General features: G+C 60.5%; 52 protein-coding genes (2 of these 52 cut by a window edge). 36 read left to right on the top strand and 16 right to left on the bottom strand.

Annotated elements, in window-relative coordinates:
* Positions 1 to 718 carry the 5' portion of an antiviral reverse transcriptase Drt2 gene (gene drt2 / locus BB029_RS32535; protein WP_256558428.1) on the bottom strand. 560 nt of this gene lie to the left of the window's left edge, so the window shows 718 of its 1,278 coding nt (coding positions 1–718); its start codon is at positions 716 to 718; its stop codon lies beyond the left edge, outside the window.
* A 653-nt stretch (positions 719 to 1,371) separates the two neighbouring features.
* Between drt2 and BB029_RS32530 the strand changes: the two genes are divergently transcribed.
* The 6 genes from BB029_RS32530 (at position 1,372) to BB029_RS24545 (ending at position 9,884) form a co-directional block, all read left to right on the top strand.
* A complete protein-coding gene (locus BB029_RS32530; RefSeq protein WP_083236481.1) occupies positions 1,372 to 1,659 on the top strand; it encodes a CopG family ribbon-helix-helix protein in 288 nt (95 codons plus the stop codon).
* A 286-nt stretch (positions 1,660 to 1,945) separates the two neighbouring features.
* Positions 1,946 to 2,452 carry a sigma-70 family RNA polymerase sigma factor gene (locus BB029_RS24565; protein WP_065941133.1) on the top strand — a complete coding sequence of 169 codons (507 nt, stop codon included), beginning with the start codon at positions 1,946 to 1,948 and terminating at the stop codon, positions 2,450 to 2,452.
* Complete coding sequence (locus BB029_RS24560) at positions 2,449 to 3,411, top strand: FecR domain-containing protein (protein ID WP_065941132.1); 963 nt, start codon at positions 2,449 to 2,451, stop codon at positions 3,409 to 3,411. The genes BB029_RS24565 and BB029_RS24560 overlap by 4 nt, the downstream gene beginning before the upstream one ends.
* Positions 3,412 to 3,509: 98 nt before the next feature.
* The gene (locus tag BB029_RS24555; protein ID WP_065941131.1) at positions 3,510 to 5,933 is read left to right on the top strand and encodes a TonB-dependent siderophore receptor; all 2,424 of its coding nucleotides are present in this window, start codon (positions 3,510 to 3,512) and stop codon (positions 5,931 to 5,933) included.
* 352 nt (positions 5,934 to 6,285) lie between these two features.
* Positions 6,286 to 7,443, top strand: coding sequence for an AAA family ATPase (locus BB029_RS24550; protein ID WP_065941130.1), 1,158 nt, complete (start codon positions 6,286 to 6,288; stop codon positions 7,441 to 7,443).
* 311 nt (positions 7,444 to 7,754) lie between these two features.
* Positions 7,755 to 9,884 (top strand): M48 family metallopeptidase, encoded by a 2,130-nt coding sequence (locus BB029_RS24545; protein WP_065941129.1) that lies wholly within the window; start codon positions 7,755 to 7,757, stop codon positions 9,882 to 9,884.
* A 73-nt stretch (positions 9,885 to 9,957) separates the two neighbouring features.
* Here BB029_RS24545 and BB029_RS24540 read toward each other — a convergent pair whose 3' ends face one another.
* A complete protein-coding gene (locus BB029_RS24540; RefSeq protein ID WP_065941128.1) occupies positions 9,958 to 11,274 on the bottom strand; it encodes an OprD family porin in 1,317 nt (438 codons plus the stop codon).
* A 410-nt stretch (positions 11,275 to 11,684) separates the two neighbouring features.
* Here BB029_RS24540 and BB029_RS24535 point away from each other — a divergent pair, with 410 nt between their 5' ends.
* A complete protein-coding gene (locus tag BB029_RS24535; RefSeq protein WP_065941127.1) occupies positions 11,685 to 13,757 on the top strand; it encodes a TonB-dependent siderophore receptor in 2,073 nt (690 codons plus the stop codon).
* A 71-nt stretch (positions 13,758 to 13,828) separates the two neighbouring features.
* Here the strand turns inward: BB029_RS24535 and BB029_RS24530 are convergent, their stop codons facing one another.
* From BB029_RS24530 to BB029_RS24520, 3 genes are all read right to left on the bottom strand, one after another.
* Complete coding sequence (locus tag BB029_RS24530; protein WP_065941126.1) at positions 13,829 to 14,044, bottom strand: hypothetical protein; 216 nt, start codon at positions 14,042 to 14,044, stop codon at positions 13,829 to 13,831.
* Positions 14,045 to 14,278: 234 nt separating this feature from the next.
* The gene (gene aguA, locus BB029_RS24525) at positions 14,279 to 15,385 is read right to left on the bottom strand and encodes an agmatine deiminase (RefSeq protein ID WP_065941125.1); all 1,107 of its coding nucleotides are present in this window, start codon (positions 15,383 to 15,385) and stop codon (positions 14,279 to 14,281) included.
* A 121-nt stretch (positions 15,386 to 15,506) separates the two neighbouring features.
* Entirely contained in the window at positions 15,507 to 18,407 is a 2,901-nt protein-coding gene (locus BB029_RS24520; protein ID WP_065941124.1) for an aminotransferase, read from the bottom strand.
* 146 nt (positions 18,408 to 18,553) lie between these two features.
* Here BB029_RS24520 and rfbB point away from each other — a divergent pair, with 146 nt between their 5' ends.
* Genes rfbB through BB029_RS24485 form a run of 7 tightly spaced genes read left to right on the top strand, consistent with a single transcriptional unit; the run spans position 18,554 to position 25,616 of the window.
* Positions 18,554 to 19,636: a dTDP-glucose 4,6-dehydratase gene (gene rfbB, locus BB029_RS24515; protein WP_065941123.1), complete on the top strand. Its 1,083-nt coding sequence runs from the start codon at positions 18,554 to 18,556 to the stop codon at positions 19,634 to 19,636.
* On the top strand, positions 19,633 to 20,508 hold the full coding sequence (gene rfbA / locus BB029_RS24510) for a glucose-1-phosphate thymidylyltransferase RfbA (protein WP_065941122.1): 876 nt from the start codon (positions 19,633 to 19,635) through the stop codon (positions 20,506 to 20,508). Before rfbB ends, rfbA begins: the two co-directional genes overlap by 4 nt.
* Positions 20,505 to 21,050, top strand: a complete 546-nt coding sequence (gene rfbC, locus BB029_RS24505; protein WP_065941121.1) for a dTDP-4-dehydrorhamnose 3,5-epimerase — start codon at positions 20,505 to 20,507, stop codon at positions 21,048 to 21,050. Before rfbA ends, rfbC begins: the two co-directional genes overlap by 4 nt.
* On the top strand, positions 21,047 to 21,916 hold the full coding sequence (rfbD, locus tag BB029_RS24500) for a dTDP-4-dehydrorhamnose reductase (protein ID WP_065941120.1): 870 nt from the start codon (positions 21,047 to 21,049) through the stop codon (positions 21,914 to 21,916). Before rfbC ends, rfbD begins: the two co-directional genes overlap by 4 nt.
* A gap of 36 nt (positions 21,917 to 21,952) precedes the next feature.
* Positions 21,953 to 23,761 carry an ATP-binding protein gene (locus BB029_RS24495; RefSeq protein ID WP_065941119.1) on the top strand — a complete coding sequence of 603 codons (1,809 nt, stop codon included), beginning with the start codon at positions 21,953 to 21,955 and terminating at the stop codon, positions 23,759 to 23,761.
* Positions 23,758 to 25,134, top strand: coding sequence for a sigma-54 dependent transcriptional regulator (locus BB029_RS24490; RefSeq protein WP_065941118.1), 1,377 nt, complete (start codon positions 23,758 to 23,760; stop codon positions 25,132 to 25,134). The genes BB029_RS24495 and BB029_RS24490 overlap by 4 nt, the downstream gene beginning before the upstream one ends.
* A gap of 26 nt (positions 25,135 to 25,160) precedes the next feature.
* On the top strand, positions 25,161 to 25,616 hold the full coding sequence (locus tag BB029_RS24485; RefSeq protein ID WP_065941144.1) for a YiiD C-terminal domain-containing protein: 456 nt from the start codon (positions 25,161 to 25,163) through the stop codon (positions 25,614 to 25,616).
* 65 nt (positions 25,617 to 25,681) lie between these two features.
* Here BB029_RS24485 and cysQ read toward each other — a convergent pair whose 3' ends face one another.
* Together cysQ and nudE are read right to left on the bottom strand one after the other, a co-directional pair.
* On the bottom strand, positions 25,682 to 26,518 hold the full coding sequence (gene cysQ / locus BB029_RS24480; protein ID WP_027605133.1) for a 3'(2'),5'-bisphosphate nucleotidase CysQ: 837 nt from the start codon (positions 26,516 to 26,518) through the stop codon (positions 25,682 to 25,684).
* A complete protein-coding gene (nudE, locus tag BB029_RS24475) occupies positions 26,515 to 27,081 on the bottom strand; it encodes an ADP compounds hydrolase NudE (RefSeq protein WP_065941117.1) in 567 nt (188 codons plus the stop codon). The genes cysQ and nudE overlap by 4 nt, the downstream gene beginning before the upstream one ends.
* Before the next feature lie 87 nt (positions 27,082 to 27,168).
* On the opposite strand from nudE, the gene yrfG reads away from it, so the two are divergent.
* Positions 27,169 to 27,831, top strand: a complete 663-nt coding sequence (yrfG, locus tag BB029_RS24470) for a GMP/IMP nucleotidase (protein ID WP_065941116.1) — start codon at positions 27,169 to 27,171, stop codon at positions 27,829 to 27,831.
* Between the two features lie 46 nt (positions 27,832 to 27,877).
* On the opposite strand, the gene lysM is transcribed toward yrfG, so the two are convergent.
* Positions 27,878 to 28,318, bottom strand: coding sequence for a peptidoglycan-binding protein LysM (gene lysM, locus BB029_RS24465; protein ID WP_065941115.1), 441 nt, complete (start codon positions 28,316 to 28,318; stop codon positions 27,878 to 27,880).
* 132 nt (positions 28,319 to 28,450) lie between these two features.
* Here lysM and BB029_RS24460 point away from each other — a divergent pair, with 132 nt between their 5' ends.
* The 4 genes from BB029_RS24460 (at position 28,451) to BB029_RS24445 (ending at position 33,299) form a co-directional block, all read left to right on the top strand.
* Positions 28,451 to 29,338, top strand: coding sequence for a LysR family transcriptional regulator (locus tag BB029_RS24460; protein ID WP_065941114.1), 888 nt, complete (start codon positions 28,451 to 28,453; stop codon positions 29,336 to 29,338).
* 97 nt (positions 29,339 to 29,435) lie between these two features.
* Complete coding sequence (gene fdhD / locus BB029_RS24455) at positions 29,436 to 30,275, top strand: formate dehydrogenase accessory sulfurtransferase FdhD (RefSeq protein ID WP_065941113.1); 840 nt, start codon at positions 29,436 to 29,438, stop codon at positions 30,273 to 30,275.
* Entirely contained in the window at positions 30,272 to 32,620 is a 2,349-nt protein-coding gene (locus tag BB029_RS24450; RefSeq protein ID WP_065941112.1) for an FdhF/YdeP family oxidoreductase, read from the top strand. The genes fdhD and BB029_RS24450 overlap by 4 nt, the downstream gene beginning before the upstream one ends.
* Before the next feature lie 205 nt (positions 32,621 to 32,825).
* Positions 32,826 to 33,299 carry a glycine zipper domain-containing protein gene (locus tag BB029_RS24445; RefSeq protein WP_027605140.1) on the top strand — a complete coding sequence of 158 codons (474 nt, stop codon included), beginning with the start codon at positions 32,826 to 32,828 and terminating at the stop codon, positions 33,297 to 33,299.
* 144 nt (positions 33,300 to 33,443) lie between these two features.
* On the opposite strand, the gene BB029_RS24440 is transcribed toward BB029_RS24445, so the two are convergent.
* The 3 genes from BB029_RS24440 to BB029_RS24430 all read right to left on the bottom strand — a co-directional run bounded on the left by BB029_RS24440 (position 33,444) and on the right by BB029_RS24430 (position 37,298).
* On the bottom strand, positions 33,444 to 33,875 hold the full coding sequence (locus BB029_RS24440; RefSeq protein ID WP_065925806.1) for a thioesterase family protein: 432 nt from the start codon (positions 33,873 to 33,875) through the stop codon (positions 33,444 to 33,446).
* A gap of 23 nt (positions 33,876 to 33,898) precedes the next feature.
* Positions 33,899 to 35,836, bottom strand: coding sequence for an ATP-dependent DNA helicase RecQ (locus BB029_RS24435; protein ID WP_065941111.1), 1,938 nt, complete (start codon positions 35,834 to 35,836; stop codon positions 33,899 to 33,901).
* 286 nt (positions 35,837 to 36,122) lie between these two features.
* Positions 36,123 to 37,298, bottom strand: coding sequence for a tetratricopeptide repeat protein (locus BB029_RS24430; protein ID WP_065941110.1), 1,176 nt, complete (start codon positions 37,296 to 37,298; stop codon positions 36,123 to 36,125).
* 176 nt (positions 37,299 to 37,474) lie between these two features.
* Here BB029_RS24430 and BB029_RS32525 point away from each other — a divergent pair, with 176 nt between their 5' ends.
* The 4 genes from BB029_RS32525 to BB029_RS24415 all read left to right on the top strand — a co-directional run bounded on the left by BB029_RS32525 (position 37,475) and on the right by BB029_RS24415 (position 39,612).
* Positions 37,475 to 37,645, top strand: coding sequence for a YhfG family protein (locus BB029_RS32525; RefSeq protein ID WP_003236014.1), 171 nt, complete (start codon positions 37,475 to 37,477; stop codon positions 37,643 to 37,645).
* Positions 37,645 to 38,244 carry a putative adenosine monophosphate-protein transferase Fic gene (locus tag BB029_RS24425; protein ID WP_065941109.1) on the top strand — a complete coding sequence of 200 codons (600 nt, stop codon included), beginning with the start codon at positions 37,645 to 37,647 and terminating at the stop codon, positions 38,242 to 38,244. Before BB029_RS32525 ends, BB029_RS24425 begins: the two co-directional genes overlap by 1 nt.
* Positions 38,245 to 38,507: 263 nt before the next feature.
* Positions 38,508 to 38,978, top strand: a complete 471-nt coding sequence (locus BB029_RS24420) for a hypothetical protein (RefSeq protein ID WP_083236480.1) — start codon at positions 38,508 to 38,510, stop codon at positions 38,976 to 38,978.
* Positions 38,979 to 39,255: 277 nt separating this feature from the next.
* Positions 39,256 to 39,612 (top strand): DUF1493 family protein, encoded by a 357-nt coding sequence (locus tag BB029_RS24415; RefSeq protein ID WP_027605145.1) that lies wholly within the window; start codon positions 39,256 to 39,258, stop codon positions 39,610 to 39,612.
* A 127-nt stretch (positions 39,613 to 39,739) separates the two neighbouring features.
* On the opposite strand, the gene BB029_RS24410 is transcribed toward BB029_RS24415, so the two are convergent.
* Together BB029_RS24410 and hslO are read right to left on the bottom strand one after the other, a co-directional pair.
* Positions 39,740 to 41,281, bottom strand: coding sequence for a phosphoenolpyruvate carboxykinase (locus BB029_RS24410; protein ID WP_065941107.1), 1,542 nt, complete (start codon positions 41,279 to 41,281; stop codon positions 39,740 to 39,742).
* Between the two features lie 179 nt (positions 41,282 to 41,460).
* The gene (hslO, locus tag BB029_RS24405) at positions 41,461 to 42,363 is read right to left on the bottom strand and encodes an Hsp33 family molecular chaperone HslO (RefSeq protein ID WP_065941106.1); all 903 of its coding nucleotides are present in this window, start codon (positions 42,361 to 42,363) and stop codon (positions 41,461 to 41,463) included.
* A gap of 126 nt (positions 42,364 to 42,489) precedes the next feature.
* On the opposite strand from hslO, the gene BB029_RS24400 reads away from it, so the two are divergent.
* The gene (locus tag BB029_RS24400) at positions 42,490 to 43,293 is read left to right on the top strand and encodes a phosphatase PAP2 family protein (RefSeq protein WP_065941105.1); all 804 of its coding nucleotides are present in this window, start codon (positions 42,490 to 42,492) and stop codon (positions 43,291 to 43,293) included.
* Between the two features lie 45 nt (positions 43,294 to 43,338).
* Here BB029_RS24400 and BB029_RS24395 read toward each other — a convergent pair whose 3' ends face one another.
* Complete coding sequence (locus BB029_RS24395) at positions 43,339 to 43,746, bottom strand: RNA-binding S4 domain-containing protein (protein ID WP_065941104.1); 408 nt, start codon at positions 43,744 to 43,746, stop codon at positions 43,339 to 43,341.
* Positions 43,747 to 43,862: 116 nt separating this feature from the next.
* On the opposite strand from BB029_RS24395, the gene BB029_RS24390 reads away from it, so the two are divergent.
* Genes BB029_RS24390 through rimK form a run of 3 tightly spaced genes read left to right on the top strand, consistent with a single transcriptional unit; the run spans position 43,863 to position 46,040 of the window.
* Positions 43,863 to 44,642: an EAL domain-containing protein gene (locus tag BB029_RS24390; protein WP_065941103.1), complete on the top strand. Its 780-nt coding sequence runs from the start codon at positions 43,863 to 43,865 to the stop codon at positions 44,640 to 44,642.
* Between the two features lie 46 nt (positions 44,643 to 44,688).
* Positions 44,689 to 45,138, top strand: coding sequence for an ATP-dependent zinc protease (locus BB029_RS24385; RefSeq protein ID WP_169899741.1), 450 nt, complete (start codon positions 44,689 to 44,691; stop codon positions 45,136 to 45,138).
* Positions 45,135 to 46,040, top strand: coding sequence for a 30S ribosomal protein S6--L-glutamate ligase (gene rimK, locus BB029_RS24380; RefSeq protein WP_003171022.1), 906 nt, complete (start codon positions 45,135 to 45,137; stop codon positions 46,038 to 46,040). Before BB029_RS24385 ends, rimK begins: the two co-directional genes overlap by 4 nt.
* Positions 46,041 to 46,138: 98 nt before the next feature.
* Here rimK and BB029_RS24375 read toward each other — a convergent pair whose 3' ends face one another.
* Both BB029_RS24375 and ompR read right to left on the bottom strand, forming a co-directional pair.
* Positions 46,139 to 47,452 (bottom strand): ATP-binding protein, encoded by a 1,314-nt coding sequence (locus BB029_RS24375; protein ID WP_065925816.1) that lies wholly within the window; start codon positions 47,450 to 47,452, stop codon positions 46,139 to 46,141.
* A gap of 116 nt (positions 47,453 to 47,568) precedes the next feature.
* Entirely contained in the window at positions 47,569 to 48,309 is a 741-nt protein-coding gene (gene ompR / locus BB029_RS24370) for a two-component system response regulator OmpR (RefSeq protein WP_015373500.1), read from the bottom strand.
* Positions 48,310 to 48,664: 355 nt separating this feature from the next.
* On the opposite strand from ompR, the gene BB029_RS24365 reads away from it, so the two are divergent.
* The 9 genes from BB029_RS24365 to BB029_RS24325 all read left to right on the top strand — a co-directional run.
* The gene (locus tag BB029_RS24365) at positions 48,665 to 51,001 is read left to right on the top strand and encodes a Tex family protein (RefSeq protein WP_065941102.1); all 2,337 of its coding nucleotides are present in this window, start codon (positions 48,665 to 48,667) and stop codon (positions 50,999 to 51,001) included.
* Entirely contained in the window at positions 51,001 to 51,384 is a 384-nt protein-coding gene (locus BB029_RS24360; RefSeq protein WP_065925818.1) for a PaaI family thioesterase, read from the top strand. Before BB029_RS24365 ends, BB029_RS24360 begins: the two co-directional genes overlap by 1 nt.
* Before the next feature lie 214 nt (positions 51,385 to 51,598).
* Positions 51,599 to 53,182, top strand: a complete 1,584-nt coding sequence (gshA, locus tag BB029_RS24355) for a glutamate--cysteine ligase (protein WP_027605153.1) — start codon at positions 51,599 to 51,601, stop codon at positions 53,180 to 53,182.
* Positions 53,183 to 53,370: 188 nt separating this feature from the next.
* Complete coding sequence (gene tauA, locus BB029_RS24350; RefSeq protein WP_065941101.1) at positions 53,371 to 54,348, top strand: taurine ABC transporter substrate-binding protein; 978 nt, start codon at positions 53,371 to 53,373, stop codon at positions 54,346 to 54,348.
* A gap of 18 nt (positions 54,349 to 54,366) precedes the next feature.
* Positions 54,367 to 55,146 (top strand): taurine ABC transporter ATP-binding subunit, encoded by a 780-nt coding sequence (gene tauB / locus BB029_RS24345; RefSeq protein WP_065925820.1) that lies wholly within the window; start codon positions 54,367 to 54,369, stop codon positions 55,144 to 55,146.
* Entirely contained in the window at positions 55,143 to 55,979 is an 837-nt protein-coding gene (gene tauC, locus BB029_RS24340; protein ID WP_065941100.1) for a taurine ABC transporter permease TauC, read from the top strand. The genes tauB and tauC overlap by 4 nt, the downstream gene beginning before the upstream one ends.
* 11 nt (positions 55,980 to 55,990) lie before the next feature.
* On the top strand, positions 55,991 to 56,827 hold the full coding sequence (gene tauD, locus BB029_RS24335) for a taurine dioxygenase (RefSeq protein WP_065941099.1): 837 nt from the start codon (positions 55,991 to 55,993) through the stop codon (positions 56,825 to 56,827).
* Positions 56,828 to 56,909: 82 nt separating this feature from the next.
* Positions 56,910 to 57,155 (top strand): plasmid stabilization protein, encoded by a 246-nt coding sequence (locus BB029_RS24330; RefSeq protein WP_065941098.1) that lies wholly within the window; start codon positions 56,910 to 56,912, stop codon positions 57,153 to 57,155.
* Positions 57,152 to 57,274, top strand: the 5' end (the start) of a protein-coding gene (locus tag BB029_RS24325; protein ID WP_065941097.1) for a type II toxin-antitoxin system VapC family toxin. It continues 309 nt past the right edge of the window; the window shows 123 of its 432 coding nt (coding positions 1–123); its start codon is at positions 57,152 to 57,154; the stop codon falls past the right edge of the window. Before BB029_RS24330 ends, BB029_RS24325 begins: the two co-directional genes overlap by 4 nt.

The raw sequence follows: 57,274 nt of genomic DNA, 5'->3' as shown, positions 1-57,274 counted from the left end.
TCGAGAGCATCGAACTGATAGGAGAACCTTGCGGTATACCTTTTATGTCGGTATTAACTTCAACAAACTTCTCAGCACGAACTACGTCTCTAAACTCCGAGGGAGTACAAATACGAATTCGATTATTTCTGGGATTATTTTTTGATATTTCCAACCTTTCATACAATGCATCTCGATCAACGAACGAAAACTTCGTTAGTGATCTGAACACCTTGTAATGGTCAGCAGGCAGACTCGCGCAGCCCAGCAGCTTACCCCAAGCCTGCTTGAGAGTATTGTGATTCAGATTATCAAAAAACCCTTTCACATCTAAAGCTATGGCACAACACTCGCCCTTAGAAGAGATATCGACAAATGCTTGGTATGCGAAATCAATGTTGCTCTTACCTAAAGACCTGAACGCAAGTACTGAATCCCCCCATAAACAAGAGGCCAGCTCCGTTTCATAAAGATCATCCAATAATTGACAATAATACGAATAAATATGGCTATCCATATGTGAAGCATAAGATATCGGCCTGACTTTTGGCTCCTTCGCCTGAACCTTTTTATAGGTCTTATCGAAGAAAACTTTCTGCGAGCTTACTGCATATCTAATAAACGGATAAAAAGAATGAGCTGCTACTACTTTTGGCTCAGCAACCACACGAGATGCCGTAATTTTACTAACTTGAGGATCGAAGTGAAGATAGCCGCGGGATTTAAACCATTCCTTCATTATCTTTATCCTTCCGTAGATATAGAGCCAACCGATCAGGCTTAGGATGGCGGCAATCCAAAACCACCTGATCGGATAAACCCATATGTTCCTCACATCTTCAATCAGTTTCCTGACTTGGCCGCTATTGCTAGGATTGACGTATCATGTCAGCGTCACACTTGGAGTACCTATGAATATAAGTATCCGTGGGCTGCTCGTCTCATTACTCGTCACCGTCGGTTACGTAACCGTCGGTGCCGTCATGGGACTTGACAGCTTGTGATGCACCTTTGGATCTATACCCAAAGCCTCAAAATAGTAGCACATTGACACACAACACCAAGTAACCATCTTCATCCTAATTTGATTGTTCATCAGCTCATTACCTTAGGTAGGTTCAGAAAGCGAAGGTCTTGAGGTATTTTTAGAGATAGAAAAGTACGACATTTAATAAAATTATTTTAAAAATCAATACTTTAAAAACAGATTCGACTCCTGGTGCCGCACCATACAAAACAAAGCCCTCACAGAAATGTGAGGGCTTTGTTGTTTCTGGGTTAATACAACCCAGTCGCTCGCCTGTAAATCCTTCCCCAAACCGACAAACCGCTATTGGCCGACTACCAGCCGAAGCATAGCGTCTGCATGCCGTGTACACAGCGTATACAAAAATGTATGGAGCAGCGTTATGGCAGCCTCCCGTTCTGTCTTTCCAAGTAAAGCCCGAACTTGCCAGCGAGCTGGATCAACTGGCGCAGGCGACCGACCGAGATCGTCAATACCACCTGCAGCGCGCTTTGAGCCGCTACTTGGCTGATGAATCCTGGCATTTCAAAGCCGTGCAGGAAGGCATTGCAGATGCTAATGCTGGAGCGTTTCCCTCATGCAGGGAAAGCGTCTCCAGTGCCCGATTGCCGGGAGCTGATTATGACCACGTATGCGTATCGAGTGACCTATAGCTTGCCAGGTGACCGCGAAGCGCCCAGGTAATTGACCAACTGATTGCAAGTCAGTGGTCCAGACTCATCACCACAGCACAAAGCCCCATAACTCGGGGCTTTGTGCTGTTTGGCGTTTGAATGAATATCGGCAACTGCAAGAAAACAAACCCGGCCAGGGTAATTCAAAGGCCGTCAGGAATATGGAGGGAGAATTCCACCCCATCAAACAGGTGTAAACACTGTACAACCATGCGCCCGATCAATACGATGAGAAGCATTATCATTCACGCAGTGCGAGCCTCACATGCAGGATGCCAGCCCAACATCGTCCGTCGAACAGTTGTACGAGAATCATCACGGCTGGCTGCAGGGCTGGCTGAACCGGCGGTTGGGGCACAGTGCCGATGCCGAGGATCTGGCCCACGACACGTTCATCCGTGTGCTGCGCGCCCCTCAGCAGGTGCGCGAGTTGCGCCAGCCCATGGCGTTTCTCGCGGCGATTGCCAATGGACTGCTGGTCAATCGCTGGCGCCGCCAGGAGATCGAGCGGGCTTATCTTGAAGCGTTGGCTGCTCGGCCCGAAGGGGGGGAATCGTCACCCGAGGACCGGTATCTGGTGATCGAAACCTTGTTGCAGCTCGACTCGCTGTTGATTGGGCTCTCTGAGCGCATACGGCAGATTTTCTTCATGTCCCAGCTCGACGGCCTGACGTACCCGCAGATCGCTGCGCAGTTGGGTTTGACTGTGGCTCAAGTGCAACGGGCCATGGGCAAGGCATTCAGCGTTTGCTATGCGAGCCGTTTCGAATGAGGGCCGAGATTAATCCGCAGGTGCGCGATATCGCCATTGATTGGCTTGTCAGGATGCAGTCCGGGCTTATGAGTGCGCCTGATCTGGAAGCATTGCAGTGTTGGCGCGAGGCGAGCGATGAGCATGAGCAGGCCTGGCAACGTGTCGCCAGCTTGCCGCTGTTGCAGCAGCCCGGAGCGAATCTTTTGCGCGACGCCACCGCGCGCAGGGCACTGGCGTCGGCTGGGCCGGACATGCAGAAACGTCGGCAGTTACTCAAGCGCCTGTTGGTTCTTGGTGCGGTTGGCACAGTTGCCTGGCAAGGCGCGGGTTCCACGCCAGTGCGCGCCGCGCTGGCGAACTACCGCACAGGAACAGGCGAGCGTCGCCAGTGGACCCTGGTGGATGGCAGCTCGCTATGGCTGAACACGGCCAGTGCGGTGAACCTGGATTTTAATGAGCAGGTACGGCGCATCCAGATGATAGAGGGCGAGCTGGCCTTGAATGTGCGAGCAGAATCGCGCCCGCTGCAGTTGATCACGCCGGACGCGATCCTGCAGAGCCGCGATGCGCAGTTGCAGGTGCGCCATGACCGGCAGGGCACGCAGGTCACCGTCATGGGCGGCCAGGTGCAGGTGCACTCACGCGGCCAGCCAACGTCCTCTTCACTTGAGGCCGGATGGCAGGCACGGGTGGACCGCGTGGGTATCGGCGTACCGAGCCGCCCCGATCTGCTGGTCGCCCAGGCCTGGCTGCGCGGGATTCTGCCGGCGGATCGCCTGCGCCTGGATGCCTTGGTGGCGGAGCTCTCGCGTTATCGTCCCGGTGTTTTACGTTGTCACGAGCAGGTCTCAGGATTACGCCTCACGGGCAGTTTTTCGCTGGATGACACCGACGCAGCCTTGACCCTGGTAGCGCGCACGCTGCCGGTGCGTATCGAGCGCATGACGCGGTATTGGGTCTCGATCGTGCCCGCCTGAAATATTTTTTCCGCTGCACGATAGTTTTTTCGTACTCGCTTGGCCTATAGGGATCACCCACCCGCCAGAGGTGGGTCTTGACCCCTTAGGAGCCCCGTATGACTTCACCTTCCCGCGCCCTGCGTGCCCGTACGCTTGGGCTGTTGTTGCTCAGCGTGCAACCGCTTTGCAGCCTTCCAGTCTTTGCCGCGGGTAGTTCGCAGCATTACAGCATCGACGCTGGCCCCCTGGATTCTGCGCTGTCACGTTTCGGCGCACAGGCGGGGATTACCATGGCGGGCAGCTCAACGCTGACGGCCGGCAAGAAAACCCAGGGGCTGCAAGGCGATTTCAGTACTGAGGCCGGCCTGACGCAGCTCTTGCTCGGCTCGGGGCTGACCTATGAGCGCCAGGACGACGGTAGCCTGCTGCTGGTACCAAGCAACGGCGACGTGTTGGAGTTAGCGCCGACCGCCATCAGTGGCACCGCATACGACACCTCGTTGGGCCGCAACGATGGCCTGGTCGCCAGCCGGACCATGAGTGCCAACAAGACCGATACGTCGATCATGGAAACGCCGCAATCGATCAGCGTGGTCACCCGCAAGCAGATCGATGCCCAGCAGCCGCAAAGCATCGGGCAGGTGCTGCGCTACACGGCGGGGGTCAATGGTGAAGCCAACGGTGTCGATACCCGACGCGACACGATTAGTATTCGTGGCTTTGACGCGACGACTGGCGGTGGTATCTATCGCGATGGCCTGCGCCAGTACAGCTTTGCCAACCAGAGCCGTGCCGTGGGTGAAGTCTATGGGCTGGAGCGCGTGGAAGTGCTGCGCGGGCCATCGTCGGTGCTCTACGGTCAAAGCTCACCGGGCGGCATGGTCAACGTGATCAGCAAGCGTCCCACCGATGAGCCGCTGCATGAACTGGTGGCGCAGGCAGGCAGTTTTGATCGCAAGCAATTGGCTGCGGATTTCGGCGGGCCGCTTAGCGATGACGGCGTCTTGACATATCGCCTCACCGGGCTGTGGCGAGACAGCGGTACGCAAATCGACTACGCCCGTGATGACCGTCAATTCATCGCCCCGGCAATCAGTTGGCGCCCCTCGGACGACACCTCGTTGACGGTGCTGGCGTCCTTTCAAAAAGACCGCAATGTGCTGGGCTACTACGCGTTGCCCCGGGTAGGCACACTCGACAGCTCGCGTTACGGACGGATCGCTACGGATCGTTTTGTCGGCGACCCTGACTTCGACAAGTACGATGTAGAACAGTGGTCACTGGGGTATCAGTTTGAACATCACCTCAATGATATCTGGACATTCCGCCAGAACGCCCGTTACAGCCGCTCCTATCAGGAACAGCGCACGATTTACCAGTACGGCCTGGATGACGACCAGCGCACCGTGGGCCGCTTCGGATATCTGGGCCACGAAAAAGTGAAGAATGCGCTGCTCGATAACCACTTCCAGGCCCAGTGGAACGCCGGCCGTTTCGAACATACAACGCTGGTCGGTATCGATTTGCAACACGCCAGTACCAACCAGTTGGGGGGTGGCAACGTGGTTGATCCCCTGGATATCTATGCGCCGGTCTATCACCAGGATTACAGCGACCTGGACGCCTTTTACGACATCAACCAGCGTCGTCAGCTAGACCAGGCGGGTGTGTATCTCTCGGAACAGCTCAAATTCGACGAACATTGGGTCTTTAACCTGGGCGGTCGCCAAGACTGGGCACGCTCGAAAACGGTCCATTACGCCACCGACACGGCGGCAGACCTCAAGCAGCGCGATCACGCCTTCACGTGGCGGACCGGTGTGATGTACCTGGCAGACAACGGCCTGGCGCCCTACGCGAGCTATTCCGAGTCGTTTTTCCCTAACATCACGGCAGTGGCGCGTGACGGCAGTGCCTTCGAACCCGAAACCGGTCGCCAGTACGAAGTCGGGATCAAATTCCAGCCCAAGGGCAGTGACAGCTACGTGACCGTCTCGCTGTTCGACCTGACGCGGCAAAACGTACTGACTGCCGATCCTGCCAACAATCGTTTCTCGGTGGCGACCGGAGAAATCCAGTCGCGCGGTATCGAACTGGAAAGCAAGGCGCAGGTGTCCGATGCGCTGGAGTTGATGGCCAACTACAGCTATTCACACCTTGAAATTACCCGCAGCAATACGGCCGATGAGAAAGGCAATCAACCTGGCAATACCCCTGAACAACTGGCCTCGCTCTGGTCGCAATACACCATTCAGGGCGGCGCGCTATCGGGCTTGGCGATAGGGGGAGGAGTACGCTATGTCGGCAAGAGCTATATCGACTCGCAAAACAGCGAAGGCATTCCCCACTACACGCTGTTTGACGCCAGCCTGAGCTACGACCTGGGCAAGCTGTCTTCATCCTATGCAGGGGCGAAGCTGGCGCTCAATGCGTCCAACCTGACCGATGAAACCTATGTCTCCCAGTGTGGTTACACCGGCGACAGCTGCAAATACGGGTATCGCCGAAATGTGACCGGGTCGGTGAGTTACAACTGGTAAGCACCACCTTGGCGACCGGATCGGCACGTAGCGCAATTGCCAGACAAAACCGCTTTCGTACTCGATATTTCAACAGCGTCGGCCGATAGAGGGCGTTGACAGCGGACTGCTTTCGGCAGCCTGCTGCCACGGCAGCTTTTGGCGGATTCCTGCCTATTCTCTACGGAAGGGATGATCGACAACGTTCGAATTCAGGAGGTTTACCACATATTCATCCTCGATCATCCCCTCCACGCCTCACCTCCCCTCCCGTTGAATCACCTCTTTTCGCGCCAAAGCTCCGGATTTCATCCTTTATGCCAAATTATGTATTGGCAATAATTATGGCGTATCCATAAAAAGGGATAATTGCATGAGCAGCATATTTCAGCGCCCTGAACTGGCTGAATCGATGGCAAACCAGCTTCTCAATCCAGGCGTATTAGATGAAGGTCTACGCTCAGGTCTTTTTCTGTCTGGCCTGCGCCGTACAGGTAAAACGACCTTCCTGCGCAACGACCTTATCCCAGCCCTGGAAGCAGCAGGCGCCCTGGTGATTTACGTCGACCTATGGAGCGATACGCTGGCCAACCCGGCAACGCTCGTGCACAACGCCATCCACAAGACCCTGAAAGAACTGCAAACGCCGGGCTCTTCAATCCTGGAAACGCTCAAGCGAGTCAGCAATGTCGATCTGGGCGCAGCAGGATTCAAGTTCGGTTTCAAACTCGACAGCATCGGCAACGCCGACGGCCCCACATTGGCGCAAGCACTCGCAGAGGTCGTCGACCAAGCGAAGACCGATCTCGTGCTGATCATCGACGAGGTGCAACATGCCATTTCCTCCGACGATGGCAACCAACTGCTCCTGGCCCTCAAGGCTGCTCGTGATGCAATCAACCCGCGCCCGAATACGCCGGGCTACTTCCTCTTTATCGGCACAGGCTCCCACAGAGCCCAGGTAAGCGAGCTGACCGCCAAACGCAACCAAGCGTTTTACGGCGCGACATCGGCCGCGTATCCACTGCTAAAGGGTGACTACGTTGAATTCCTGCTCAACCGACTGGCAATGACGGTGAAGAAGGAAAAGCTCCCCTCACTTGAAGCCGCTGTCGAAGCCTTCAATACCCTGGGCAATCGACCCGAGGAAATGCTCAAGGCATTGCGTCAGCTACTGCAACAGGGCGGTGATCCTGATCTTTTCCTCCCCGTGATTGCCAGCACCTTACGCTCAGCGGCGGCAAGTATTGAGCTTGAAAAAGTCGAACAACTGGGCAGCCTGGCTCAGGCGATTTTCAACAAGATCGCGGCTACGGAAGGCGATGCTCGGGGGATTTTCTCTACCGATGCAGCAGCGGAATATTCAATGACGATAGGTCGCGAAGTGCGGGTTGAAGAGATTCAACCCGTGGTGATTGCGCTGGTGGCGGAGAACATCATCATGCGGCGAGGGCATGGGATTTATGCGATTACGGATCAGTTTGTTCAGGAGATTTGGTTGGAGGAGCGGGCGTTGATTGAGGGGCGGTAGGGACAAGCAATAAATTTTCCACCTTAGTCACATGCTTGGACTTTGTAGGTCCGCTATTGATGATGCGGTGAAGGTGTTGGAGTCGCCTGGGAATACCGGGCTGTAAGTAGGGCTGTGAAGCGGCCCCAAAACCAGGCGCTTAGTTTTAACAGAAAAATCTCAGTGTCTTTATTGGGGCTGCTGCGCAGCCCGGCGCGGGGCAAGCCCGCTCACCACAGAGTGTGTGTGCCCGCATTTAAGGGTGGTGTAGATACCCAGGGGCGTTTTTTTCGGTATAAACCTGAACACCCCTGCGTTGTGAACGGACTCCCATGAACGCCCTGAAACTGATCTGCCTTCTCATCGTTTTCCCGCTGCTGCTGGCCGCCCTCGGTGGCTGGGAGCGTCAGCGTGCTGACGAAACCACCACTGCGGTGGCCGATTACTACGTCACGGTGACTATCGCTAAACAGCAACTCCAGGCGCTGGCGGCTAAGGAGCCGACAGCGATGGTCGCCCTGGTCGATGAAAAAATCAGCGTGCAAACGGCCCTCTCGCGGCTGGAAAAAATCGAAGCCGAGCTGCCCATTGCCCACCGCGTGAACCATGCGATGCGGGTCCTGGCGCCGTGGGTGATGGGCTTGGGTCTGTTGGCGGCGTTGATTGGTGCGGCTGCGTTGGCAGGTACGTACTGGGCCGGGCGGCGGGCACGGCAATCACGGGAGAGGTTATTGCAGGTGTTCTCCCTGGGCAGCCGCCTGTTGCCCTACGTGCTGGTGGGCCATGTGGCGGCAATGGCGGCGGCCGTCGCGCTGGCGTTGAGTTTCGAAGGCTTGGGGATGTGGCATATCGGCCGGCTGGGCAGTGGCGAAGTCAAGCTGATGGCGGTGCTGGGGGTGATCGCGGCGTTCTGTGTGTATTCGATCTGGCAGTTGCTCAGACAGCTGCGCCCTATGCTGGAGATGTTTAAGCCTGAGCCGCTGGAGATGTTCGGCCAGGTGGTGACGCCCGCGCAGGCTCCCGGGTTGTGGCGCCATGTGGACGCGTTGGCGGGTCGGCTCGGCGCGCTGCCACCGGACCACATCGTGGTGAGCCTGGCCCAGGGCTTTTACGTGACCTCCAGCGCGGCCACTGTGCAACCGGCGAATACTTTGCTGCAAGGGCGCACCTTGCATGTGCCGTTGCTGTATCTGGGCCTGCTGAGCCGCGAGGAAATCGGCGCGGTGATCGGCCATGAGTTGGCGCACTTTGTGGGGCAGGACACAGAATACAGCCTGCGCTTTTTGCCGATTTACGATGGGGTCAATCGCAGCCTGGAGGCGCTGTTGAACACGATGCTGGCCAGCGATTTTATCCAGGGACGGCTGATGCGGCCGTCATTCATGTTCGGTGTGTTTTTCATGCAGCGCTTTGATGACGCGGTGAACCACTGGAGCCGTGAGCGCGAGTTGCTGGCGGACGCTGCCGGCGCGCGGTTGGTGGGCCCTGAGGCGGCGGCTTCGGCGTTGTTGCGGGTGTCGGTGTTGCAGCCGCACGTCGAGGATGCACTGTTGGCGTTGTGTGAGGCAGGCACGGCTACAGACCTGCCCGACGCCGTGTTCGCGCGCTTGCGTGAGTGTGAACTGCAACCATCAGCCGAAGCCCTGGAGATTCATCAACCCCATCCCTCCGACTCCCACCCCTCCAATGGCGAACGCCTGCAGGCGCTGCACGTGCCACTGGACGATATCCTGCGCGGCGCCACCCGCGTGGTGGATCGCGACGTAGCGAATGCCCAGATGGAAGCCTACTTCAGCGCACCTCAGGCACTGCGCGAGCAGCTGTCTCGCGACGTGATGGATATGGCCGTGTCGGAGAACAGCGCGCACACCCAGCTGCTGGAAACCCTGGCCGCTTCGGCCGAGGGTGAGCGCAGCCTGCATGAAGGCGGCCAGTGGCGCGGGGTACTGATGGCGGTGTCGGGCCTGCCCTTTGTGCTGGCGGCCCTGTTTATCCTGAGTCGAGTCTGGCTCGCCCCGGAGCGTTTGAAAGGCACACCGCTGTCGGCAGTCGGTGCAGGCGCGTGCCTGGGCCTTGTCGGGCTGGGCCTGCTGTGGCTGGGCATCCGTCGATTCAAGCGCGCACCGCAGACCGCGCTGCGCCTGACGCCGGAGCATTTTGTGTTCAATAACCTGGCGCAACCGCTGCCCATCGAACATATCGAGGAGATCACGTTGCAGTTTGTCCAGGGCATCTGGGTAACCGTTCAACTGACGCCCGAGGCGCCGTTACCCGCAACGCGCAAGACCGCGTTCGGCGTACCCGGCGTGCGGGTCAACAAGAAGAAACGCCAGGTGCTGCTGCTGATGGCACAGCTGTGTATCGACAATAAAAAGATCGAACCCTATGAGGGGTTGTCCTTGATGCTCGACTACAGGAATGCGGCGTTGGCGCGCAAGATTTTGCAGAGCCGCGAGGACTGATGCACACCCATAAAAAAACCCCGAACCAGTCGGGGTTTTTTATCGCCTGGAATCAGGCGCGACGTGTGATCACTTAGAAAACGTTGATCGGGTAGTCGGCGAACAGACGGATTTCGTTACCGCCTACGTTGTACTTGTCAGCATTGCTGGAAACGCGCAACCAGGACGCACGAGCACGCAGGCTCAGGTCTTTGGCCGGGCCGCTTTGGACGACGTATTTGAACTGGTTGAAGATCTCGCGCTCGGTGCCATTGCCACGGTTGGAGCCGTCGTCAATATTGGTACCGCGCACGTAGGCCACGTTGTAGGTCAGGCCAGGCACGCCGAAGGTGCTGAAGTCCAGGCCGTAGCCGGCTTGCCAGGAGCGCTCGTCCTTGCCGTTGAAGTCGGACCAGTAGGAGTTGGCCAGCAGGATGGTGTTGCCACCGTCGCCGATGCCGCCAGCGTTGCGGTAGCCGCCGTACAGGTAGCCGGTGTCGCCCGTGCTGCGCTGGTGAGCGACGGTGAAGCTGTGCGGGCCGACAGCCCATGTGGCGCCCAGGCTCCAGATCTTGTTGTCGCGAGCGTCTTCGCTGCCTTGGTTTTCCAGGGCGAAGCTCTTGTCCAGCTTGGTTTTGTAGCCATTGAAGTCAAAGGTCAGCGACTGTTTCTCTGGCAGGGCCAGCACGTAGTTGACGTTGACGTATTGCTTCTTCAGCACGTCTTGCATGTCGGAGGCGTACAGCGCGGCCGACAGGCTTTCGGTGAATTTGTAGCTGCCACCGACGTAGTCGATGCTTTTCAGACGGCCGCTGTCAGTACCTTCGGCGCTCTTGCGAGCTTCCTTGGTGAAGTGACCGGCGTCGAGTTGCAGGCCGGCGATCTCTTTGGAGACGATCGACGTACCCGTGAACGTTTCGGACAGCAGACGGGAGTTGTCGTAGGCCAGGACCGGAACGTTAGGGAACTGATCACCGTACTTGAGCACAGTGTTAGAGACGCGGAACTTGACCGCTGCGCCGCCTTTGGCGAGGTCGTGTGGTGCCGAGCCAGGGTTTGCCGAGCCATCAGGGTTGGTGGTGCCATTACCCTGCTTGAAGAAGTCGATACCCCCCGCACCGGCGCGACCTTGGCCACCGTCCAGACGGATAGCATATTGGCCGATCACGTCCACACCCACACCGACGGTGCCTTGGGTGAAGCCGGACTCGAACTTGCCGATGAAACCTTGGCCCCATTCGGCTTTGTCTTGCTTGCCGTTTTTGTAGTCGCGGCTGATGTAGGCGTTACGGGCTGCGATGTTCAGGTGGCTGTCTTCAACGAAACCCTTGGATTGCTCCTGGTCGTTTGCCATTGCTGTCGATGCGCTCAAAATCCCCAGAGCGATCAGACTCATCCGTTGCTTCAACATTTTTTTGTATTCCTTATTACGGGTTGAGTACGCGCGATGACACCAGGCTCCATGTCGCTTTTCTGGTGTCGACTTTTTCCGAAAAAAGAAGGCCCGCGGACGACTGAACATGCCGCGGGCCTTTTCTTATTGGATGAGTCATGGCGGTTAGCCACAGGCGTTGGGCGCAATCCTAGTCGCGCGTTGAACTATGTGTCAATTTCGTGAATCGTCTGTATTTAGGCGAAATAATTCTAAGCAAAGGCCTACGGCCTTTCTGAAAACGACCAGATTCAGTCTTCAACGACCCCGGAAACACATTTCGTAACACATTTCAAAGCGGATACGTTTGGTAATGGATAACGCGCGCAAATGCAAAGCATTACCATTAGCGCGCTTTTTCCTGCCAAACCCTTTGGATGCATTCCACCATGCCTGCCCTTCGCCTGACGCCCATGACCCTTGGGCTTTCTGTTCTGCTGTCTGCCGGTTTTGCCTGTGCGGCCACCACCTTGCCCGAAACCTCGATCAGCGCCGAAGCTGACGAAGACGACCCGCGCGTCAAGGAAACCAGCACCGCGACCCGCACCGCCACACCGGTACGGTATGTGCCCCAGGCCATCGACTCGGTGAAGACCGAAAGCCTGCGTTCCTACGGCACCAACGACCTGGGCCAGGCCTTGAGGGGCATCCCCAACGTCAGCAGCGGCGCCGACACGCGCTTCGACAGTTTGCGTATCCGTGGCTTCGACGCGAGCAACGACTTCTACCTCGATGGCATTCGCGACGACAGCCAGTACGTACGCGACCTGCACAACATCGAGCGCATCGAAGTGCTCAAAGGCCCGGCAGCCGTGCTTTACGGGCGAGGCGGCCAGGGCGGGATCGTCAACCGCGTGAGCAAACTGCCAACGGCCGGGCGCAAGTCGAGCATCGAGGCCCAGGGCGGCAGCAACGATTTGCGCAGTGTGTATGCCGACCTGAGCACCGATCCCACCGACAACATCAGCCTGCGCCTGAACATGGGCAACCAGGACAACAACAGCTTCCGCGACGACGTCAGCGGCAATCGCCAACTGTTCGCGCCGTCCATGAGCTGGCAGCTCACACCGGATCTGAACTGGCTGGTGCAATACGAATACAGCCGCTACAACCGCACGCCGGATCGCGGCATCCCCGGCGTCAACGGCCGCCCCGCCGACGTCAGTCGCAGCACCACCTACGGCGACAGCCGCGATTACATCGACGACAAGACCCAATCCCTGCGTTCCAAACTGGCCTACGAACTCAACGATAACTGGCAACTGCGCCAGACCCTCGGCGTGTTCAAGCTCGACAGCGATTTCGACAACACGTACCAGACCGGCTATAGCGCCGCGACCAATCGGGTGGCGCGCCAACGCTGGCAGCAAGACCTGACCACCCTCAACGTCTTCAACAACGTCGAGCTGGAAGGAGGCTTCAGCACCTTCGGCCTCGAACACCGCCTGCTCACCGGCGTGGAGCTGGGCAGCCAGCGCCGCGATCCAAAGCTGTTCAGCGCCCCCGCCTCGGCCGTACCGGCCCTGGACCTCAACCAGCCCAACCGTCATCTGAGCCACACCGGGCGCATGAACGTATCGAGTAACAACCACACCGAAGTCGAAAGCCGCGCCCTGTATGTGCAAGACCAACTGCGCCTGAATGACCAGTGGCAAGTGCTGGCCGGCTTGCGTTACGACCGCTTCGAAGTGGACACCAAAAACAAACTGCTCAATACCCGACAAGACGTCAAAAGCCACAGCACCAGCCCGCGCTTTGGCCTGGTGTGGACGCCCCTGGAACACCACTCGTTCTATGCCTCGTGGAGCAAGACCTTCTCACCGGCCGGTGGCGGCCTGATCGGCATCACCCCGAACGCCGCCGGCAGCGTCAACGACCTGAGCCCCGAGCTGACCAAGCAAAAAGAGATCGGCGTGAAAAGCGACTGGCTCGACGACCGCCTGAGCACCACCCTGGCGGTGTACGAATTGGAACTCTACAACCGCCGCACCAGCGACCCGCTGGACCGCACCATTACCCTGCTCAGCGGCCTCCAGCGCTCCCGCGGCGTGGAGCTGACGGCCACCGGCAAGATCGTCGGCAACTGGTCTGTACGCGGTGGTGTCGGCCTGCAGGATGCCAAGGTCGAAAAAGACAACAACGGCTTTGAAGGCAAGCGCGTCAGCGACGTGGCCAAGCGCAATGCAAGCCTGTTTGTCACCTGGAAACCGGAGATGGGCTGGTACGCGGAAACCGGTTTGACCCTGGTCGGCGACCGCTACGCCGACAGCCTCAACACCGTGCTGCTGCCGGGTTATGGCAGTTGGGATGCATTGGTCGGGTTCCGGCAGAAAGAGTGGGATGTGCGCGCGGCGCTGAACAACATCGCCGACAAGACCTACTACGAATCGGCGACCAGTGTGGCGCAGATTCAGCCGGGCGAGCCGCGTAACCTGGTGGTGACGGGCACTTATAGCTTCTAAACGTAAACCCCCTTCTTATCGCAGCTGCCGAGCGCAAGCGAGGCAGCTGCGATGAAGCCAAGGCTATTTCGTTAGTTACTCATCAACTCGCACAACGCGTGCATTTCATCCTCGCTGAACAACCCCACCGGGTAGCGTTCACTCATCACACTGCGCAAATCCGACTGCTGCCTGACTTGTCGCGAGCCGTTTTCCTTCAACCAGAGCCCCAGCGCATGGATCGCGTCACCGTCCACCCGCGAAGGGTGGAAGGTGCGCGTGTACATCGGGTTGATATTGGCGTTCATTTCAGCGCTCTCTCCTGCTGCGTGAGCGGCTAACTTACTCAAGGTTTATGACAGAACTGTGCGGTCATCACCCTGGGCCACTGGAGCAACACCGATACAAGAGCTATGCCAATGTCGCGGGTCTACAGCTGGGCGGACACAAAAAAGCCCACGACCGTGCTGGGCCGTGGGCTTGCTGTAGAAGCCGAAACCGAGGGACGCGCGATTGCCGGAAAGGCGTTGTTACAACTGCACTCAGTTTTTATGCGGGGCCGGCTGTTGTTGGGTCAGGCAATGGATATTACCGCCACCCAGTAACAGTTCACGACCCGGCACCATCACCACTTCGTGCTGTGGGAACAGGTTCTGCAGGATAGCCTTGGCTTCCGTGTCCAACGGGTCGTCGAAACTTGGCGCGATGATGCCGCCGTTGACGATCAGGAAGTTGACGTAGGATCCCGCCAACCGCACGGTCGGATTACGTTCCTGTGTGCCATCCACCGGATCGACCCCTGCGCACTCTTCCTCAGTGGCATACAACGGCCCCGGGATCGGCATTTTATGCACTGTGAACGAGCGCCCCTGGGCGTCGGTGCTGCTTTGCAGGACAGCCATGGCGGCGTGGCAACGTGCGTAGTTCGGGTCTTGCGGGTCGTCGGTCCAGGCCAGCAACACTTCGCCCGGGCGCACGTAGCAGCAGAAGTTATCCACATGACCGTCGGTTTCGTCGTTGAACAGGCCGTCCGGCAGCCAGATGATCTTATCCACAGCCAGGTTGGCGCTGAGTACCGCTTCGATCTCGGCACGGTCGAGGTGCGGATTACGGTTGCGGTTGAGCAGGCATTCCTCGGTGGTGATCAGGGTGCCTTCGCCGTCGACGTGGATCGAGCCGCCTTCCAGCACAAAGCCTTCTGTGCGGTAACGCGGTGCGCGCTCGATTTCGAGGATCTTGCCGCCCACCTGCGAGTCGCGGTTCCACGGCGAGTACAGGCCACCGTCAAAGCCGCCCCAGGCGTTGAAATCCCAGTTCACGCCGCGTACTTCGCCACGGTCGTTGATCACGAACGTCGGGCCGGTATCGCGCACCCAGGCGTCATCGCTGGACATTTCCACCACACGGATATTCGGCACGTCCAGGCGGGCGCGGGCGTTTTCATACTGGCCGGCAGAAACCGCCACGGTCACCGGCTCAAACCGTGCGATGGCCTTGGCCACCGCCACGTGAGCGGCCTGCGCGGGCTTGCCGCCCAGGCGCCAGTTGTCCGGGCGCTCCGGCCACACCATCCAGGTTTGGGTCTGTGGCGCCCATTCGGCGGGCATGTGGAAGCCATCGGCGCGGGGGGTGCTGTGCAGGGTGGTCATGGCGATCAGGACTCCGAATGGGGTAAAGGCCGACTTTATAACGGATAAAAATCGGCTTTAGAAGCGAACAAACAGCCTGGATGAAAAATATGACAGCCAATCACCGATAACAATCGATTATTTACAGTTGCTCATCCAGCACCATCGACAGCATGTCGACAAAGAAGTCCACGCTACGTTTGGAGGTCACCATCGGCGGCTTGATCTTGAGGATGTTCAAATAATCGCCAGTCGGCTGCATGAAAATCCCCAGCTCCCGCAAGCGATCACACAACAGGGTGGTCTCTTCGGTGGCGGGCTCCAGGGTTTGCCGGTCACGCACCAACTCCAGGCCCAGATAGAAACCGGAACCGTGAACCGCGCCCACCAGTGGATGACGGTCGATCAGTGCTTCCAGCCGCGCCTTGAAATGCCCGCCGACCACTTGGGCGTTTTCCCACAGTTTTTCTTCTTCCATCACATCCAGCACCGCCATGCCGATCCGGCAACTCACCGGGCTGCCCCCCGACGATGAGAAGAAATACCCCTCGGCCTCCAATGCTTCGGCGATCTCACGACGGGTGATCACCGCGCCAAGTGGCTGACCATTGCCCATGCCCTTGGCCATGGTGATGATGTCGGGCACCACACCCTGCTCTTCGAAGCCCCAGAAGAAATGCCCCATGCGGCCGTAACCCACCTGCACTTCATCGGCGATGCACACGCCGCCCTGGGCCCGCACCAACCCGTACACCTGCTGCAAATAACCCGGCGGCAAGGAGATACCACCGGCGTTGCCGTACACCGGCTCACAGATAAACCCGGCCAGTTGGCGCTTGCTCGCAGCGATTTTCGCCAGGTTGTGTTCCACGCTTCGTACGTAGTCCGGCGCACTGTCCTGCCCGCGGAACTCACCGCGATAGGTGTTCGGCGCAGTGACCGGGTGGACCCACTCCGGGCGGCTGCTCAGGGCCTGGGGGTTGTCGGCAATGGAGGTGGACACCGCATCCGCCGCCACCGACCAGCCGTGATAGGCCTCCAGCACACTGAGCATGTCGCGCCCACCGCTGTAAGCCCAGGCCAGGCGGATGGCCAGGTCGTTGGCCTCGGTGCCGCTGTTGACCAGGAACACCCGATCCATGCCCGGCGGCGCCAGCGCCAGCAAGCGCTCGGAAAATTCGGCAATGGCGGCATAGTGAAACCGCGAGTTGGTATTGAGCAGCGACCATTGCCGCGCCGCCACTGCCGCCATGCGCGGGTGGCCATGGCCTAGCACCGCGACGTTATTGAGCATGTCCAGGTAGGAACGGCCCTGCATATCGATCAGGTGGTTGCGCCAGCCGCGCTCGATGCGTGGCGGGTCGACGTAATAGTGCTTCTGCGAGCGGGCGAAACTGGCATCACGCCGGGCCAGCAGGGCGTGGGGGTCGAGTTCCGGTTCGGCATCGCAGGCCAGTCCCAGTAACCCCGCAGGCGAGGGGCACAAGGCTTGCCAGGCCAAGGCCCGGGACGGTGTACAAAACAGCGGCGGTTCGAGGTCGGCACGGCACAGTTGCACGGTCAGCGGCCCATGGACCTCACCGAGAACCTGCCCTTCCACCAGCAATGAACCGTGCTTCAACCGGGTGTCCACGCCCCACAACCGCACGCTCAGCTCCACACCTTGCACGCTCACAAGGCCATCGGCGTCCTGATGCAGCGTTCCGGCGAAAGGCGCCTCCAACACCGTGCCGTGGGGCAGATGCAGCTCTACGTGGAGGGGGAAAGTCTGCGGTTCGGTGGCACTGTCCGGGCAGGTACGCGACAGCCGATATTGGCCATAACGACTTGCCGCCAGCCCATGCACGGCCGCCGCCTGATCCAGCAGTTGCCGATCAATGCCGGGCAGTTCCCAGTTGCCGGCTTCGAAATGCGGGCTGAGCACACCCAGGTCGATCAGCGCGAACTCACGCCCCACCAGGCCCGGTAACAACGGCGCAAAGTCCTGGCTGGCAATCGACGGCAGCGTCTCACCGACACTGCCGAGAATCGCAGCCTCCATCAGTTCAAACGGCACCGACGTCGCCACATGGAAAATTTCCCACTCGTGTTCGGCGTTTTTCAACAGGTAAGTGTTGTCCGGATCCAGGCGTTGCTGCTGTTCGCTGCTTAATACCAACACTGCCGCACGGGCGACGATCAGCGGCCACAACGCCTGCAACTCCTCGCGCTGCAGTGGAGTCACGGCATGGCAGGCCCGGACCGCCGGCAGGATGGCAAACGGGTCGCCCTCGGCATGGTGCAACAGGGCCGCGCAGGTCACCGACAGGTCGGCAATCCGCCAGGTGTGCACCAGGTCGCCGAAATCGATGACGCCTTGCAGTTGCCAGTGCCGTTGCGCATCGCGCTGCCACACCACGTTGTCATCGGTGATGTCCATGTGCACCGCTTGCCAGGGCAGGCGGTCGGCCAGGGGGCGAATACGCTGCTCAACCTGCTCGGCCACCTGTTCCAGTGCGGCGCGGTGGGGCAGGTTTTCCAGGGTGGCCAACAGATGGGAGATCAGTTCCCGGGCATGGCGCGGGTCCCATTGCAGGGTGCGGTCCAGCCCTGGGTGCGAGAAATCAGCAAGCGCGAGGCTCATGCGCCCGCACAGGTCGCCGAAGCCTGCGATCACGTCGCGTCCCAAATGCGGCAGATGGGTCAACGGCTGGCCGTCGATATAGTCCAATAGCCGCACGTGCAGGGGCTGGCCATCGACCGTCACGCTCAGCAGCTCTTCACCGCTCAGGGCCTTGATGACCTTGGGCACCCGCACGCCCTGCAGGGTGTCGAGGGCCGCGTGCTGGGCCTGCAGCTCAATCGCCGCATAGTCGCCCCGGCAGATTTTCAGAACAAACCGACCGCGGGCACTGTCGATTTTGTAATTGAGGTCTTGCTGGCTGCCCAGTGATTGCAGGGTGCCCGTGAGGCCGTAGTGCTGCTCGAGCAATTGCGCTGCCTGGTCGGGGCCTACTTGCGGGCAGGGTAGACTGGCACGATGGATCAACGTGGCGAGCAGCATGGGGGATGACCTCGAATTTTTAGAGGTGTATATCGCCACTTTTCAGGGGGGTTACGCAACCCCCATACACATGCCGTCCTGCCCGTCACGCCAACACAGGCTATGCTGCACTCGCTAAACGTTCGTCTAAGGAAAGGGCCCCCGACATGCGCATTCTCATTACCGGTGGCGCCGGTTTTATCGGTTCTGCTTTGATACGTCACTTGATTCAGCATACTGAGCACGAAGTGCTCAACCTCGACAAGCTCACCTACGCCGGCAACCTGGAATCGCTGACCAGCATCGCGTCCAATAGCCGTTATGAATTCGTCCAGGCCGATATTATCGATCAGGCCACCGTCAGCGCCGTGCTCGCACGCTTTGAACCCCACGCGATAATGCACCTGGCCGCCGAGTCCCACGTCGACCGTTCGATTGACGGCCCGTCGGATTTTATCCAGACCAATATCGTCGGCACTTACAGCTTGCTGGAGGCCGCCCGTGGCTATTGGCAAACACTCGCCGAGCCAGAAAAACGTGCATTTCGCTTCCACCACATTTCCACCGACGAAGTCTACGGCGACCTCCACGGCGTAGACGACTTGTTCACCGAAACCACGCCCTACGCGCCCAGCTCGCCCTACTCGGCCAGCAAAGCCGCGTCCGACCACCTGGTCCGCGCCTGGCACCGCACGTACGGCCTGCCCGTGCTGCTGACCAACTGCTCCAACAACTACGGGCCTTTCCACTTCCCCGAGAAGTTGATCCCGCTGGTTATCCTCAACGCCCTCGCGGGCAAACCATTGCCGGTCTATGGTGATGGCTTGCAAGTGCGCGACTGGCTGTTTGTCGAAGACCATGCCCGGGCACTGCTCAGCGTCGTGACACACGGCGTGGTCGGCGAGACCTACAACATCGGCGGCCACAACGAACAGAAGAATATTGACGTAGTACGCAGCATCTGCACCCTGCTGGAGGGATTGGCACCGCAACATCCCCACGGAGTGGAGCAATACACCGACCTGATCACGTTCGTTAAGGATCGCCCAGGCCACGACCAACGCTACGCAATCGATGCAGGCAAGATCGAACGCGAACTGGGCTGGGTACCCGAAGAAACCTTTGAAACCGGGCTGCGCAAAACCGTGCAGTGGTACCTCGATAACCTGGAATGGTGCCGCAGGGTCCAGGACGGCAGTTATCAGGGTGAACGATTGGGCAATACCGACACGAGGGATCTGATCGCATGATGAAAGGAATCGTATTGGCCGGTGGCTCCGGCACTCGCCTGCACCCCATCACCCTGGGAGTGTCCAAACAGCTGTTACCGGTGTATGACAAGCCGATGATCTACTACCCGATCTCGGTGCTGATGCTGGCAGGCATCAAAGAGATCCTGGTGATTTCCACCCCGGCGGACTTACCGCAATACCGCAACCTGCTGGGCGATGGCAGCCAGTTTGGCGTCAGCTTCAGCTATGCAGAACAACCGCAGCCGGACGGCTTGGCACAAGCTTTTCTGATTGGCGAACAGTTCATCGGCAACAACCCCGTTTGCCTGATCCTGGGCGACAACATTTTCCACGGCCAGCGTTTCAGCGAGCAGTTGCATGCAGCGGTCAAGCGCGGCAAAGGCGCCACGGTATTTGGCTATTGGGTCAAGGATCCGCAGCGCTTCGGCGTGATCGACTTCGACAGCGAAGGCCGCGCCCTGTCCATCGAAGAAAAACCGACCACGCCCAAATCAAGCTATGCCGTCACCGGACTGTATTTCTACGACAACGACGTGATCAACATCGCTAAAGCCGTCAAACCCTCAGCCCGCGGCGAGCTGGAAATCACCGACATCAACAACGCCTATCTAGAGCGTGGAGACCTTCACGTCGAGCGCTTCGGCCGTGGCTTTGCCTGGCTCGACACCGGCACCCACGACAGCCTGCTGGAAGCCTCACAGTACGTGCAGACCATCGAACACCGTCAGGGCCTCAAAGTGGCGTGCCTCGAAGAAATAGCCTATGGCAACGGCTGGATCGACCGCGACCATCTGCTCGAACGCGCCAAATACTTCGGCAAGACCGGCTACGGTCAATACCTGTACACGTTGGCGGGAGGCAACCGGTGAACGTCGTTGACACCTCACTCCCCGGCGTACTGATCATCGAACCCAAGGTGTTCGGTGACGAGCGCGGTTTTTTCTACGAAAGCTTCAATGCTCGCGCCTTTGCAGCGGCCACCGGGCTCAAGCGCGAGTTTGTCCAGGACAACCACTCGCGCTCGCAAAAAGGCGTGCTGCGGGGCCTGCATTACCAACTGGAACACACCCAGGGCAAACTGGTGCGGGTTACCGCCGGTGAAGTGTTGGACGTGGCCGTGGACATCCGCCGCAGTTCGCCGAATTTCGGGCGATGGGTGGGCGTGCGTCTGTCGGCACAGAACCATCGCCAGTTGTGGGTGCCGGAAGGGTTCGCCCATGGCTTTGTGGTGTTGAGCGACTCCGCCGAGTTCTTGTACAAGACCACCGACTACTACCAGCCCAGTGCGGAACGCAGCATCCTGTGGAACGACCCGACGTTGGCCATCGACTGGCAACTGAGCGAACCGCCGCAACTGTCCGCCAAGGACCAGGCTGGAAAACTGCTGATGGACGCCGATCTATTCCCATGAAAATCCTGATCACCGGCCAACATGGCCAAGTCTCCCAGGCGCTGCAACAGCAGCTCCAAGGCCTGGGCGAACTGATTGTGCTCGGCCGCGAGCAACTCGATCTGGCCGACGCCGAGCGCATCCGCCAGCAGGTGCGCGCTCACCGCCCCGACCTGATCATCAACGCCGCCGCCCACACGGCCGTGGATCAGGCCGAAAGCGAAGCGGACCTCGCCTTCGCCATCAACGCCACCGCCCCCGGGATCCTCGCCGAGGAAGCCAAGGCCTTGGGCAGCCCGTTGATCCACTACTCCACCGACTACGTGTTCGACGGCAGCAAGCCTGGGCCCTACACCGAAGCAGATACGCCCAATCCCCTGGGCGTCTACGGCCAGAGCAAACTGGCGGGTGAACAGGCGATTGCCACAGTGGGAGGCCAGTACCTGATCCTGCGTACCAGTTGGGTCTACTCCAACCACGGCAAGAACTTCCTGCTGACCATGCAGCGCCTGCTGCAAGAAAAACCCCACCTGCGTATCGTCGCCGACCAGATCGGCGCGCCGACGTGGGCCGGGACCATTGCCGCCAGTACGCGCGCCCTGATCGAACGCTGGCAGGCGGGCAAGGCCGGGGAATGGGGCATCTACCACCTGACCGCCGAGGGTGAAACCTCGTGGTTCGGCTTTGCCCAGGCGATCGGCGAACACCTGCGCGCCAGTGGCCGCGCGTGTGCCGAACTGGAGGCGATCCCGTCCAGCGCCTACCCGACGCCTGCCCGGCGCCCGTTGAGCTCACGCCTCGATTGCAGCCACCTGCGCCAGCGATGGCACGTCAGTCAGCCCTTGTGGCAAGACGCATTGCGCGAGTGTCTTGCCGGGCAGCACTAGGCATAATGCGCCTGTACCCACAGGCGCACGACTCCCATGACTCCACCCCTTCCGCGAAGACCCCGCTGGCGCAGCCTTGCCCTGCTGGCCCTGTGCCTGGCACCGTTGCTGTGGCCGCTGGAGCACTTGGCCGAGCGTTACTATCGCAGCGAACTGGCCGGGCAAAACCGCCAGACCCTCGACCTGTACGTCGCCAACCTGCTGGGCACCCTGCATCGCTATGAAGTGCTGCCGCAGATCCTCGGCGACTTGCCGGCCTTGCGCACGGCACTGGGCGCGCCGCAGGTCAGCACCAACCTGGTCAACGCCAACCTGCTGCTCAAGGACGTCGCCGCCCAAGCCGGGGTCGAGGTGATGTACCTGATGGACACCACCGGCAAGACCCTCGCCGCGTCCAATTGGGACAAGCAGGACAGTTTTGTCGGGCGCAACTTCTCGTTCCGACCCTATTTCAGCGAAGCCATGGCCGGGCGCCTGGGGCGGTTCTTCGGGCTGGGCACCACCTCGGCCAAGCGCGGCTATTTCTTCGCCGCCGCCGTGCGCGATGGCGACACGATCATCGGCGTACTGGTGGTCAAGGTCGACCTGGACCACACCGAAAGCCTGTGGGGCAATACCCCGGAACAACTGCTGGTCACCGACCACAACGGCGTGGTGATCCTCACGTCGCGCCCGCAATGGCGCTTCCGTGCCACCCGGCCGCTGACCGCCGAAGAACGCCAGGCCATCATCGCTATCCAGCCCTACCCCACGCGCGACCCGCAACCCTTGAGCCTGAGCAGCAGCGCATGGCTGCGCCAATCCACCGCCATTGCCGAGACCGGCTGGAATGTGGAGATCCTTGCACCGCAATCCTTGATCAGCCGTCCGGTGCGCACGGTGGTCGCCGTGGGCGGCGCCACTCTGCTGGTGTTGATGCTGCTGCTGGGCCTGTTAATGCAACGCCGCCGCCACTACCTGGAACGCATCGCCTTCGAAGCCAAGGCCCGCCGCGAGCTGGAGATGCGCGTGGTCGAACGTACCAGCGATCTGGAAGGCCTGAACCGGCGCCTCAAACAGGAAGTGCTGGAGCGCGAACACGCCCAGCAGGAACTGGTGCGCGCCCAGGATGACCTGGTGCAGGCCGGCAAGCTGTCAGCGCTGGGCACCATGTCGGCGAGTATCAGCCACGAACTCAACCAACCCCTGGCGGCGATTCGCAGCTATGCGGAAAACGCCGAGATCCTGCTCGACCACGAGCGCACCAGCGATGCCCGGGGCAATCTCAAGCTGATCAGCGAACTGACCGGGCGCATGGCCTCGATCATCGCCCACCTGCGCGCCTTCGCCCGGCGCGACCGGCACGCGCCGGAGAGCGTGGCCCTGCAACCTGCCCTCGACGACGCCCTGGCACTCCTGGCCAAGCGGCGGCGCTCGATGGAAGTGGAACTGATCCGCGATTTGCCGGAAGCGACCCTGTGGGTGCAGGCCGGTGAAACCCGCCTGCGCCAGGTATTGGGCAACCTGCTGGCCAACGCCCTCGACGCCCTTACCGAAAAAGGCCCGCCGCGCAAACTGTGGCTGAGTGCCGAAACCACCGCCCAGGGCGTCAACCTGTACATTCGCGACAACGGCCCAGGTTTTTGCATGGAAGCCCTGGGCCGCGCCAGCGAACCGTTCTACACCACCAAGACCCGCACCCAGGGCTTGGGCCTGGGCCTGGCAATCTGTGACACCCTGATGCGTGCCTTTGGCGGCGAACTGCTGTTTGCCAACCACAAGGAAGGTGGCGCGCTGTTAACCTTGAAATTGCGTGCCGGCTCGCCGGGCGTCAGTCTGCAACCGTCCGAGGACCGCAGTGTATGAGTATCGATAACCAGATTCAGGTGGTGTTGATCGACGATGATCCGCACTTGCGTCAGGCCCTGTGCCAGACCCTGGACCTGGCCGGGCTGAACGTCCTGACCCTGGGCGAAGCCACCGGCCTCACCTCGCGCCTCTCGCGGGATTGGCCGGGCGTAGTGGTCAGCGACATCCGCATGCCCGGCATGGACGGCCTGGAGCTGCTGGCCGAGCTGCATGGCCAGGATCCGGACCTGCCGGTGCTGCTGATCACCGGCCACGGCGACGTGCCGCTGGCGGTGCAGGCCATGCGCGCGGGAGCCTATGACTTCCTCGAGAAACCCTTCGCCAGCGACGCCCTGCTCGACAGCGTGCGCCGCGCCCTGGCCCTGCGTCGGCTGGTGCTCGACAACCGCAGCCTGCGCCTGGCCCTGAGCGACCGCCAACAACTGAGCACCCGCCTGGTGGGGCACTCGCCACAGATGCTGCGCCTGCGCGAGCAGATCGGCGCCCTGGCCGCAACCCGCGCAGATGTGCTGATCCTCGGCGAAACCGGCGCCGGCAAGGAAGTGGTGGCCCGCGCGCTGCACGACCTGTCGAGCCGGCGCAGCGGGCCGTTTGTGGCGATCAATGCCGGGGCGTTGGCCGAGTCGGTGGTGGAGAGCGAACTGTTCGGCCATGAGCCCGGCGCCTTTACCGGCGCGCAGAAGCGGCGCATCGGCAAATTCGAATTCGCCAATGGCGGCACGTTGTTCCTGGATGAAATCGAAAGCATGAGCCTGGACGTACAGGTCAAGCTGCTGCGCCTGTTGCAGGAACGTGTGGTGGAACGCCTCGGCGGCAACCAGCTGATCCCGCTGGATATCCGCATCATCGCCGCCACCAAGGAAGACCTGCGCCAGGCCGCCGACCAGGGCCGCTTCCGCGCCGACTTGTACTATCGCCTCAACGTCGCGCCGTTGCGTATTCCGCCACTGCGCGAGCGCGGTGAAGATGCGTTGATGCTGTTCCAGCACTTCGCCGACGAAGCCAGCAGCCGCCATGGCCTGCCGTTGCATGAGCTGCAACCGGGCCAGCGTGCCCTGCTGTTGCGTCACAGCTGGCCGGGCAATGTGCGCGAATTGCAGAACGCTGCCGAGCGCTTTGCGTTGGGCCTGGAGCTGGCGCTGGACAGCACCCCGGACAACCCCGCCAGCAGCGTGCTGACTTCCACGCCGGGCGGCTTGAGCGAACAGGTCGAGCAGTTCGAAAAAAGCCTGATCGCCGCCGAATTGACCCGCCCCCACAGCTCCATGCGCAGCCTCGCAGAAGCCCTCGGCGTACCGCGCAAGACCCTGCACGACAAACTGCGCAAGCACGGCCTGAACTTCGCCAACCCAAGCACTGATGACGAATGACCCTGCCCACCCACCAAGAGGCCGCCATGAGCCGCGACAGCCATTACCTGGAATCCATCCTCCACCACGACATCCCCCTGACCCGCGAAATGGGCCTCAGGGTACTCGACTGGCAAGACGGGCAACTGCGGCTGCACCTGCCCCTGCACGCCAATATCAATCACAAGAGCACCATGTTCGGCGGCAGCCTCTACTGCGGAGCGGTGCTGGCGGGTTGGGGCTGGATGCACCTGCAACTGCGCGAGGAAGGGATTGAAGACGGGCATATCGTGATTCAGGAAGGGCAGATCAGCTATCCGCTGCCGGTGACGCACGACGCGACCGCCCTTTGCGCGGCACCGGAGGAGAAGGTGTGGAAGCGCTTTTTGGCGACCTACAGGCGCTATGGCCGGGCGCGGCTGGCGTTGGACACCTGGATCGTGAATGAGGGCAGTGAAGAGCGGGCCGTTACGTTTACCGGCCAATACGTCTTGCACCGCTAGAAGCCAATACACAAAAAAATGTGGGAGGGGGCTTGCTCCCTCCCACATTCAGATCGGCTGAGGTATTAAGAGCGGGCCAAGGTCAGCAAGCGCTCACGCCACGCCGCCTTCGCCGGCAACGCCAGGAAAAACGGATTCAGCAACGACGCCCGCGCCGGATAGCTGAACGGCTCGCCACTCAACTCCAGCACCTCGCCGCCCGCCCCTTCCAATACACCCTGCGCCGCCGCCGTATCCCACTGCGAAGTCGGCGCCAGGCGCGGGTAGCAATCGGCACTGCCCTCGGCCAACAGGCAGAACTTCAACGAACTGCCGATATTCGCCAGCTTCAACTCACCCAACCCTTCGCTCAAACCGTCCAGCAGGCGCTCTTGCTCGGGGCTGGTATGCCGGCGGCTGGCGACCACGGTAAACGCCTCACCCACTGCCGGCGCCTCGCGCACCTGGATCTGCCTGGGCGCTTCGTTCACGTCGGAACGCCACGCCCCCAGACCGGCACCACCGAAGTAGCAACGGCCACTGGTGGGCATGGACACCACGCCGAACACCACGCGGCCCTGTTCGACCAGGGCAATATTGACGGTGAATTCTTCGCTGCCGGCGATAAATTCCTTGGTGCCATCCAGCGGGTCCACCAGCCACCAGCGCTGCCAGCCGGCACGTACGCTTTGGTCAATGTCGGCGTCTTCTTCGGACAGCACCGGGATGCTCGGGTCCAATGCGGTTAGGCCCGCGAGAATCAGATGGTGAGCGGCCAGGTCGGCCGCCGTGACCGGCGAATCATCGGCCTTGGAGGTCACCGCCACATCGGCGCGCCAGTACGGCAGGATCACTTCACCCGCCTGGCGGGCCAACTCGATCACAGGGGCGATAAACGGGTGGCCTAAAAACAGTTCGCTCATGGGGTAAACGCTCCACGCTGAATCAACAAATCTCGTACCAGGTATAACGCCGCCAGGGCGCGGCCTTCGCTGAATTGCTCGTTTTGCGCAAGCTGCGACAGCTCGCGCAGGTTGACCCGGTCCACACGCATCGGCTCGGGCTCATCGCCTTCCAGGCGTTCTTCATAGAGTTGGGTGGCGAGCACCACCTGGATTTTCTGGCTCATGTAGCCAGGGGACAACGACAGCTCGGTAATGTGTTCCAACTGCCGTGCGCCGTAGCCGGCTTCTTCCTTGAGTTCACGGTCTGCCGCCGCCAGCACGTCTTCGCCGGGTTCGATCAGGCCCTTGGGCAACGACAGCTCATACTCATCGGTGCCGCCGCAGTACTCCTCAACCAGCAACGCATGATCTTCGTCGATCATCGCCACGATCATCACTGCGCCGTAGCCGGCACCGCGGCCCACCAGGCGCTCGTAGGTCCGTTCAACGCCATTGGAAAAGCGCAGTTGCACTTCCTCCACGCGGAACAAACGGCTACTGGCGACTATTTCGCGGGCGAGGACGGTGGGTTTCTGGCGCATAAGCGGCTCCTTGGCGTGATCGGGTTACTATACCGTGGCTTTTCCGATTGTCTGTGTCGGATATCTTTACTTACATGAGACCGCACCATGCCCTCTTTGCCCTGGCACGCCATCGACACCGTCCTGCTGGACATGGACGGCACCCTGCTCGACCTGCATTACGACAACCATTTCTGGATGGAACACCTGCCCCAGCGTTACGCCGAACTGCACGGGGTGAGCCGAGCCATGGCCGAGATGGAGTTGCAGCCTCTGTTCGAGCGTAACGCCGGACAGTTGCAATGGTATTGCCTGGATTTCTGGAGTGCGGAGCTGAACATCCCGGTGCGCGAACTCAAGCTGGAAACCGCCCACCTGATCGCCCTGCGCGCGGATGCCGATACCTTCCTGGCGGCGATCAAACGGGCAGGCAAGCGCGTGATCCTGATCACCAACGCCCATCGTGATTCGCTGTCATTGAAGTTGGAGCGCATTGAACTGGCGCCGTATTTCGAGCGATTGATCAGCTCCCACGACTACGGCTTCGCCAAGGAAAACCCACAGTTCTGGGATGCCTTGCAGGCTGACATCCAGTTCGATCCGGCTCGCAGCCTGTTTATCGACGACACCCTGCCGATCCTGCGCAGTGCCCAGGCGTTTGGCGTGGGGCATTTGCTGGCGGTGAAAGAACCGGACAGCAAAAAGGGGCCAAAGGACACGGCTGAGTTTGCAGCAGTCGGTGACTACCGCGATCTCATTGTCGGGCTCTGAACCCTGTGGGAGGGAGCAAGCCCCCTCCCACCTTTTCGCCCGTGTATTACTCAGGAATACGCAGCGTCTGCCCAGGGTAAATCTTGTCTGGATGGGACAACAGCGGCTTGTTGGCCTCGAAGATCTTGTTGTACAGGTTAGCGTTGCCGTACACCGTCAGGGAAATCGCGCTGAGGGTGTCACCCTTTTTCACCACGACGAAACGGGCGGCGGCCACTGCCGGACCGGTTACGGTGATCTGGTCATCCACACTGGCCACGCCTTGAATGTTACCCAGCGCCAGCAGAATCTTCTCTTTCTCTTCCTGGGTGGCGACTTCACCGGTCACGGTCACTTTGTCGCCATCCACCGTGGTCTGTACATTCGGATTCCCCAGACCCACCTTCGCTACGTGTTCCTTCAACTGCTCACTCGCGTTGGCATTACCCGGCGTCAACAGGTCGACAATCTTTTCGCCGGCGTCTTTGATAAAGCTGAAAATGCTCATAGTGCGCTCTCCTTGGTAGTTGATTTCCAGATGCCCAAGACTAGACCAGTCCGGCAGACTTGGGTTCCAGCCCGACCAAAGACGCAAACGCGCTAGAATCCCCCCGCCATTGGAATAAGCCCTGGAGCGAAGATGGACATCAAGCAGCTGAAATTCCTCATCGCCCTCGACGAGACCCGTCACTTCGGCCAGGCCGCGGCGCGTTGCCACATCACCCAGCCAACCCTGTCGATGCGCCTGCGCAGCCTTGAAGAAGAGCTGGACTTGCCGCTGGTCAATCGCGGCCAGCGTTTCGAAGGGTTCACCGCCCCCGGCGAGCGCGTGCTGGCCTGGGCACGCACGGTGCTGGCGGCCTATGACGGCTTGCAGGCCGAAGCCGCCGCCTGCCGTGGCAACCTGGTGGGTACGTTGCGCCTGGGCGTGGTGCCGTTGTCGAGCTTTGATCCGCTGGCGTTGATGCAACAACTGCACAAGGAGCATCCGAGCCTGCGCTTTGAGCTGTCGGCCCTCAGCTCCGAGCAGATCCTCGAACAGTTGGCGAGCAATCGCCTGGACCTGGGCGTGTCCTACCTCGACCGCCTGGACAACGAGCGCTTCGATTCCCTCGCCCTCGGCGAAACCCGCATGGGCCTGCTCTACGACCAGCGCTATTTCAGTTTTGGCGACAAGCCGCTGAGCTGGGAGGCATTGATCGAACTGCCCCTGGGCATGCTCACCAGTGGCATGCACTTCCGTCAGTCCATCGACCACAACTTCCACAGCCGGGGCCTGCACCCGCAGCCGCTGTTACAAACCGACGCCGTCCATCAGTTGTTACAAGCGGTGCATGGCGGACTCTGCTGCGCCGTCATGCCGTTGGACGGCGGCCTGGATGCCCTCACCGAACATTTGCGCCTGCAACCCATCGAAGACGCCCACACCCTGGCGCGCCTGGGCCTGATCATGCGGCGCAGCGCGCCGCGTTCGGCATTGGCAGAGGCGTGTTTCGCGCTGTTTCAGAAATCGCAAAAAGAGTCTTGATCGACGTCATCTATCGGTAGATCAGTACTGGCAATTAGACGCGACGCTTTGTCGCGCCTAGTCTAAACACTGATCAATCCGCCGGTGGTACTGCCCCATGAACGCCAAGCGCCCAGTCTGCGCGGCGCCTGCTTCGGAAACGTCCGCGCCCGTCGCCAGCCAGAGCTACCAGTTTTGCAACCTTGAGCGCACTGAGGTCGCGAGCACCGCCTTGGCGGAAGAAGTGGCGTTGGCGATTGCCTATAACGACATCAGCCAGGCGGTGATGCTGGTCACGCCCACGGACCTGGAAGACTTTATTGTCGGGTTCAGCATCGGCAGCGGCATTATCGCCGACGTCAGCGATATTTATGATCTGAAACTCAGCGGTTCGGGTTCGGCCCAATACGCTCAGGTGCAGATCTCCAGCCGTGCGTTCTGGAACCTCAAGCAGCAGCGCCGCCAGCTGGCAGGCACCAGCGGCTGCGGCCTGTGCGGAGTGGAAGCGCTGGAGCAGGCGCTGCCGGACCTTCAAGTGCTGCCCGGCGCGCCCTTGCCGCCTGCCAAATGGCTCGACGGCCTGCGCCAGCGCATCAGCGCGTTCCAGCCTTTGGGCCAGTGCAGCGGCGCTGTGCACGCGGCCGTGTTCATGAATAACCAGGGCGAATTGCTGATGGGTCGTGAAGACATCGGCCGGCACAACGCCCTCGACAAGCTGATCGGTGCGCTGATCCGCCAACGGGTCCCGACCGACGGCGGGCTGGCGATTGTCACCAGCCGTTGCAGCCTCGAATTGATCCAGAAAGTCCTGCGCGCGGGCATCCAGACCCTGGTCAGCCTGTCGTCGCCCACCGGCCTGGCCCTTCAATGGGCTCGCCGGCATCACCTCAATCTCATCCACCTGCCGCAGAAAAGTGCGCCGCGGGTCTACAGCCCTGCGATGGAGAACCAGCCGTGAGCAATCATCATCAAGCCGACCAAACCCCAACCCCGCGCTACAAGCCTTACAAGGGCCCGGCTGGCGGCTGGGGCGCGCTGATCAGCGTGGCACAGGCCTGGTTGACCAGCGACAACGCGCTGAAAAACCTGCGCATGATGCTCAAGACCAACCAGAACGGCGGCTTCGACTGTCCCGGCTGCGCCTGGGGCGACTCGCCGGAAAGCGGCATGGTCAAGTTCTGCGAAAACGGCGCCAAGGCGGTCAACTGGGAAGCCACCAAGCGCCGTGTTGACGCAGCGTTTTTCGCCAAGCACAGCGTCACCGCGCTGCTGGAGCAAAGCGACTATTGGCTCGAGTACCAGGGCCGCCTGACCGAGCCGATGCGCTACGACGCTGAAACCGACCGCTATACCCCCATCAGTTGGGAAGTGGCCTTCGACCTGGTCGGCAAGCACCTCAACGCCCTGCCCAGCCCGAACATGGCAGAGTTCTACACCTCGGGCCGTGCCAGTAACGAAGCGGCGTACCTGTACCAGCTGTTTGTGCGCGCCTACGGCACCAACAACTTCCCGGATTGCTCGAACATGTGCCACGAGGCCAGCGGCGTGGCCCTGGCCCAGAGCGTGGGCGTCGGCAAAGGTACCGTGACTTTTGATGACTTCGAACATGCCGATGCGATTTTTGTCTGGGGCCAGAACCCCGGCACCAACCACCCGCGCATGCTCGAACCGCTGCGGGAAGCGGTCAAACGAGGTGCCCAGGTGGTGTGCATCAACCCGCTCAAGGAGCGCGGCCTGGAGCGCTTCCAGCATCCGCAGCATCCGCTGGAAATGCTCACCAACGGCGACAAGCCGACCAACACCGCATACTTCCGCCCGGCCCTGGGTGGCGACATGGCGATCCTGCGCGGCATGGCCAAGTTCCTGCTGCTATGGGAGCGCCAGGCTCAGGCCGAAGGCAAGGAAGCCGTGTTCGATCACGACTTTCTCAATGAACACACCGCCAACGTGCTGGATTACCTGGGCCAGATCGACGATACCTCGTGGGATGAAATCGTCGAACAGTCCGGCCTGACCCTGGTCGAGATCGAGCAAGCGGCGCGCATGTACGCCAAGGGCAAGAACGTGATCATGTGCTGGGCAATGGGTATCACCCAGCACCGCCACTCGGTGCCGACCATCCAGGAAATCGCCAACCTGATGCTGCTGCGCGGCAACATCGGCCGCCCCGGCGCCGGCCTGTGCCCGGTGCGTGGCCACAGCAACGTGCAGGGCGACCGCACCATGGGCATCAACGAACGCCCACCGGTGGCGTTCCTCGACGCCCTGGAGCGACGCTTCCAGTTCCAGGTACCGCGCACCAACGGGCACAACGTGGTGGAAGCGATCCACGCCATGCTTGAAGGTCGCTCCAAGGTGTTTATCGGCCTGGGTGGCAACTTCGCCCAAGCCACCCCGGACAGCCCGCGCACCTTCGAAGCGCTGCGCAATTGCGACCTGACCGTGCAGATCAGCACCAAGCTCAACCGCAGCCACCTGATGCACGGCAAGGACGCACTGATCCTGCCGTGCCTGGGCCGCACCGACATCGACATCCAGGCCGAAGGCCCGCAAGCGGTGACGGTGGAAGACTCGTTCAGCATGGTCCACGACTCCAACGGCCAACTGCAGCCGCTGTCGAAGTTGATGAAATCGGAACCGGCCATCCTCGCCGGCATCGCCGCCGCAACCCTGGGCAGCAAACCGGTGGACTGGAACTGGTTGGTGGCCGACTACAGCCGCATCCGCGACCTGATCGCCGATACCATCCCAGGCTTCAAGGACTTCAACGAACGCCTGAAACACCCCGGTGGTTTCTACCTGGGCAACTCCGCCGGTGCTCGGCGCTGGAACACGCCTTCGGGCCGTGCCAACTTCCGCCCGAACATCCTGCCCAAGGACCTGATCCACGAGCGCACCCACGCCACGGGCCACGTGCCGGATCTGATCATGCAATCGATGCGCTCCCACGATCAGTACAACACCACCATTTATGGCCTGGACGACCGCTACCGCGGGGTCAAAGGCCAGCGTGACGTGCTGTTCGTCAACGAAGCCGACATCATCCGCCTGGGCTTCAAGCCGGGGCAGAAAGCCGACATCGTGTCGTTGTGGGAAGACGGCCGCGAGCGTCGGGTGAAGGGTTTCACCTTGCTGGCGTTTGATATTCCAGCGGGGCAGGCTGCGGCTTACTACCCGGAAGTGAACCCGTTGGTGCCGCTGGAGAGCACCGGGGATGGCAGCCATACACCGACGTCGAAGTTCGTGGCGATACGTTTGGAAGCTGCCAGTGACAATGGGCTGATCATGGCGCGTTCCGCCTGACTGATCATTTCGGGCACAAAAAAGGCCGCTTTTGCATAAAAGCGGCCGTTCCGAAGTAGCTAAAGACTCGCAAAAACCACTTAAGTTCCCGAGCTAAAACAGTAACTTAGAGAATTGTGTACAACTCGTGTTACTGGTCGGATTTCTATTGTAACCATGTCAATACAGCCTCAGGATCGCGCCGTCATCCTCTTGAGGTCTCTCTATGAAGTTCTCCTCGATTCTCTTGTTGTCCCTTGGCCTGGTCAGTGGCGCAGCCATGGCCGGTGGCACCACCGAAGCCGGTGTGGGCGGCGCATTGGGCGGGGTTCTAGGCTCGGTTGTCGGCCAGCAGTTGGGCGGCAACACCGGTTCGACCATCGGCGCGGCCCTGGGCGGCGCAGGCGGTAGCGCGGTCGGCGCAGACAAGCGCAGCCGCGGCGAAGCAGCCATTGGCGGCGCACTGGGCGCAGCCGGCGGCAACGTGGTGGGCCGCAGTGTCGGCGGCAGCACCGGGGCACTGATCGGTTCAGCGGCCGGCGGTGGCGCGGGCGGTGCGCTGGGCAACTACATGGGCAACAAGAGCGATGACGATGATCGTCGTAGTCGTGATAGCCGCCGTTATGACCGCGACGACCATCGCGGCCGCGGCCACGCCTACGGGCATCGCAAGAACAAGCATCACTACCGTCACCGCTAAGCGCTAAAGAACACTGCAAAATCAATGTGGGAGGGGGCTTGCTCCCGATAGCAGAGTGTCAGCCACCCGTGTACTGGCTGACCCACCGCTATCGGGAGCAAGCCCCCTCCCACATTGGGTTCCGTGGTGCCTGCAACGCCGAAGTCAGACAACCAACCGCTGCAACGCCTCGCGCAACATCCCCGGAATCGTCACCGGCTGGTTCGTCCCCCGATCCACGAACACATGCACAAAGCGCCCCGCCGCACAGGCCTCCTCTTCGCCTGCCTTGAATACCGCCAATTCGTACTGCACGGAGCTGTTGCCCAGCTTGCCCACCCGCAGGCCGATGTCCAGGCGATCGGGAAAGGCAATCGATGCGAAGTAATCGCACGCCGAACTCACCACAAACCCCACCACCTCACCGTCATGAATATCCAACCCACCCTGTTCGATCAGGTAGGTATTCACCGCTGTGTCGAAGAAGCTGTAGTAGGTGACATTGTTCACATGGCCGTACACATCGTTGTCGTGCCAACGCGTGATGATCGGCTGGAAGTGACGGTAATCGGCGCGTTGCGGCATTGAGTCAGGCATGGGCACGTCTCATGAAAGTAGGATTACAGGGCATTCAAATGGGCCTGGGCCCACTCACGCACGTCGGCGTAGGGGTAGTCTTCCAGCGCTGCGAAACCGGGAATGCCCCGCGCCTTCAGCTTGGTAAACAGCGGCACGCTGATCCCCCCCAGGAACCGTGTCAGCCGCTCAGCGCCCGGCAGTTGGCCGGTGTGCTCATGATGCCTGTGGATAAAATCACCGCACAGCCCCATGAAGTTTTTATCCACAAGCGGCGGCAGGCTCGGCGGCGCCGGCAAATGCGCGACATGGCCGTGGCACACAGAGCAGTGCCCGCAGCGCTGCGGTGCATTTTCATCGCCGAAGTACTCGGCCAGCCGCTGCCCCAGGCAATGCTCGGTAGCGAACAGATCAAGCATGGCGTGAATCCGCGCCACCTCCGTCACCTCGTGCTGCTTGAAGCCTGTGTATAACTCGACGCTCAACACCTGTGGATCAAACTCGGTATCCAGCAGGCTGTAGACCTCGGTCATCTGCTTGCTTTCCAACTCGATCAAGCCTTGCTCCTGGAAGTAATCCAGGGCCTTAACCACCCGGCTGCGCTCGGCATTGTGTTGCTGGTAAAGCGCGTCGAAATCCACGGTCGCCCAGGTTTTCGCGCGCTTGCACACCTGGATGATCGCCGCGACAAACTGCTGGCGCTCGCCGGAAAAACGCGCCAGCAGGGCCTCGGGCTCGACCAGGTACTTGAATCGGTATTCGGCATAAAACGCGTAGCGCGGCGCGATCACGCCCTTGAGCTCCAATTGCACCAGCAGTGTCTTCAGTGGCAGTTCGCGGATGTTGCTGTGGTCCGACAGCGACCTCAGCAGGAACTCCCACTGCCCTTCACTGCACGCTGCCTGCAACTCTTCCAGCACCCGCCGAATACCGTCCTGCTCGGGCGTATCGCCATACACGAAGTTTTCCAGCACATTGAGGCTGTCGCGGTTGGCCAGCACCAGGCAGTCCGAGGGCTGCCCATCACGCCCCGCGCGGCCGATTTCCTGGCTGTAGTTCTCGATGGATTTGGGCAGGTCAAAATGCACGACATTGCGGATATCGCTCTTGTCGATGCCCATGCCAAACGCGATGGTGGCGACGATGCAATTGGAGCGCCCGCCCATGAAGCGCTGCTGGATGCCCTCACGCCTGTCGTGGGGCAAGCCGGCGTGATACGCCTCGGCCTGGATACCGTTGCGGTTCAGATGCTCGGCAATCTGCTCGGCGGTTTTCTGCAAGGTGACGTAGACGATGCTGGGCTGGTTGGCCCGCTCGCTCATCCACTGCACCAGGCGACGACGCTTGTCCGCACCGGCGACCGGCTCCACCAACAGGTTGAGGTTGGGCCGGTAGAAGCCCGTGGTGACCACGTCGTCCGGCGCAATGGCGAACTTGGCCTGCATGTCGGCAATCACCTTGGGCGTGGCCGTAGCCGTCAGCAGCAGCGCTTGTGGGATCTTGAACTGGCGCTGGTAGTCCGGCAGCTTCAAATAATCCGGGCGGAAGTTGTGGCCCCACTCGGAAATACAGTGCGCCTCATCCACCACCAGCAGCGAGATCTGCACACTTTGCAGGAAGTGGCGAAAACGCTCGTTCTTCAAGCGCTCCACGGAAATCATCAGGATTTTCAGCTCGCCCGACCGCGCGCGGGCCATCACGTCATTGGCGTCCTCGCGGCTTTGCGCCGAATCGATACTGCCCGCCGAAATACCGTGGCGTTGCAGGAAGCCCAACTGGTCCTGCATCAACGCCAACAACGGCGACACCACCAGCGTCAGGTGCGGCAGCAACACCGCCGACAGCTGATAACACAGGGACTTGCCCGACCCCGTAGGGAAAATGGCCGCAGCCGAACGACCGGCCAGTACGGCGCTGACCGTTTCTTCCTGGCCCGGACGAAACTGTGGATAACCAAAGACCTGCTGGAGGGTGTCGTGCATAGGCTGTCACTCCATTGACCGCTGAAGGTGGCTTAAAAACGTAGCCCAGCACGTTCAGCGAATCGAGAAAGGTCGCATGGAAAAAAGAGACAGGATGATACACAGGGTGGGGGACGGCCTAGGGCCGAATCGGGAATAAACTGAGGAGGTTGCAGGAAAGACACAGATCCAAATGTGGGAGGGGGCTTGCCCCCGATGGCAATGGATCAGTTACCAATAACTGACTGACCCACTGCTATCGGGAGCAAACCCCCTCCCACATTTTCAGACCTGCGCTACAGCTGAATCAGCGGTTCTGCACCCGCTCAATCGCCGTGTCATACACCGGGTTGGCCTTCTGCTCCTTGGCCAACTGGTAGTGACGCAATGCATCCGGGAACTGCCCCGCCGCTTCGTAGATCCGCGCAATGTTGTAATAGGCACCTGCACGTACGGTTGCAGCATTGGCACCGGTGGCGAGGGCGATAGCCTTGCGATTGGCCCAGATCGACTCGGCAGTGTTGCCGGCTTTCTGATACGCCAGGCCGAGGTTGCCGTAGGCCTTGCCGAAGCCATTGTCCAGCTCGATAGCCTGACGGAACAGGTCGATCGCCTGGTCCAGCTTGCCGGCCTGGTAGGCCGCTTCACCCTGCAGGTTCAGACGCTTCGCATCGGTTTGTACGGAAGAGCTGACGGTGACGGCGGTGACCGCCACGCTGTCATCCAGCAGCGGTTTGACTTCGTTCAGCACATTCGCCGCATTCACGGTCACGCCACTGAAAGTGTTGATGTCCTGGAAGTCGCCGCTGCCGGTCATGCGGAACACCGTCCACAGGTTGCCGCTGCGGTTCTTGGGCACGTAGTAGGTACGCACCAGCGATTGGCCCATGTACACGAACACCTTGGCTTCGCTGTCGGATAACTGGCGCGAGCCTGGGTTGCCGCCATTGCTGTAGTCATGCACGGCATAAACGTAGCTTTCGCCGTAGTGTTTTTTCTGCAGGGTGATGGTTTCCGGGCCGTAGCTGTCGGTGTCATCCACATCCAACTCGGCATCGGTACCCTTCTGGTTCTCGAAGTAGATGTTATTGCCGGGGAAAATCATGTGGGAGTCGAGGTCACTCGGCGTCTTGCCCCAGGTCAGCACCACACGCAGGCCATCGAGGTTTTCCATCACCGGGCTGATGGCGTAGGTCATGCCCGCGCAGGGGCATTTCACCACCAGGTTGGAGTAGCCAGGCTTCTTGATGATCAGCAGGTTGCTCGCATCATCGGCAGCCTCACTGGTCAGCGTCACTTGGCCCTGGGCGTCGGTGCGGCCCACCACGTTCTGTGCGCCGTTACGTTGCAGCAGCACTTCGGCATCGGCGATTTTCTGGTCCTTGACCACCGCACTGAGCACTTCGATCGGCAACTGCCCGGCCTGGACCGAAAAAGCCACCGCACACAATGACATCGCCGAAGCAACACGAAGCAAACCCATGCCTAACTCCCTTTAAGTCGCGGGCGGAAATCGCCCTGCAAGATTTTGCGGTGAAACATACGCTGAATTCCGGGTGTCGGCGGACTTTTTATACAAAATGTGACGTGGTTTTTATCCCGCCTGCCCATTGAAGCATTGCGCTACAATCAAACCTTGCTACCCAGGAGTACGCTGCGATGAGCGAACTGACGTTTGAGCAAAAACAGGATCATTACCACAAGATCCGCCGTTCCAATTACCTGGCCAGCCTGCGCCTGGAAGGGTTCGACACCCAGCCGGCCGACGTCGACAAACCCCTGCCGACCCGCGAAGCCGTCCTTGCCAAGTACCGCAACACCCCACGCTGATGCTCGACAAATACGGGGTGGGCCAGGATCCGTACTGCTATCCCGGTAGCAGCGTCCTGCGCAACCGCCTCGATTTGCTCGACGACGCCCGCCTGCACCAGGCCGAGCGGGAATTATCCGAAATCGCCGTAGGCAGCCTCCCGCTCTTCCCCCCGCCCTACGACCTCGACCGCCTGCAACACATCCACCGCACGCTGTTCGGTGACATCTACGACTGGGCCGGTGAGTTGCGCAGCGTGAACATCCAGAAAGGCGACACCTTGTTCTGCACCCCGGAGCGCATCCCCCCGGAAGCCGCGAAGATCATCCGGCAGATGGAAGAGGCAAACTGGTTTGTCGGTGCCAGCCAAACCGAGTTGATAAGCAGGATTGCCGAAGCCTATGGCGACCTCAACGTCATCCACCCCTTCCGCGAGGGCAATGGCCGGGCGCAGCGGATTTTGTTCGAACAGATCATCGTCAACGCGGGGTTTTCAGTGAACTGGTGGCTGGTCAAACACGCGGCATGGATACCGGCGAATATTGATGCGGTGGCGTGTGATTATCGGGGGTTGGAGGCGATTTTTGAGCGGTGTGTCAGCAGGCCTGCAGGGCAGTGATCGTTCCTCGCGCTCTGCGTGGAAATGATCTGATCAACGGCGAGGCGATGGTCCAGAAAAAACACGGCGTCCTTGAGTTTTTCGCGAGCAAGCTCGCTCCTACAAGCACTGCCAAGCCACAAATGCCGGAAACCGTTGTAGGAAACCTCCAAACACCGCGACATCCCCTTCCCAAACTGCTCCAAACACCCGCTTGACCCTCTACAGAAGTTACCCGTAGCTGAATGAAAATAGCGCGGTCTCAACTTTCTCGGCAGAAACCTGTGAACATCGAAAGGGCTCAACACATCGGCCACTATGGCGTCATCTTCACAGTGATTCGCTTCACTGTTGTGCCTGACAATCGGCATGCTTTGGCCAATCTATGCCTGCTTGAAACAAAAACGGCAGCGCGACAAGTGCGCGATCAGATACGTAGGTTGTACGAAAAAATGCTGGCCAGAGACTTGCCATGGGAAATGGCGGTCGCGATTTCCCATCCTTTGGGACGGAATCAGGCCGATCAGTTAAACGACCAAAACGTGCTCATCAAACAAATAATCTCCGGAGCGGTTAAAGCACCAGGGATTGCCATTTCAACCGTAACCACGGGCTTCGTTGGAGATACGATTTCCGGCAAGCTTCGTAGATATCACGCTGGAGACATCATCATCGGTCTGGATGCCAGTGTGAGAGGAGGCATAGGGCCTCAGCGGTCACCACTCTCAATGCATGTCTACTCGGACGAGTCTTAGTGACATGGCCCTTTACCTTCAATCCGCTTCCTTTCTCATTATCTATTTGGTGCTGCACTACCAAATCACAGACCCAATGCTCAGAAAGCACTTCGCAGTCACATTTCTTACAACAGGCCTTATTTTGACGTTCCTACTACCCTATGTAGCGGTGATCCTCAGAATGCCCCTCCTACCTGTCTTTGTATTTTTGATAGGCTTGGCGCTCTTCATCACTCGAAACAAATACCGCCTCCAACGCAACCAGCCCCTTCATCCACTCCTGCGTGCCCCCACCATGAACCTCGCCCCCAACTTCCCCGAAGACCCCGTGATGCAGCAACTCCTGCAACTGCTGCACGAAGAAATCGGCCTGCCGAAACACAAGACCATCCGCCTGCAAACCTCACTCAATTTCGACCTGGGCTGTGACGGCAGTGAAGCCAAGCAACTCATGGAAGCGCTGGAGCAGGAGTTCGCCCTCGACCTCGGCGACTACGACACTTATCGTTACTTCAACCCACCGGTCTTTGACGTGTTCCTCAAGCGTCGGGGCAAGGGGCATGGCGACAAGGTCCCGCTGACCATCGGCATGCTCTACCTGGCCATCAAGACCCACAGCTGGGACACCCAGACGCTGGAAAACCTGAGCTGAACGAAGATCAGCTCCAGGCACACCGCAAGTCAAAGGTGGAGGGGCAATGATTCTGCCTATCGTCGACTAACCCTTCGCGCACAAAAAAGCCGCCCACTAGGGACGGCTTTTTAACAGCTTGCGAATCTTACAACTTCGGACCCGCAGCCTTGATCGCTTCGCTCACTTCAAACTTCTTGAAGTTCTCGATGAACAGACCAGCCAGGGCCTTCGCCGCTTCATCGTAAGCAGCCTTATCAGCCCAGGTGTTACGTGGGTTCAACAGGCCGGTCTCAACGCCCGGTACAGCCAATGGCACGTCGAGGTTGATGGTGTCGAGGTGTTCGGTTTCAGCACCGATCAACGCGCCGCTCTGGATTGCCGCGATCACGCCGCGCGTGGTCGGGATGTTGAAGCGCTTGCCAACGCCGTAGCCGCCGCCGGTCCAGCCGGTGTTGACCAGGTAGACCTTGGAGCCGAAGCCGCGGATGCGCTTGATCAGCAGCTCTGCGTATTCGCCGGCCGGGCGTGGGAAGAAGGGTGCGCCGAAGCAGGTGGAGAAGGTCGACTTGATGCCGCTGCCGGAACCCATTTCGGTCGAGCCCACCAGTGCGGTGTAGCCGGACAGGAAGTGGTAGGCCGCTTGTTCTTCGCTGAGGATAGACACGGGCGGCAGTACGCCGGTCAGGTCGCAGGTCAGGAAGATCACCGCGTTTGGCTCGCCGCCCAGGTTCTTCTCGGAACGCTTGGCAACGTGCTCCAGCGGGTAGGCGGCGCGGCTGTTCTGGGTCAGGCTGACATCGGCGTAGTCGGCGTGCTTGGCCTCGTCGATGACGACGTTTTCCAGCACGGCGCCGTGCTTGATGGCTTTCCAGATAACCGGCTCGTTCTTCTCGGACAGGTCGATGCACTTGGCATAGCAACCGCCTTCGATGTTGAACACCACGCCTTCGCCCCAGCCGTGTTCGTCGTCACCGATCAGGTAACGGCTTTCGTCGGCGGACAGGGTGGTCTTGCCGGTGCCCGACAGACCGAAGAACAGGGTCACGTCGCCTGCTTCGCCAATGTTGGCGGCGCAGTGCATCGGCAGTACGTCGGAAGCCGGCAGCAGGTAGTTCTGCACCGAGAACATGGCTTTCTTCATTTCACCGGCGTAGCGCATGCCGGCGATCAGCACTTTTTTCTGGGCGAAGTTGAGGATCACGCAACCGTCGGAGTTGGTGCCGTCACGCTCAGGCACGCACTCGAAGTTGGCCACGTTGAGCACTTGCCACTCGTCACGACCGGCCGGGTTGTACTGGGCCGGGTTGATGAACAGGCAACGACCGAACAGGTTCTGCCAGGCAGTCTGGGTGGTCATTTTCACAGCCAGGTAGTGGTCTTCGGAAGCCCCTACGTGAACGTGGGAAACGAAATGCTCTTGCGCGTTGTTGAACGCCTCGACGCGGGCCCACAGGGCATCGAACTTGTCGGCCGGGAACTTGCGGTTGATCGGGCCCCAGGCGATGGAATCCTGGGTGGAAGGCTCTTCAACGATGAAACGGTCGACTGGCGAACGGCCGGTACGGTGACCGGTTTCCACGACCAGCGCGCCGGTATCGGCAAGCACGCCTTCACCGCGCTGCAGGGCTTCTTTGACCAGATCGTCAACACTCAGATCGGTGTATACGGCGTTATTGGCTTGCGTCATGAGGTTCCCCGTCGGCCTGTGGCCGAGTGCTCCAAACGTTTTGTAGTAGAAAGTTGCGCACTACTACCGCGAAAAAAGTGGGCCGGATTATGCCAGAAAAGCCCAAAAAGAGTAGGGCCCTCCCGTCAGAACGCCTCTAATCCGGCATTTGACAGGTGATTTACCTGTGCTTAAACGTTTTAGTGGCGGGTGTCGGAAGGCGTGTCGATGCCTGCGCCCGCGAACAATTGCGCTACATCGGCAGCGTCGAACAGGTAGCGCTCGTTGCAGAACTGGCAGTCGATCTCGATATTGCCACCGTGTTCCACCACCAGGTTCTGCGCATCTTCCAGGCCCAGGCTGACCAGGGCGTTACCCGAACGCTCGCGGGAGCAGCTGCAGTGGAAGTGCAAGGTCTGCGCGTCGAACAGGCGCACGGGGTCTTCGTGGTACAGGCGGTGCAGGATGGTTTCGTTGTCCAGGCCCAGCAGTTCTTCGGCTTTCAGGGTATCGGCCAAGGCAATGCAGTGCCGCCAGCTTTCAGCGCGATCTTCGTCGTCCTTGATACGGTCGGCCGGCAGTTGTTGCAGCAACATGCCACGGGCGCGCTTGCCGTCGGCGTTAAGCCAGAACTTGGTGCCCACTTGCTGGGACATCACGAAATAGTTGGTGAAGCATTCCGACAGCGTTTTGCCGTCGAGGTCGACGATGCCCTGGTAACGCTGGCCTGAGGTCGGGTCGACGGTGAGCGCCAGGACGCCGTTGGGCATCAGCTCGGCCAGGCTGGCGTCCGCGGCAATCTGGTCGGCTTCATAACGGGCCAGGCCACGGATTTCGCGCTCGCTGGAGCACTCGATCATCAACAGCGGAATCGGCCCTTCGGAACGGGCTTGCAGGATCAGCAAACCGTCGAACTTCATGGTGCCCACCAGCAACGCAGCAGCGGCCATCAGCTCACCGAGCAGTTGTGCGACCGGCTCCGGATAGGGGTGCTTGGCGAGGACTTCGGCGTAGCTGCGCTCCAACGAAACCATTTCGCCGCGGGCGTCGCTCTCGTCGAAGATGAAGCGTTGGGTGAAGTCGGTATCCGGTAGATCAGTCATAGGTCTGGGTATCTGAATTGATGACAAATTGGTTACAAGGTTTATAAAATTAAACGCTTTAGCACCATCTTGGTGCGGCTTTCTCCTGGAAACAGAGAGCTTATTTAGAGCGAAGAGGGACAGTTTATGAACAATCCGGGTTTGTTCCAAGCCAAGTGGAACCTCCGGCGATGGGCTCTGTGCAATCTACTCGCTATCGGGCTGCTGTGTTTTTGGCTGTGGCCCACGGGGCAGATGCTGTGTGTGATTTTCGACGAGTGGCTGTTTCACCTTATCAACGACCCGCTGGCGAGCAGCGCGACATGGCTGCACGTGTGGGCCGTGGCCAGTCTGCGGCCGTTTGATGCGGTGGTCGGGGTGATCCTGCTGATGCTGCTGATTCGCGGCGATTGGGTGTTCAAAGCCGCGCAGGCACGCCAGGCCCTGTTAGGTTTTGTCGGTATTTTGTTGCTCTTGCTGTTTATCCGCATGCTGTTTTCCAAACTCGCGGCGCAGATGGGCTGGCAACACAGCAGCCCGTCGATGGTCATCGCCGGGGCGATCCAGATGAGTGACTATTTCCCGGGGCTGGAGAAGACCTGGGAGCTGAAGGACCGCTCAAGCCAAAGCTTTCCGGGGGATCACGCCTCGGTGTTGCTGATCTGGGCAATGTTCATGAGCGTGTTCGCCAGACGTATCGGCCAGGTGCTGGTGATCTGGGGCCTGGCGCTGTTGTTCATGATGCCGCGGCTGGTAGCGGGCGCGCATTGGGGGCAGGACGATTATATCGGCGGGGTGCTGCTGGCACTGTTGGCGTTGGGCTGGGGTTATTACACGCCGTTTGCGGCGAAGGTGTCGGCCGCTTTGTTACGCGTGACGACGCCGATCTTCAGGTTACTTGGCAAGCTGCCAGTGATCAGTGGATTGAGCGTCGTGCGTACATCCCCTTAACGCTGCAAGCCGCCCCCTCCCACATTTGAATGGGCCGCTGCGCAATCAGTCATCATTGCCACTGCCGCGAAACTTGAACAGGTCGCGGCGCTGCTTCTTGCTCGGCTTGCCATCGGTGGTCATCCCCGTGGCGCCCGCCTTGCGCAGGGCAGCCGCATTTTCGCGCCTGGCAATGCTGGCTTCGGTTTCGGTGTACAGCGCCTGCGCTTCGGGGGCGCCACGGCGCACAGTGGAAAGTGCCTGAACCACCACGGTCTTTTCGTCAAAACCTATCCGAATCTGCAGCTCATCACCGACACGTGGCTCCTTGCCCGGTTTACAGCGCTCGCCTCGATGATGCACCTTACCGCTCTCAATCGCGGCCTTGGCCAAGGCACGTGTCTTAAAGAAACGCGCCGCCCAAAGCCACTTGTCCAGACGGACCTTTTCTTCCTCTTCCTGCTTTTGAGCCACTTGAATTCCTCGCTCTGACAAATGTCGCAACTGTAACGTTGAAACCCTTCGACGCATAAACCTCAAGGCTCACCTAAGATACGCCAGGTAGCACCCTGTTTTCGCGAGGATACGCCGTGACCGACTTTCCCACTTCACTCACCTCGCCTGAACAGCGTTGCGCAGGCTGCCAGCAAAGCGAACCCCTGGGTTTCGAGTTTGCTTTCGCCTACCAGCCTATCGTAGACCTTCGGGACCATTCGATTTTCGCCCACGAAGCCTTGGTGCGCGGTACACAGGGCGAAGGGGCATTGTCGGTGCTGGACCAGGTCGACGAAAGCAACCGCTACCGCTTCGACCAGCGCTGCCGTACCCAGGCGATCGCCGGTGCTGCGGCCCTGGGGATGCAAACCCACCTTTCCATCAACTTCATGCCCAACGCTGTGTACCGTCCGGAGCTGTGCATCCGCAGCACCCTCGAGGCGGCTCGCGCGCACAACTTCCCGCTGAACCAACTGATTTTCGAAACACTGGAAAGCGAGCATGTAGATAACTATCGCCATTTGACGAATATTCTGCGTGAATACCGCGAGTTCGGCTTCAAGACCGCCATCGACGACTTCGGCGCGGGCTATTCGGGGCTGAATCTGCTGGCCGATTTCCAACCTGACTTGATCAAACTCGACATGGCGCTGATCCGCGATGTCGACCAGGATCGTGTCCGCCAGGTGATCGTCCAGGGGATTGTCACAATCTGTGAGCAGTTGAACGTTACTGTCATCGCCGAAGGCATCGAAAGTGCCGGCGAGCGCGACTTTCTGTCTGACTGCGGAATATTTCTGATGCAAGGCTACTGGTTCGCCAGGCCTGCATTCAAAGCCCTGGCCGAGGTTTCTCCTCAGGCCTGGGCGAATTGACCGGTTACCCATATTGAAGACATTTGACCATTTGACCGTTGTAGGTCTGCGTGAGTGGGTGGCACTTCCCGACTTGGGAGTGGCAGGCCTGCGTGCCAAGATCGACACCGGTGCCAGCACCTCCAGCCTGCATGCCACCGACATCGAGCCTTTTGAGCGCGACGGTGAGAAGTGGGTGCGCTTTACCGCGCACCTGGGCAGCGTTGTGCAACTGCGTCACCGCCGCTGCGAAGCGCCCCTGGTGACGATGAAAACCATCAAGAGCTCCAATGGCCATGCGCAGGTGCGCTACGTGATCAGCACCACCCTGGCACTGGGTGATCGGGTATGGCGGGTGGAGTTCACCCTGGCCTGCCGCAAAGCCATGCGTTACCGCCTGTTGCTGGGCTCCAAGGCGCTGATTGACGGCCACCTGGTGGTCAATCCCGGCGTCAAGTACGTTCAAGACAAGCCGGTGTTCCCGGTCTCTACTATTTCTGCCCCAGGTGCTGCATGAAGATTGCTGTGCTGTCGCGAAACCCGCGTCTGTATTCCACCCGCCGCCTGGTCGAGGCCGGCACCGAACGTGGCCATGAAATGGTGGTGATCGACACGTTGCGTGCCTATATGAACATTGCCAGCCACAAGCCGCAGATCCATTACCGCGGCAAACCGCTGGAGGGGTTTGATGCGGTGATCCCGCGGATTGGCGCCTCGGTGACGTTCTATGGCTGCGCCGTGTTGCGCCAGTTCGAAATGATGGGGGTCTTCCCCCTCAATGAATCCGTGGCCATTGCACGCTCGCGGGACAAATTACGCTCGTTGCAACTGCTCTCGCGGCGGGGCATCGGCCTGCCGGTCACCGGCTTTGCCCACTCCCCCGACGACATTCCCGACCTGATCGAAATGGTCAACGGCGCGCCGCTGGTGATCAAGGTGCTGGAAGGCACCCAGGGCATAGGTGTAGTGCTGTGTGAAACCGCGACTGCAGCGGAATCCGTGATCGAGGCGTTCATGGGCCTCAAGCAGAACATCATGGTCCAGGAGTACATCAAGGAAGCCGGTGGCGCGGATATCCGCTGCTTCGTGGTGGGCGACAAGGTGATCGCGGCCATGAAGCGCCAGGCCAAGCCCGGAGAGTTCCGCTCCAACCTGCACCGCGGCGGCAGCGCCAGCCTGATCAAGATCACCCCGGAAGAACGCATGACCGCGTTGCGAGCGGCCAAGGTCATGGGGCTGGCAGTGGCGGGTGTGGATATCCTGCGCTCCAACCATGGGCCACTGGTGATGGAGGTGAACTCGTCGCCGGGCCTGGAAGGGATAGAGACCACCACTGGGAAGGATGTGGCGGGGATCATCATCCAGCATCTGGAGAAAAATGGTGGGCCGAATATGACCAGGACCAAGGGCAAGGGCTAGAGACGCGGCTGTCAGCTTCAAGTTATAAGTTGCAAGAGAAAGGGCAAAAGCTGTCTGCCTTTCTCTTGCGGCTTATAGCTTGAAACTTGCAGCTGTTTCTAGACCGCATCCCTTGGCAGCATAAGCCCAAGCGGCAAACGTACCCGCGCCTCAAGGCCACCGCCTTCGCGGTTACGCAACTCGACATTGCCGCCGTGCATCGACGCAATCCGCCGCACGATCGCCAGCCCCAAGCCGGTCCCCTTGCCACCCCGGGCACGGTCGCCACGGGTGAAGGGGTTGAAGATACCCTCCAGTTCGTCCGGATCGATGCCCGCTCCCCGGTCCATCACACTCAGCACCACGTACGGCGCAGCACTGTCGCCAGACACATACGCAGCCACTTCAACATCCGAACCGGCGTGGTGCAACGCGTTGCCGATCAGGTTGTTCAGCAGGCGCTTCATCGACACCCGACGCAACGCAAACGGCTGGATCGGTTCAAGGCGCATGCGCACTTGCTCGCCATTCTGGTTGTAGGGCGCGACAACCTCACGCACCAGGTCCGTGAGATCGACCTCCTCCACCACCTCGTCACGACCATCGCGGATAAACGCCAGGAACTGGTCGAGAATCGCGTCCATGTCTTCGATGTCGCGAACCATGTCGTCGGTGAGGTCGCTATGGTTGCCCATCAGCTCCAGGGACAGGCGCAATCGCGTCAAGGGTGTGCGCAAGTCATGGGACACCCCCGCCAGCATCAGCTCGCGCTCGCGCCCGGCCTGTTCGACATCCTCCGCCATCTGGTTGAAGGCACCATACACCTCGGTCATTTCACTGGGCGTATCGCTGACCGGCAGGCGCACGCTGCGCCCCTGGCCCAATTGGCGGGCGGCAAACACCAGGCGCTTAAGCGGTTGGTTAAGCTGGCGAACGAAAATCCACGCGGACGCTGTGGAAAGCAAGCCGATGGCCAGGAACCAGCCCAACACGTTCCAGATCTTCTGCCCCCGCAAAGGATGCGGATACAGCGGAACCTTGATCCAGGCATCGCCAAGGCTCGGCGCCCTTACCCACAGCGCAGGTGAAACATGCATGCGCAAGCGCACCTCGGTGTCCTCGCCCAGTTCGGCCTGCATCTGGCGCTGGTAGATCTCGCTGTAGGGCCAATGCTGCTCACCCTCGGGTACACCAGCCCCGTCAACGCGGGTCAACGTCGAGGCCTTGGCTACCTTTTCGCGGTTCTCAGGGTCTACGGCCCAGTAACCACGCAGCGTCAAGGCGACACCGTGGCTGTACTGCCGGTCCACCAGCACGTCTTCGTTCATCAGCAGATAAACCAGTGTCAGCGCCTTGGAAAACAGCACGACGATCAGCACCAGCCAAAGGGTGCGGGAGAAGAAACTTTGCGGGAACCACAGAGGGGTTTTCATAGAAGACAGCTGGACACCTTGCAGGAACGAGCGGCGCTCGCAGAATTGCAGACGCCGGGCATCCCGTCGACCCTCATGGAGTCAAGCGCCAGGATGCCCGCCCTGCAAATCATCGGTCACTTGGTTGCGGTGCCATCCGGCACAAACACATAGCCCACACCCCATACCGTCTGGATATACCGAGGTTTGGACGGGTCCGGCTCGATCATCCGGCGCAGACGGGAAATCTGCACGTCGATGGAGCGCTCCAGGGCGTCCCATTCGCGACCGCGTGCCAGGTTCATTAGTTTGTCGCGGGTCAGCGGCTGACGCGCGTTCATCACCAGGGCCTTGAGCACGGCGAACTCACCGGTGGTGAGCATGTGCACTTCGTCGCCACGCTTGAGCTCGCGGGTTGCCAGCGACAGTTCGTAGTCGCCAAAGGTAACGCTTTCGTCTTCGCTGCCCGGCGCGCCCGGTACCGGCGGTGCCTGACGACGCAACACGGCTTTGACCCGCGCCATCAACTCGTCTGGGTTGAAGGGTTTGGCCAGGTAGTCATCGGCGCCCAGCTCGAGGCCCTTGATGCGGCTCAGCTCATCGCCCTTGGCGGTCAGCATGATGATTGGAATCTGGTTGTTCGCGCCGCGCAGGCGCTTGCAGGCGGTGAGGCCGTCTTCGCCGGGCAGCATCAGGTCGAGTACGACCAGGTTGAATACTTCACGCCCCAGGAGACGGTCCATCTGCTCGGTGTTCGGCACCGCGCGGGCACGATAGCCCTTGGAGTTGAAGAAACGCTCCAGCAGGCTGCTCAGCCCCGGATCGTCATCAACGATGAGAATTTTTTCGCCTTCAGCAGTTTGTGCAGTGCTGCTCATTGGATGCTCCTCTTATCTCGGCGCGCATTATGGCGTAGCTGCCGTTATACGCACCGTGTGCATTGTTAGCAGATTTTTCCTCTACTGCCAGCGAACCCGCGCCTTCCAACCACTGGCGCAGTACCCCCCAAGAGCAGAACGCTGGTTATAATGCGGCGCCTTCGTGCAGGGCAACGTCAGATCGTTGCCGTTTAATGCCGGTTTTTTTCACCCGCTTGTCGTGATTTTTTCGATTTCGAGGGTCAATAGGCTGCCTATTGACCCAGGTAGCGGCGCCGGTCGGGCCGCTCAACCAGCCGCGCAAGGCCTTGTTTTCCGGGCCTGCGGGCTGCTTTTCAGAATTTCAGGTGGTTTTATGGACAGCATCAACAGCCGCATCGCCGAAGAACTCGGCGTACGCCCACAACAGGTCGAAGCGGCCGTCGCTCTACTGGATGAAGGCTCCACGGTTCCCTTCATCGCCCGTTACCGGAAAGAAGTGACCGGCAGCCTCGACGACATCCAGCTGCGGCACCTGGAAGAACGCCTGCGCTACCTGCGAGAACTCGACGAACGGCGTATCAGCATCCTCGCCAGCATCGAGGAACAGGGCAAGCTGACCCCGCAGCTGGAACGCGACATCAAGCTCGCCGACACCAAGACCCGCCTCGAAGACCTTTACCTGCCATACAAACAGAAACGCCGCACCAAGGGCCAGATCGCCCTGGAAGCCGGCCTGGGAGAGCTGGCCGACGGTCTGTTCAACGAACCGTCGCTGACCCCGGAGACCGAAGCCGCGCGCTTCGTCAATGCAGAGAAAGGCGTTGCCGACGTCAAGGCCGCCCTCGAAGGCGCCAAGTACATCCTGATGGAGCGCTTCGCCGAAGACGCCAACCTGCTGGAAAAACTGCGCAACTACCTGAAACAGGAAGCCACCCTCAGCGCCCGCGTCATCGCCGGCAAAGAGGAAGAAGGTGCCAAGTTCCGCGATTACTTCGAACACGACGAACCGCTGAAAAGTATGCCGTCCCACCGTGCGCTGGCCATTTTCCGTGGCCGCAACGAAGGCATTCTCAGCTCCGCGCTGAAAGTCGGCGACGAACTGCCGGGCACCATGCACCCGTGCGAAGGCATGATCGGCCAACAATTCGGCATCCAGAATCAGAATCGTCCTGCGGACAAGTGGCTCGGTGAAGTCGTGCGCTGGACCTGGAAGGTCAAGCTCTACACCCACCTGGAAACCGATCTGCTCGGCGAATTGCGCGACGGCGCCGAAACCGAGGCGATCAACGTATTCGCCCACAACCTGCACGACCTGCTGCTGGCCGCCCCGGCCGGCCCGCGCGCCACCCTGGGCCTCGACCCGGGCCTGCGCACCGGCTGCAAGGTCGCCGTGGTCGATGCCACCGGCAAGCTGCTGGACCACGCCACCGTGTACCCACACGTGCCGCACAACAAGTGGGACCAGACCCTCGCCATCCTGGCCGCCCTGTGCGCCAAACATTCGGTGGACCTGATCGCCATCGGCAACGGCACTGCCAGCCGTGAAACCGACAAGCTGGCCGCCGAGCTGATCAAGAAATACCCGGCCATGAAGATGACCAAGGTGATGGTCTCCGAAGCCGGTGCTTCGGTGTACTCGGCGTCGGAACTGGCCTCCAAGGAATTCCCGGACCTCGACGTGTCGATCCGTGGAGCGGTGTCCATTGCCCGTCGCCTGCAGGATCCGCTGGCAGAACTGGTGAAAATCGATCCTAAATCCATCGGTGTCGGCCAGTACCAGCACGATGTGTCGCAGCTGAAACTGGCACGCGGCCTGGATGCGGTAGTCGAAGACTGCGTAAACGCCGTGGGCGTGGACGTGAACACGGCCTCGGTAGCGTTGCTGGCGCGTATCTCCGGCCTCAATGCCACCCTGGCGCAGAACATCGTCACTCACCGCGACGAAAACGGCGCCTTCAAAACCCGTGCTGCGCTGAAAAAAGTCGCGCGCCTGGGTGAAAAAACCTTCGAGCAAGCCGCCGGCTTCCTACGCGTGATGAACGGCGACAACCCGCTGGACTCGTCCGCCGTTCACCCGGAAGCCTATCCATTGGTGCAACGTATCGCCGCCGAGACCGACCGCGATATCCGCTCACTGATCGGCGACGCCGCGTTCCTCAAGCGCCTGGATCCAAAGAAGTACACCGACGAAACCTTCGGCGTGCCGACCATCACCGACATCCTGCAAGAGCTGGAAAAACCTGGCCGCGACCCGCGTCCCGAGTTCAAGACCGCCGAGTTCCAGGACGGCGTCGAAGACCTCAAGGACCTGCAACTGGGCATGATCCTCGAAGGCGTGGTCACCAACGTGACCAACTTCGGCGCGTTTGTCGATATCGGCGTGCATCAGGACGGTTTGGTACACATTTCTGCGCTTTCGGAGAAGTTCATCAAGGATCCGCGCGAAGCGGTGAAAGCCGGTGATGTGGTCAAGGTCAAGGTCATGGAAGTCGACATCCCGCGTAAACGCGTTGGCCTGTCGATGCGCATGGGCGACACCCCCGGCGAAAAAATCGACGGCGCCCGTGGTGCACGTCCTGGCTCGGCACCGCGCCAGTCACAGAACCGCTCTGAAAACAGTCAACCGCGCAAGGAAACCGCCACCGCGGCGCCAAGCAACAACGCCATGGCCTCGCTGTTCGCCAACGCCAAGCAGTTGAAGAAACGCTGATGGAAATCCCCGCCGGCTTGACCCAGAGCGCGTTCAGCGAACTGATCGGCTGCCGCCTGCAACGCCTCGAGGAAGGCGTTGCCGAGGTGGCCCTGACCCTGGAGCCGCACCTGCGCAACCGCGCGGGCAAGCTCCATGGCGGGGCGATTTTCAGTCTGGTGGACATCACCATGGGGCTGGCCTGTTCCAGCGCCCATGGGTTTGACCAGCAGAGCGCGACCATCGAATGCAAGATCAACTACATCCGCGCCGTGGAAGACGGCGATGTGCTGTGCACCAGCCGCGTGATTCACGCCGGCCGGCGCACGCTGGTGGTCGAGGCCGATGTGTATCAGGACGAAAGACTTGTCGCAAAAGCACAGGGCACGTTCGCTGTCCTATAGCTCCCCGCCCCCGATTTGAGTTAATTTCGGCGCTGCGATAACAGCGTCGGAATTTTCTTGCTGCGCTATAGCCCAATTCATGGAGTGAAGTAGGCTTTTTTAACGCGGGTCAAATCGACTCAAAACCAGGCGATCACGCCAGTTTTAACTTCACCCTTGTAGACCGTCCTGCCCACCCCCATATTGGGGCGACTGACGCGTGAAGGAATCCAACTTGAGCGAACTTCTCAACCGCCGCCTGGCCCTGCTCGGCAAGCGCGAACACCTCTCCCTGCTAGAGCAGTGCTTGCACGGCATCGAGCGTGAATGCCTACGTGTCACCGGTGAGGGTCGCCTGGCGCAAACGCCGCACCCCGAAGCCCTGGGCGCCGCGTTGACCCATGAACAGATCACCACCGACTACTCGGAATCGCTGCTGGAGTTCATCACTCCGGCCCTGCCCAACCCGGCCGATACCTTGAGCAGCCTGGACAAGATCCATCGCTTTGCCTACACCAAGCTCGGCAGTGAATACCTGTGGAGCCCCTCGATGCCGTGCCCGTTGCCGGCCGAGGAAGACATCCCGATCGCCTACTACGGCACTTCCAATATCGGACAGCTCAAGTACGTGTACCGCAAGGGCCTGGCCCTGCGTTACGGCAAGACCATGCAGTGCATCGCGGGCATCCACTACAACTTTTCCCTGCCGGAACAGCTGTGGCCGCTGCTCAAGGAGACTGAAGGCTTCGTCGGCACCGACCGCGACTATCAGTCCACGGCCTATATCGCGCTGATCCGCAACTTCCGCCGCTACAGCTGGCTGCTGATGTACCTGTTCGGCGCATCGCCGGCCCTGGATGCGGGTTTCCTGCGTGGTCGCTCGCACCAATTGGAAGTGCTCGACGCCGACACCCTGTACCTGCCGTACGCCACCAGCCTGCGCATGAGCGACCTGGGTTACCAGAGCAACGCCCAGGCCGGCCTGACGCCATGCTACAACGACCTGGCCAGCTACACCGACAGCCTGCGCGAAGCAGTGGCAACGCCCTACGCGCCCTATGTCGAAGTCGGCACCCACAAGGACGGTGAGTGGGTACAGCTCAACACCAACATCCTGCAGATCGAAAACGAGTACTACTCCAACATCCGCCCCAAGCGCGTGACCTACACCGGCGAGCGGCCGATCCAGGCGCTGATGGCCCGTGGCATCCAGTACATCGAAGTGCGCTGCCTGGACATCAACCCGTTCCTGCCGATGGGCATCGACCTGCCGGAGTCGCGTTTCCTCGACGCATTCCTGCTGTACTGCGCGCTGAACGACAGCCCGCTGTTCGCCGACAACGAGTGCGGCAACGCCACGTCCAACTTCCTCAGCGTGGTCAAGGAAGGCCGGCGCCCGGGCCTGCAATTGCAGCGCAAGGGCCAGGCTGTGGACATGAAGGAATGGGCCACCGAGCTGCTGGAGAAGATTGCCCCGTTGGCTGCGCTGCTGGATGAAAGCCACGGCATCACCGAACACAGCCAGGCGCTGGACGCCCAGCTGGCCAAGGTCAAGGACCCGTCCCTGACCCCTTCGGCGCAGGTATTGGCGGCGATGGCCGAGCGCAAAGAGAGTTTCGCGCAGTTCTCCCTGCATCAGAGCGAGGTGCACGCCGAGTACTTCCGCCGCGAGCCGTTGCCCGCAGAAGAGCAGGCACGCTTTGAAGAGCTGGCGCGCACGTCGCTGGCGCAGCAGGCGGAGCTGGAGCAGAACGAAGTGGGCGACTTTGATGTGTTTGTCGGCTCGTACCAGGCGAGCATTCTGGCCATCAGCAACTAACTCAAGCCGAACCCGGCTCAAAATGTGAGAGGGGCTTGCCCCCTCCCACATTTGCCCTCATCACGCTCAAGATTCGCTTCAACCTTTCGCCCATAAGCTAATTCGAAAATGTTATTTATTTTCGGATTCTTAGATCATTTAGTCTCCTCACACGCCGACCCTCGGCCGCCTGATTGAGGAGCTTCCCCTTGAAACTGTTAACCCCTCTGCGCCTCCTGGCCGCGTTGTCCCTGGCCGGTGCCAGCCTGTTTGCCCAGGCGGCGGATGTGACCATCGCTTACCAGACCACCGTAGACCCGGCCAAAGTTGCCCAGGCCGACGGCGCGTACGAAAAAGCCACTAACGCCAAGATCGACTGGCGCAAATTCGACAATGGCGCCGACATCATCGCCGCCATCGCCTCCGGCGACGTGCAGATCGGCTACCTCGGTTCCAGCCCGCTGACCGCTGCGATCACCCGCAAGGTGCCGGTGGAAACCTTCCTGGTTGCCACCCAGATCGGCGGTGCCGAAGCCCTGGTGGCGCGCAACGGTTCCGGGATCAACGGTCCCCAGGACCTGATCGGCAAGAAAGTCGCCGTGCCCTTCGTTTCCACCGGCCACTACAGCCTGTTGGCCGCGCTGAAGCACTGGAACATCGACCCATCGAAAGTGACCATCCTCAACCTCGCACCGCCGGCGATCATCGCGGCCTGGAAGCGCGGTGACATCGACGCTACCTACGTATGGGACCCGGCCCTGGGCGTGGCCAAGGAAAACGGCAAGGTGCTGATCACCTCCGGCGAGCTGGCCAAGTTCGGCGCGCCGACCTTCGATGCGTGGATCGTGCGTAAGGATTTTGCCGAGAAGCACCCGGAAATCGTCACCGCCTTCGCCAAAGTCACCCTGGATGCCTACGCCGCCTACCGCAAAGACCCACAAGCCTGGCTCGCCGACACAGGCAACGTCGACAAACTGGTGAAACTCTCCGGCGCCAAGGCCAGCGACATCCCGCTGCTGCTGCAAGGCAACGTCTACCCGCTGGCCGCTGACCAGGTGACCCTGCTGGGCGCACCGACCACCAAGGCCGTGACCGATACCGCTGCGTTCCTCAAGGAACAAGGCAAGGTCGACGCCGTGCTGCCGGACTACGCCCCTTACGTCAGCGCCAAGTTCATCACTAACTGATTCAAGGAGTTCATCGCGATGGCCTTGCTACAACTGGAGCGCATCAGCGCACAGTACCCAGGCGCCACAGAACCGGTACTGTCCGACATTTCACTCGACCTGGGACCCCAGCAATTGCTGGTGGCCCTCGGCCCGTCCGGCAGTGGCAAGACTTCGCTGTTGAACCTCATTGCCGGCTTTGTCGAACCGTCCGCCGGGCGCATCACCCTCGATGGCGTACCGGTCAAAGGCCCCAGCGCCGAACGTGGCGTGGTGTTCCAGGACGACGCGCTGCTGCCCTGGCAGGACGTGTTGGCCAATGTCGGTTTCGGCCTGGAACTGGCCGGCATGCCCAAGGCGCAGCGCGAAGTGCGCGCCCGGGAAATGCTCGCGCTGGTGGACCTCGCCGGCTTCGACAATCGCCGCATCTGGCAACTCTCCGGCGGCCAGAAGCAACGCGTCGGCCTGGCCCGCGCCCTGGCCGCCGACCCGCGCGTGCTGCTGATGGACGAACCCTTCGGCGCCCTCGATGCCTTCACCCGAGAGCAGATGCAGGAACTGTTGCTGCAAGTCTGGCGGCGCACGGCCAAGCCGGTGTTCCTGATTACCCACGACATCGAAGAAGCGGTGTTCCTCGCCACCGACCTGATCCTGCTGGCGCCCAACCCGGGCCAGATCGTCGAACGCCTGCACCTGGACTTCGGCCAGCGCTACGCCGCCGGTGAGTCGGCGCGGGCGATCAAGTCCGACCCGCGCTTTATCGAAACCCGCGAACACGTGCTGGGCAAAGTGTTCTCGCAACGGCAGGTGTCCGCATGAGCAGCTACGAACTCCCCGCCACCACTGCCAAGCCGGTGGCGCACGCGGTCATTCCTGTGCGTCGTAGCCTGAGTACACGCTGGATCAGCCTGTTGACCCTGGTCGCCTTGCTGGCCCTCTGGTGGGCTGTCACCGCCACCGGCCTGATCGAACCGTTGTTCCTGCCACCGCCCTCCGCCGTGCTGCAAAAAGGCTGGCTGCTGGCGACCACGGGCTATATGGATTCCACCTTGTGGCAGCACCTGGGCGCGAGCCTCAGCCGGATCGGCCTGGGCCTGGGCTTCGCGGTGCTGACCGCCGTGCCGGTAGGCATTGCCATCGGCGCCAACCGCATCGCCCGCGGCATTCTCGACCCGCTGATCGAGTTCTACCGGCCGATTCCGCCCCTGGCTTACCTGCCGTTGATCGTGATCTGGTGCGGTATCGGCGAGCTGTCCAAGGTGCTGCTGATTTACCTGGCGATCTTTGCGCCGATCGCCATCGCCACCGCGACCGGCGTACGCACCGTCGACCCGGCCAAGCTGCGGGCGGCGCAGTCGCTGGGCGCCACCCGTGCGCAGCTGATTCGCCATGTGATCCTGCCGAGCGCCCTGCCCGACATCCTCACCGGGGTGCGCATCGGCCTGGGTGTGGGCTGGTCGACCCTGGTCGCCGCCGAACTGATCGCGGCCACCAGCGGCCTGGGTTTCATGGTGCAGTCGGCGGCGCAGTTCCTCGTGACCGATGTGGTGGTGCTGGGGATCCTGGTGATCGCCCTGATCGCCTTCGCCATGGAAATGGGCCTGCGCGCCCTGCAGCGTAAGTTAGTGCCTTGGCATGGCCAGGCACATTGAGTGAGAACAGCATGAGCAGCCTGACCGTTACCCCCTTGAGCACCGCCCTGGGCGCCCAGATCAGTGGCGTGGATATTACCCGGCCGCTGAGCACCGAACATCGCGATGCCATCGAACAGGCGTTGCTCAGCCATTCGGTGCTGTTCTTCCGTGGCCAGCCGATCACCCCGCCGCAACAGGCGCGGTTCGCGGCGAACTTCGGCGACCTGCACATCCATCCGATCTACCCCAACGTGCCGGAACAGCCCGAAGTGCTGGTCCTCGACACCGCCGTCACCGACGTGCGCGACAACGCCGTGTGGCACACCGATGTGACCTTCCTGCCCACCCCGGCCCTCGGTGCGGTGCTGAGTGCCAAGCTGCTGCCGGCGTACGGCGGCGATACGCTGTGGGCCAGTGGCATCGCGGCGTACGAGGCGCTGTCCGAGCCGTTGAAGCGGTTGCTCGATGGGCTGACGGCTACCCACGACTTCACCAAATCCTTCCCGCTGGAACGCTTTGGCAACAGTGCCGAAGACCTGTCGCGCTGGGAAGAAACCCGCAGGAAAAACCCACCGCTGTCGCACCCGGTCGTGCGCACGCATCCGGTGAGCGGGCGTAAGTCGCTGTTTGTCAGTGATGGGTTTACCACCAGGATCAATGAACTGGAACCGGCGGAAAGCGAGGCGATCCTCAAGCTGCTGTTCGCCCACGCGACACGCCCGGAATTCACCCTCCGCTGGCGCTGGCAGGAGAACGACGTGGCGTTCTGGGATAACCGCGTGACCCAACATTACGCGGTGGATGACTACCGGCCGCAACGGCGGGTGATGCATCGGGCGACGATTCTTGGGGATGTGCCGTTCTGACGATCTGATGAGCGGACTCGCCGCACTCGAAAGCAAGCCGTTATGCTAGCAATGATTTCATTGATTGCATGAGGGCATTCACATGGCAAGCCTTACCATCCGTAATTTAGATGACAGCATCAAAGAGCTTCTGCGCATTGAAGCAGCCCACAATGGGCATTCCATGGAAGAAGAGGCGCGTCTTATTCTGCGCAAATCACTCATGAGCGTCGGCAAGGGGCGGGGGTTGGGCAGCAGGATTCACGCACGCTTTGCACAGGCAGGAGGGCTGGATGCAGACGTGCCGGAGCGTAATGCGCCCATCAGGACGGTGGAGTTCGATGAATGATCCTACTCGACACCAATGTCCTCTCTGAATTGATGCGACCCGAGCCTGCATCAGCGGTGCTTGATTGGATTGACAGCCATGCCGCCGAAGAGCTGTTCACCAGTTCAATGACCATGGCG

The organism is Pseudomonas sp. S3E12 (assembly GCF_001702295.1).
Classification (GTDB): Bacteria; Pseudomonadota; Gammaproteobacteria; order Pseudomonadales; family Pseudomonadaceae; genus Aquipseudomonas; species Aquipseudomonas marginalis.
Note: the sequence above shows the minus strand (reverse complement) of the source record. Positions and strands in the feature narration are given on the sequence as shown.

What these genes read in the sequence shown, in the direction of transcription:
- BB029_RS32530 (WP_083236481.1), top strand. Translation starts at nt 1,372, where the DNA reads ATGTATGGAGCAGCGTTATGGCAGCCTCCCGTTCTGTCTTTCCAAGTA.
- BB029_RS24565 (WP_065941133.1), top strand. Translation starts at nt 1,946, where the DNA reads ATGCAGGATGCCAGCCCAACATCGTCCGTCGAACAGTTGTACGAGAAT.
- BB029_RS24560 (WP_065941132.1), top strand. Translation starts at nt 2,449, where the DNA reads ATGAGGGCCGAGATTAATCCGCAGGTGCGCGATATCGCCATTGATTGG.
- BB029_RS24555 (WP_065941131.1), top strand. Translation starts at nt 3,510, where the DNA reads ATGACTTCACCTTCCCGCGCCCTGCGTGCCCGTACGCTTGGGCTGTTG.
- BB029_RS24550 (WP_065941130.1), top strand. Translation starts at nt 6,286, where the DNA reads ATGAGCAGCATATTTCAGCGCCCTGAACTGGCTGAATCGATGGCAAAC.
- BB029_RS24545 (WP_065941129.1), top strand. Translation starts at nt 7,755, where the DNA reads ATGAACGCCCTGAAACTGATCTGCCTTCTCATCGTTTTCCCGCTGCTG.
- BB029_RS24540 (WP_065941128.1), bottom strand. Translation starts at nt 11,274, where the DNA reads ATGTTGAAGCAACGGATGAGTCTGATCGCTCTGGGGATTTTGAGCGCA.
- BB029_RS24535 (WP_065941127.1), top strand. Translation starts at nt 11,685, where the DNA reads ATGCCTGCCCTTCGCCTGACGCCCATGACCCTTGGGCTTTCTGTTCTG.
- BB029_RS24530 (WP_065941126.1), bottom strand. Translation starts at nt 14,044, where the DNA reads ATGAACGCCAATATCAACCCGATGTACACGCGCACCTTCCACCCTTCG.
- aguA (WP_065941125.1), bottom strand. Translation starts at nt 15,385, where the DNA reads ATGACCACCCTGCACAGCACCCCCCGCGCCGATGGCTTCCACATGCCC.
- BB029_RS24520 (WP_065941124.1), bottom strand. Translation starts at nt 18,407, where the DNA reads ATGCTGCTCGCCACGTTGATCCATCGTGCCAGTCTACCCTGCCCGCAA.
- rfbB (WP_065941123.1), top strand. Translation starts at nt 18,554, where the DNA reads ATGCGCATTCTCATTACCGGTGGCGCCGGTTTTATCGGTTCTGCTTTG.
- rfbA (WP_065941122.1), top strand. Translation starts at nt 19,633, where the DNA reads ATGATGAAAGGAATCGTATTGGCCGGTGGCTCCGGCACTCGCCTGCAC.
- rfbD (WP_065941120.1), top strand. Translation starts at nt 21,047, where the DNA reads ATGAAAATCCTGATCACCGGCCAACATGGCCAAGTCTCCCAGGCGCTG.
- BB029_RS24495 (WP_065941119.1), top strand. Translation starts at nt 21,953, where the DNA reads ATGACTCCACCCCTTCCGCGAAGACCCCGCTGGCGCAGCCTTGCCCTG.
- BB029_RS24490 (WP_065941118.1), top strand. Translation starts at nt 23,758, where the DNA reads ATGAGTATCGATAACCAGATTCAGGTGGTGTTGATCGACGATGATCCG.
- BB029_RS24485 (WP_065941144.1), top strand. Translation starts at nt 25,161, where the DNA reads ATGAGCCGCGACAGCCATTACCTGGAATCCATCCTCCACCACGACATC.
- cysQ (WP_027605133.1), bottom strand. Translation starts at nt 26,518, where the DNA reads ATGAGCGAACTGTTTTTAGGCCACCCGTTTATCGCCCCTGTGATCGAG.
- nudE (WP_065941117.1), bottom strand. Translation starts at nt 27,081, where the DNA reads ATGCGCCAGAAACCCACCGTCCTCGCCCGCGAAATAGTCGCCAGTAGC.
- yrfG (WP_065941116.1), top strand. Translation starts at nt 27,169, where the DNA reads ATGCCCTCTTTGCCCTGGCACGCCATCGACACCGTCCTGCTGGACATG.
- lysM (WP_065941115.1), bottom strand. Translation starts at nt 28,318, where the DNA reads ATGAGCATTTTCAGCTTTATCAAAGACGCCGGCGAAAAGATTGTCGAC.
- BB029_RS24460 (WP_065941114.1), top strand. Translation starts at nt 28,451, where the DNA reads ATGGACATCAAGCAGCTGAAATTCCTCATCGCCCTCGACGAGACCCGT.
- fdhD (WP_065941113.1), top strand. Translation starts at nt 29,436, where the DNA reads ATGAACGCCAAGCGCCCAGTCTGCGCGGCGCCTGCTTCGGAAACGTCC.
- BB029_RS24445 (WP_027605140.1), top strand. Translation starts at nt 32,826, where the DNA reads ATGAAGTTCTCCTCGATTCTCTTGTTGTCCCTTGGCCTGGTCAGTGGC.
- BB029_RS24440 (WP_065925806.1), bottom strand. Translation starts at nt 33,875, where the DNA reads ATGCCTGACTCAATGCCGCAACGCGCCGATTACCGTCACTTCCAGCCG.
- BB029_RS24435 (WP_065941111.1), bottom strand. Translation starts at nt 35,836, where the DNA reads ATGCACGACACCCTCCAGCAGGTCTTTGGTTATCCACAGTTTCGTCCG.
- BB029_RS24430 (WP_065941110.1), bottom strand. Translation starts at nt 37,298, where the DNA reads ATGGGTTTGCTTCGTGTTGCTTCGGCGATGTCATTGTGTGCGGTGGCT.
- BB029_RS32525 (WP_003236014.1), top strand. Translation starts at nt 37,475, where the DNA reads ATGAGCGAACTGACGTTTGAGCAAAAACAGGATCATTACCACAAGATC.
- BB029_RS24425 (WP_065941109.1), top strand. Translation starts at nt 37,645, where the DNA reads ATGCTCGACAAATACGGGGTGGGCCAGGATCCGTACTGCTATCCCGGT.
- BB029_RS24415 (WP_027605145.1), top strand. Translation starts at nt 39,256, where the DNA reads ATGAACCTCGCCCCCAACTTCCCCGAAGACCCCGTGATGCAGCAACTC.
- BB029_RS24410 (WP_065941107.1), bottom strand. Translation starts at nt 41,281, where the DNA reads ATGACGCAAGCCAATAACGCCGTATACACCGATCTGAGTGTTGACGAT.
- hslO (WP_065941106.1), bottom strand. Translation starts at nt 42,363, where the DNA reads ATGACTGATCTACCGGATACCGACTTCACCCAACGCTTCATCTTCGAC.
- BB029_RS24400 (WP_065941105.1), top strand. Translation starts at nt 42,490, where the DNA reads ATGAACAATCCGGGTTTGTTCCAAGCCAAGTGGAACCTCCGGCGATGG.
- rimK (WP_003171022.1), top strand. Translation starts at nt 45,135, where the DNA reads ATGAAGATTGCTGTGCTGTCGCGAAACCCGCGTCTGTATTCCACCCGC.
- BB029_RS24375 (WP_065925816.1), bottom strand. Translation starts at nt 47,452, where the DNA reads ATGAAAACCCCTCTGTGGTTCCCGCAAAGTTTCTTCTCCCGCACCCTT.
- ompR (WP_015373500.1), bottom strand. Translation starts at nt 48,309, where the DNA reads ATGAGCAGCACTGCACAAACTGCTGAAGGCGAAAAAATTCTCATCGTT.
- BB029_RS24365 (WP_065941102.1), top strand. Translation starts at nt 48,665, where the DNA reads ATGGACAGCATCAACAGCCGCATCGCCGAAGAACTCGGCGTACGCCCA.
- BB029_RS24360 (WP_065925818.1), top strand. Translation starts at nt 51,001, where the DNA reads ATGGAAATCCCCGCCGGCTTGACCCAGAGCGCGTTCAGCGAACTGATC.
- tauB (WP_065925820.1), top strand. Translation starts at nt 54,367, where the DNA reads ATGGCCTTGCTACAACTGGAGCGCATCAGCGCACAGTACCCAGGCGCC.
- tauC (WP_065941100.1), top strand. Translation starts at nt 55,143, where the DNA reads ATGAGCAGCTACGAACTCCCCGCCACCACTGCCAAGCCGGTGGCGCAC.
- tauD (WP_065941099.1), top strand. Translation starts at nt 55,991, where the DNA reads ATGAGCAGCCTGACCGTTACCCCCTTGAGCACCGCCCTGGGCGCCCAG.
- BB029_RS24330 (WP_065941098.1), top strand. Translation starts at nt 56,910, where the DNA reads ATGGCAAGCCTTACCATCCGTAATTTAGATGACAGCATCAAAGAGCTT.